This is a genomic window from Pseudomonas sp. FG98, assembly GCF_057808595.1.
This window is the reverse complement of the sequence record NZ_JBMDIJ010000007.1, coordinates 1-52614: the sequence shown is the minus strand read 5'-3', so window position 1 is coordinate 52614 and position 52614 is coordinate 1. Positions and strand designations below refer to the sequence as shown.

The following is a 52614-nucleotide window of genomic DNA, read 5'->3' as shown; positions in this document are numbered from 1 at the left end:
CGAACCCGGGCCAGCTCGATCCAGGCGGCCGGCTCGGCCTCACTGTCGAGGGCCTTGCCGGTGGCGATCAGGGCATGCTTGTACACACCGAAACGCGGCAGGGTGAGGAACATCGAAGCGACGCCGGCGATGAACATCGGCATGGCCAGGATAGGCATCAGCGGCTGCATGCCGCCGAAAGCCCAGGCGAACACCAGCAAGGGTGCCAGCGCCACCGCCAGGTATTGCCACCAGGCGAGGGTCAGGCGGCTGCGCACCTGGCTGCGGGTCACGCGCGGCCGACCTCGCCCTGGTGCTCGTTGCCCATCATGTGGCCGAGCTTGCCGGCCTTGGTGGCCAGGTAGTGCTTGTTGTGCGGGTTGTGCCCGGTGTGCAGCGGCACGCGCTCGGCGACGACGATGCCCATGTCGGTCAGTGCCTTGACCTTGCGCGGGTTGTTGGTCATCAGGCGCAGTGCGGTGACCCCCAGGTGTTCCAGCATCGGCCGGCACATGGCGTAGTCACGCTGGTCGGCGGCGAAGCCCAGGCGCTCGTTGGCCTCGACCGTGTCGGCCCCGCCATCCTGCAACTCGTATGCGCGGATCTTGTTCAGCAGGCCAATGCCACGGCCTTCCTGGCGCAGATAGAGAAGTACGCCACGCCCTTCCCGGGCAATGGCTTGCAGGGCTGCTTCGAGCTGCGAACCGCAATCGCACCGCTGGCTGAACAGGGCATCGCCCGTCAGGCATTCGGAATGCAGGCGACCCAGCACCGGCTGGCCATCGGCAACGTCGCCGAGGCTGAGCACGACGTGCTCGCGGCCGGTGGCTTCGTCGAGAAAACCGTGCATGGTGAAAGTCGCGAAAGGAGTAGGCAGCTTGGAAGCAGCAACGAAAACGACGGGCACCTTGTGCTCCTGATATGCGTGAAAATTGACGTGGGCCGATTGTAACAGCAGCTTGCCGCAGCTGCTTATGCTGAATTACTGGGGCAAAAGATCGAAAAGTTCGATGCTGACCCGCCTATTTAAAGGGTTTATCGAACGGATACGGTTGCTTCCAGCGCTCGAAAATCGGCTTCAGCGCGCCGCTCGGCACCAGCTCGTCCATGCGTTTGTCGAACAGGTCACGCAGTGCCTTGCCCTCGGGCGTGTTGCCGAATGCCAGGTACAAAGGCAGTTCTGCCACATGGGTGCTGCGGAAGTTCTGCGGATGGTCGGACTGGGCGTGAACGTAGTTCACCTCGGTCTGGGCGTCGATGTAGAAGTCGACCCGCTCGCGCTCGAGCATCGGCAGGATGCCGTCGCGGCGCTGCACTTCGCGGTAGTAGCCGACGTTCGGCAGGTAGTTCTGGTAGTCGTAGCCGCGTACCCAGGACAGGCGGAACTGGCCGATGTTTTCCGGAGTGGGCACCGGCTTGCTGATCAGCCCGAGGGCATAGATATGGTCGGAATCGAAGTTCCAGCGCGGGTAGAGGTTGTCGGAAAGTTCCTCATGGTAGGAGCCGACCCAGGCATCCGCCTCGCCGCGTTTGACCAGGCCGATGGCACGGGTGTAAGGCGCGCTGAGCACGCGGACCTTGACCCCCGCCGGCTCGAACACCTTGCGCAGCACATCCCAGCCGACACCGGTACCGTCGGCATTGGTGTAGTCCTGCCAGGCCTCGCTGGCCAGACGTACCTCCGCCGGCAGCCCTTCGGCCCGCGCGACTCCCAGCATCCCGGCCAGCATGGCTAGCAACAACAGCCATTTGCGCATTACGCGACTCCCTTTAGATCAGACTCCACACCAGCACTTGCATGGCCAGCCAGGCGAAGACCCCGGCCAGCACATCATCGAGCATGATGCCTACCCCGCCATGCACATGCCGGTCGACCCAGCGGATCGGCCACGGCTTGAGGATGTCGAAGAAGCGGAACATGAGGAAACCGGCCAGCAGCCACAGCCAGCCTTCCGGCACCAGCCAGAGGGTGATCCACATGCCAACCATTTCATCCCAGACGATGCCTTCGTGGTCATGCACCTTGAGATCGTCGGCGACCTTGCCGCACAGCCAGAAGCCGAACAGCATGGTCAGGCCGAGCATCAGCCAGTAGCCCCAGTCGGGCAGCATCTGCCACAACGGCACGAATGGCAGCGCCACCAGCGAACCCCAGGTGCCCGGGGCCTTGGGCAGGGTGCCGGAGCCGAAGCCGAAGGCGAGGAAATGCCAGGGGTTGCGCCAGACCGAAGGCGGAACGTTTTCCGCTGGCACCTGGTTCGGGTGGTCGGTCACGGTGTCTCCCTAAAGTGTTGATACCCGCGTACGGCGGGGGTGATATCGCGGCCTTGCCCATCGTGCAGGCTGACGCCGCTGCCGGCTTCGACCCGCCCCACCACGTACACCGGCCAGCCCTCGGCGAGCAGTCCGTCCAGTTCGGCGGGCGGCAGGGTGAAGGCAATCACGTAGTCGTCACCACCGGTCAGCGCCGCCTGCCGGGCACCATCGAGACCGAGGAACCCGATCAGTGCCGCGCCCAGCGGCACGCGTTCCAGCTCCAGGCGCAGGGCTACTGCGGAAGCCCGGGCGATATGCCCGCAGTCGGCCAGCAGACCATCGGAAATATCCAGCGCCGCCGTAGCCTTGCCGCGCAGGGCCTGGCCCAGCGCGATCTGCGGCGGCGGTGACCAGAAATGAGACAGCAGCGGCGCGGCCAGGGTTGCATCGGCCTGACGCTCGCCCAGCACCAGCGGCAAGGCGCCGGCAGCATTGCCCAGCTCGGCGCCGACGCAGAGCAGGTCACCGACCTGCGCGCCGCTGCGGGTCAGCGCCTGGCCGACGGGCACGCGACCGAACACGGTCATGGTCAGGCTCAAGGGGCCGCGGGTGGTGTCGCCGCCGATCAGGCTCAGGCCACACTGGCGGGCCATCTGGCTCAGGCCGCGGGCGTAGTCGCGCAGCCAGTCCGGGTCGGTATCGGCCAGGGTCAGGGCAAGGGTGAAGGCAAGGGGGGTGGCGCCCATGGCGGCCAGGTCGCTGGCCGCTACCGCCAGCGAACGCTGGCCGAGCAGGAAAGGATCGCTGACGGCGGGGAAGTGCACCCCGGCCACCAGCGTGTCGGTGGAGATCGCCAGCTGTTCGCCAGGCATCGGCGCCAGCAATGCGCAATCGTCACCGATGCCAAGGGCAATGCCTTCGCCGCCCTGCGCACAAGGCGCGGCGGCGAAGAACTGGCGGATCAGCTCGAACTCACCCATGGACAGGCAGCGCCGGAATCAGCGCTTGAAGGCCTTCACTTCGGCTTCGCGAAGCACGGGTGCGAGCTTGTCGAGAACGCCGTTGACGAACTTGTGGCCATCGGTGGAACCGAAGACCTTGGCCAGCTCGATGCCCTCGTTGATCACCACGCGGTACGGCACGTCCTGGCGCATCAGCAGTTCCCAGCCCGACAGGCGCAGCACGGACAGCTCGACCGGGTCGAGCTCTTCCAGGGCCATATCCAGGCAAGGCTTGAGGGCGTTGTCGATTTCGTTCTTCTTCGCCGGGACCCCGTGGAGGATCTCGCGGAAGTAGGCGCCATCGATGTCGCTGAAATCGTTGTCGACCCGGAACTGCGCTTCGATCTCGTTCAGCGAATGCTGAGCCATGTGCCACTGGTACAGGGCCTGGGTCGCGAGCTTGCGGGCTTCGCGACGCTTGGCGCTTTTCGATGGCTTGCCCGCATCGGCGGGTTTTGGATCGCGCGGGTTGAAACGATCGCTTTCGTCGCTAATCACTTGGCCTCCAGCTGCGCCAGCAGACTGACCATTTCCAGAGCGGACAGCGCGGCTTCGGCGCCCTTGTTGCCGGCCTTGGTGCCGGAACGCTCGATGGCCTGCTCGATGGAATCGACGGTCAGGACACCGAAGGCGACAGGAATACCGAACTCCATGGACACCTGGGCCAGGCCCTTGGTGCATTCGCCCGCAACGTATTCGAAGTGTGGAGTACCGCCACGGATCACGGCGCCCAGGGCGATGATCGCGGAGTATTCACCCTGTTGGGCGACCTTCTGCGTGACCAGCGGGATTTCGAACGCGCCAGGTGCACGGATGATGGTGATGTCGCTTTCGCTCACGCCATGACGAACCAGGGCGTCAACGGCACCGCTCACCAGGCTTTCGACGACGAAGCTGTTGAAGCGGCCAACCACCAAAGCGTAGCGACCTTTGGGGGCAATGAAGGTACCTTCGATGGTCTTCAGGGACATTGCGGGATTCTCATCTTAAAGAGCCAGGCCGCAAGAACGCGGCCTGTGGGAGTTTTGGTCACGAATGGGCAACGGTCAAACACCGTCGGGTCATTCAGAGGGCACGTATTCTACAACTTCCAGATCGAATCCGGATATCGCGTTGAACTTCATCGGCGAACTCATCAGGCGCATCTTGCGCACACCGAGGTCACGAAGTATCTGCGAACCGGCACCGACGGTGCTGTAGGTGGTCGGCGCCTTGGTCGGCGCATCGCCCGCGCTTTCGCGGATATGCGCCAGCAGCACGTCGCCGTCCAGCGGGTGACCGAGCAGCAGCACCACGCCGCTGCCGGCCTCGGCCACGGCGGCCATGGCCGCACGCAGGCTCCAGCGGCCCGGCTGCTTGACCAGCAGCAGGTCGCGCAGCGGGTCCATGTTGTGCACGCGGACCAGGGTCGGCTCTTCGGCGCAGATCTTGCCCAGGGTCAGGGCCATGTGCACGTCGCCTTCCACCGCATCACGGTAGGTGACCAGGTTGAAGCTGCCCAGCTCGCTCTCGATCGGCTGCTCGGAAATGCGCTGGATAGTGCGCTCGTGGATCATGCGGTAGTGGATCAGGTCGGCGATGGTGCCGATCTTCAGGCCGTGCTCGGCGGCGAACACTTCCAGTTCCGGACGGCGGGACATGGTGCCGTCGTCGTTCATCACTTCGCAGATCACCCCGCTCGGCTCGAAACCGGCCATGCGCGCCAGGTCGCAGGCGGCCTCGGTGTGGCCGGCGCGGGCCAGGGTGCCGCCAGGCTGGGCCATCAGCGGGAAGATGTGGCCGGGGCTGACGATGTCTTCGGCCTTGGCGTCCTTGGCCGCGGCAGCCTGCACGGTGCGCGCGCGGTCGGCGGCGGAGATGCCGGTGGTGACGCCTTCGGCAGCCTCGATCGACACGGTGAACTTGGTGCCGAAGCCGGAACCGTTGCGCGGTGCCATCAGCGGCAACTTCAGGGTCTCGCAGCGCTCGCGGGTCATCGGCATGCAGATCAGGCCGCGGGCGTGCTTGGCCATGAAGTTGATGTGCTCGGGCAGGCAGCACTCGGCTGCCATGATGATGTCGCCTTCGTTCTCGCGGTCTTCGTCATCCATCAGGATGACCATTTTGCCCTGGCGGATGTCTTCGACCAGTTCTTCGATGGTGTTGAGCGCCACGCGGCACCCCCTTCTCAATTCAGGATTTCAGGTAGCCGTTGGCGGCCAGGAAGCTTTCGGTGATACCGCTGCCTTTGCTCGGCTCGGCGGCTTTGTCGCCCAGGAGCAGGCGCTCCAGGTAGCGGGCGAGCAGGTCGACCTCAAGGTTGATCCGGCGACCGGGACGGTAGTCGGCCATGATGGTTTCGGCCAGGGTGTGCGGGACGATGGTCAGCTCGAACTCGGCGCCATCGACTTCATTGACCGTCAGGCTGGTGCCGTCGACGGTGATCGAGCCCTTGTGGGCGATGTACTTGGCCAGCTCCTTGGGTGCGCGGACGCGGAACTGGATGGCGCGGGCGTTATCGGTGCGCGAGACGATCTCGCCGACACCGTCGACGTGACCGCTGACCAGGTGACCGCCGAGGCGGGTGGTCGGGGTCAGGGCCTTTTCCAGGTTGACCCGGCTGCCGGCCTTGAGGTCGTCGAAGGCGGTGCAGTCGAGGGTTTCGCGGCTGACGTCGGCCCAGAAGCCGTCGCCCGGCAGCTCGACCGCGGTGAGGCAGACGCCGTTGACCGCGATGCTGTCGCCCAGTTTGACGTCGCCCAGATCGAGCTTGCCGGTTTCGACATAGACGCGCACGTCACCGCCTTTCGGGGTGATGTTACGGATGCTGCCGATGGATTCGATGATGCCGGTGAACATGGGATGCTCCTCGCGAACAGACCGCGAATTATACGCCTGGGGCGGGCGCGGGGATGGCAATGACTCGCCAGTCATCGCCAACGGCGCGCATTTCGATGATTTTCAGGGCTGGTGCCTCGCTCATCCGGGCCAGCGGCCAGTCGAGCAGCGGGCGGGCGGCAGAGCCGAGGAACTTGCCAGCGATGAACAGCTGGTATTCGTCGACCAGTCCTTGCTGGGCGAAGGCGCCGGCAAGACCGGGACCGGCCTCCACCAGCACTTCGTTGATATCGCGTCGGGCCAGCTCGACCAGCAACTGGCGCAGATCGACCTGGCCATTCTCGCCCGGCACGCGCAGCAGTTGATGGCCGGCGGCGTCGTAGCGCGGGTCGTCCTCGGCGGCGGTCACCACCAGCGCCGGGCCGGCCTGGAAGAACGGCGCATCCAGTGGCAGACGCAGGCGGCCGTCGATCAGCACGCGGAGCGGCGGGCGACCCAGGGCCAACGTGGTCGTCTCGGCGTCCAGGCCCAGCTCCGCACCACGCACGGTCATCCGCGCGTTGTCGGCGATCACGCTGGCGGCGCTGGTCAGTACCACGCTGGAGCGGGCGCGCAGGCGCTGCACGGCGGAGCGCGCGGCGGGGCCGGTGATCCACTGGCTTTCGCCGCTGGCCATGGCGGTACGTCCGTCGAGGCTCATGGCCAGCTTGACCCGCACGAACGGCAGGCCGTGTTCCATACGCTTGAGGAAACCGGGATTGAGCGCCCGGGCCTCGGCTTCGAGCACGCCGCTGGCGACTTCGATACCAGCGTCATTTAGCCGCTTGAGACCATTGCCGGCCACTTGCGGATTGGGATCCTGCATCGCCGCGACCACCCGCGCTACCCCGGCCTTCACCAGCGCTTCGGCGCAAGGCGGCGTGCGTCCGTGATGGCTGCAAGGCTCCAGGGTGACGTAGGCACAGGCGCCACGGGCCAGTTCGCCGGCCTCGCGCAGGGCATGCACCTCGGCATGGGGTTCGCCGGCACGGATATGCCAGCCTTCGCCGACGATGCGCCCGTCACGGACAATGACGCAGCCCACCCGCGGGTTCGGGTGGGTCGAATACAGGCCCTTGCGCGCCAGTTCCAGGGCGCGGGCCATGTAGTGGGCGTCGAGCACGGCGCGTTCTGTGGACATGTTCACTCTTCGGAAGGCTCGCGGGCCAGGCGGTCGATTTCTTCGCGGAATTCGTCGAGGTCCTGGAAGCGCCGGTAGACGGAGGCGAAACGGATGTAGGCGACTTCATCGAGCTTGCGCAGCTCGTTCATCACCAGCTCGCCGACCACCAGCGACTTGACCTCGCGCTCGCCCTTGGCCCGCAGCTTGTGCTTGATATGGGCCAGTGCGGCTTCCAGGCGCTCGACGCTGACCGGGCGCTTTTCCAGCGCACGCTGCATGCCGGCACGCAGTTTGTCTTCGTCGAAGGGCTGGCGGGTGCCGTCCTGCTTGATCAGGCGCGGCAGCACCAGCTCGGCTGTTTCGAAGGTGGTGAAACGCTCGCCGCAGGCCACGCATTCGCGACGGCGGCGCACTTGCTCGCCCTCGGCGACCAGTCGCGAGTCGATGACTTTGGTGTCGTTGGCACCGCAGAAGGGACAGTGCATGGTGGCAGGCAACAAAAAAAGGGAGGGCCATGGTAGCGCATCCGACTGGCAAGACAAGCCAAAGGGGTTACCATCCAGTGAGGAAATACGCCCCCTAAGGAATTTATCCATGTCGTTTCGAGCGCTCGCCGTGCTCGGTTTCGCCACCCTGCTGGCCGCCTGCAGCAGCGAAACCCCCAAGCCCGTACCGCCGCAGCCCCCGGCCAAACCGGTGGCCAAGCATGTCCATGTGCCGACGCCGCTGCCCGCCTACCAGCGTGAGCTGAGCGGCAGCTTCACCAATATTCCCCGTGGTGCGGAAGTCGAGGTCGCCCTGCTGGTGATCGACGAGCGCGGCCGGCCGCAGCGCCTGCTGGCCAGCGACACCTACGACGGCACCGGCCAGGCCCTGCCATTCCAGTTGCGCTTCAATCCCGAGGTATTCCCGGCCGGTGGCCGGGTCGAGCTGCGCGCTCGCGCCAGCCAGTCCGGGCAACTGATCCTGCACCTCAAGCCGGTCAGCGTAACCCGCGCCGATACCCAGGCCTTCGGCGCGCTGCAACTGGACAAGGCGCCGTAGATGGCACCACTGGAATTGCAGGCGGCCCTGAGCGAGCTGCTGGGGGACGCGCGGCTGGTGGTCAGCGAATTGCCGGAGTGCGAGCTGAAGCTGTGGCTGATCGACGCCGACAACATGGACCGCGCCTTCAGCCCCGAGGAAACCCGGCGCATCCTTGAAGAGCCACCGTACTGGAGCTTCTGCTGGGCCAGCGGCCTGGCCATGGCGCGTTATCTGGCCGAGCGGCCTGAGTGGGTCGCGGGCAAGCGAGTGCTGGATTTCGGCGCCGGTTCCGGCATCGCCGGGATCGCGGCGGCGAAAGCCGGGGCGCTGGAAGTGGTGGCCTGCGATCTCGATCCGCTGGCGCTCGGAGCCAGCCGGGCCAACGCGGCGCTGAATGGCGTGGAGCTGAATTACTCCAGCGATTTCTTCGCCGAAGACGACCGTTTCGACCTGATCCTGGTGGCCGATGTGCTCTACGACCGCGCCAACCTGCCCCTGCTCGACCAGTTCCTCAGCCGTGGCCGCCAGGCGCTGGTCGCCGACTCGCGGGTCCGTGACTTCCGTCACCCACTGTACCGCCAGCTCGACACCCTGCACGCCCTGACCCTGCCGGACCTGGCCGAACCCCACGAGTTTCGCCAGGTGAGCCTGTACCACGCCAGTCGCGCGGCCTTATAGTGGCGCCATTCATGCGTTCGCGAGAGTCGAGATGAGTCAGGAATCGCCGTACATATTCGATACCACCGTCGCCAACTTCGATCAGGTGGTGATCGCCAACTCGCACCACAAGCCGGTGCTGGTGGACTTCTGGGCCGACTGGTGCGCGCCGTGCAAGGCGCTGATGCCGATGCTGGCGAAGATCACCGAGGAGTACCAGGGCGAGCTGCTGCTGGCCAAGGTCAACTGCGACATCGAGCAGGACATCGTCGCCCGCTTCGGCATCCGCAGCCTGCCGACCGTGGTGCTGTTCAAGGACGGCCAGCCGGTGGACGGTTTCGCCGGTGCCCAGCCGGAATCGGCGGTGCGCGCCATGCTCGAACCCCATGTGCAAATGCCGCCACCGCCTGCGGCCGATCCGCTGGAGCTGGCCCAGGCGCTGTTCAATGACGGCCGCTACAGCGAGGCGGAAGCCACCCTCAAGGCGCTGCTCGGCGAAGACAACACCAATGCCGGGGCACTGATCCTGTATGCCCGCTGCCTGGCCGAGCGCGGCGAACTGGTGGAAGCGCAGACCGTGCTGGATGCGGTGAAAAGCGACGAACACAAGGCTGCACTGGCCGGCGCCAAGGCCCAGTTGACCTTCCTGCGTCAGGCCAAGGACCTGCCGGAAGTGGCCGATCTGAAAACCCGCCTGGCGCAGAATGCCGAGGATGATGAAGCCGCTTATCAGCTGACCATCCAGCAGTTGTCGCGCCAGCAGTACGAGGCGGCGCTGGAAGGCTTGTTGAAGCTGTTCAAGCGCAATCGCGGTTATGAGGGCGGCTTGCCGCACAAGACCCTGCTGCAGGTGTTCGAGCTGCTGGGCAATGACCATCCGCTGGTGGGCACCTACCGTCGCAAGTTGTTCGCTGCCTTGTATTGAGTCAGCACCGGCCTCATCGCTGGCAACGCCAGCTCCCACAAGGTCTGCGGCGTACACAGGACCCTGTGGGAGCTGGCGTTGCCAGCGATGAGGCCCTGAAGAGCGCCTAACCGATCCAGTGATACACCGGCGCATCCGCCCCGCTTTCCACCTTCACCTCACTGCTGTGGCGCAGCCGCACCAGCAGCCGTTTGCCCGCCGCCGTACTCCCCGCCAATCCTTCCAGCAAGCCCAGCAGCTCCGGCCCGTCCAGTTGCCCGGCATTACGCAGCAGATCGCGCGCCGCCAGCCATTGTGAATCGTCCGCCCGCGGCTGAGCAGCCACAGGTGCCGCAGCACTGGTCGTCGTCGCCCCCTGCTCCATCAGCCGCCCGGCCAGACTGGCCAGCTCCTGCGGCTCCAGATCGATGGTCAAATCCACCGGCCATTCGCCGATGTGTCCGCGAATTCGCATGTTTCCACTCTCAAGAATTCCAGGGCGTTCATGCTCCCACGCTAGATGAAACTCGCCAAGGGACGCTGGCAAGCACACTTTACTTTGTTATAACATTTCAAAATCTTTCCAAGCCCGCTCCGGAGTTCCGCCATGCGTCGCCTGTTGCTTGCCTTGCCCTTCGCCCTGCTGCCCCTCGCCGCCATGGCCCACGACGATCACGACCATGATCACGACCATCAACATGGCAGCCTCGGCGCCCACGAACATGGCGTCGCCCACATCAACGCGGTACTCGACGGCAATACCCTGGAGCTGGAACTGGAAAGCCCGGCGATGAACCTGGTGGGTTTCGAGCATGCGGCCCAGAGCGATGCCGACAAAGCCAAGGTCGCCGCCGTACGCGCGCAGCTCGAACAACCCTTGAAGCTGTTCGGCCTGACCGCCGCCGCCAATTGCAAGGAAAGCGACCAGGAACTGGAAAGCCCGCTGTTCGGCGATGCGCCGAGCAAGGACGAGGATGGCGACGAGCACGAGCACGGCCATAGCGACATTCACGCCCACTACCGCTTCGAATGCGCCAAGCCCGATCAACTGGCGACCCTGGACCTGACCCCGCTGTTCAAGACCTACCCTTCGACCCAGAAGATCCAGGTCCAGTTGATCGGCCCGAACGGCCAGAAAGGTGTCGAGGCTACGCCGGCGAAAGCTACGATCAACTTCTAAGTCCTCTTTACCAGTGAAGCGCCCGGGGTAACCCGGGCGTCGATTTATGAGCCAGGCACTGATTGAACTGACCGACCTGGGCTTTGCCTGGCCGGGCCACCCGCCCCTGCTGGACATCCCGACACTGCGCCTCGAAGCCGGCGAATCGCTGTTCCTCAAGGGGCCCAGTGGCAGCGGCAAGACCACCCTGCTGGGCCTGCTCGGCGGCGTGCAGAAAGCCGACCGCGGCAGTATCCGCCTGCTCGGCCAGGAGCTTGGCGAACTGAGCCAGAGCGCCCGCGACCGTTTCCGCGTCGACCACACCGGCTACATTTTCCAGCAGTTCAACCTGCTGCCGTTTCTCTCGGTCCGGGAAAACGTCGAGCTGCCCTGCCGCTTTTCCAAAACCCGCGCCGAACGCGCTGCGCAACGCCACGGCACAGTCGCCGAAGCCGCCACTGTGCTGCTGGCGCACCTCGGCCTGAAGGACCCCGACCTGCTGGTGCGCCGCGCCGACAGCCTGTCCATCGGCCAGCAGCAACGGGTCGCCGCCGCCCGCGCGCTGATCGGCCAGCCGGAGCTGGTGATCGCCGACGAGCCGACCTCGGCCCTCGACGCCGACACCCGCGAAGCCTTTATCCGCCTGCTGTTCAGCGAATGCCGCGACGCCGGCTCCAGCCTGCTGTTCGTCAGCCATGACCAGAGCCTGGCACCGTTGTTCGACCGCCAGCTGTCCCTTGCCGAACTCAACCGCGCGGCCCGCTCCGCCAGCGAACCGGAGGCCTGATGTACCTGCTCCGCCTTGCCCTGGCCAGCCTGGCCAACCGCCGTTTCACCGCCTTCCTCACCGCCTTCGCCATCGCCCTGTCGGTGTGCCTGCTGCTGGCCGTGGAACGGGTCCGCACCGAAGCGCGCGCCAGCTTCGCCAGTACCATCAGCGGCACCGACCTGATCGTCGGCGCCCGCTCCGGCTCGGTGAACCTGCTGCTGTACTCGGTGTTCCGCATCGGCAACGCCACCAACAACATCCGCTGGGACAGCTTCGAGCACTACGCCAATGACAAGCGGGTGAAGTGGGCGATTCCGATTTCCCTCGGCGACTCGCACCGCGGCTACCGGGTGATGGGCACCACCCAGGCCTACTTCGAGCATTACCAGTACGGTCGTCGGCAGAGCCTGGAACTGAGCCAGGGCCGGCCGTTCGCCAGTGATCCGTTCGAAGTGGTGCTGGGCGCCGAAGTGGCTGAAGCACTGCACTACAAGCTCGGCGACAAGCTGGTGCTGGCCCACGGCGTCGCCGCCATCAGCCTGGTCAAGCACGACGACAAGCCGTTCACCGTGGTCGGCGTGCTCAAGCGCACCGGCACCCCGGTGGACCGCACCCTGCACATCAGCCTGGGCGGCATGGAGGCGATCCACATCGACTGGCACAACGGCGTGCCGGCCCGTGGCGCCGGGCGCATCAGCGCCGACGAGGCACGCAACATGGACCTGACGCCCCAGGCGATCACCGCCTTCATGCTCGGCCTGAACAGCAAGGTGGCGACCTTCTCCCTGCAGCGGGAGATCAACGAATTCCGTGGCGAGCCATTGCTGGCGATCCTGCCCGGCGTGGCCCTGCAGGAGCTGTGGAGCCTGATGGGCACGGCGGAGCAGGCACTGTTCGTGATCTCGCTGTTCGTGGTGCTGACCGGACTGATCGGCATGCTCACGGCGATCCTCACCAGCCTCAACGAACGCCGCCGGGAGATGGCCATCCTGCGTTCGGTGGGCGCACGCCCCTGGCATGTCGGCGGCTTGCTGGTGCTGGAGGCCTCCGCCCTGGCCCTGTCCGGCATCGTTGCCGGCCTTGGCCTGTTGTATCTGGGGATCGCCGTGGCCCAGGGTTACGTGCAGGCCAACTATGGGTTATACCTGCCGCTGGCCTTGCCCAGCGCCCATGAGTGGACGCTATTGGCGATCATCCTCGGCGCGGCGGTGCTGATGGGCAGCATCCCGGCCTGGCGGGCCTATCGACAGTCGTTGGCCGATGGCCTGTCCATTCATCTGTGAGTATCCGTGCAATGCGTCGTGCCCTGCTGTTGCTGTTGTTCCTCGCCATGCCCGCCTGGGCAGGCGAGCCGCGAGCCCTGGAATGGCCGCAACTGATCCCGCCCGGCGCGCCTGTGATCGAGCCGCAAATGACGCCGATGCACAACCTCTCCGACCTCTCCAACCTGGGTGACGCCCTGGCCGCCGAAGCGGCGCCAGCGGCGCACCAGCAGGTACCGAACGCCCCGGTGGTCAAGGAGCTGGACGGCCAGCAGGTGAAGCTGCCGGGTTATATCGTGCCGCTGGAAGTGAACGAGGACGGCCGCACCACCGAGTTCCTCCTGGTGCCTTACTACGGCGCCTGCATCCACGTGCCGCCACCGCCGTCGAACCAGATCGTGCATGTAGTCAGTGAAATCGGCATCAAGGTCGAGGAGTTGTACCAGCCGTACTGGATCGAAGGGCCGATGCGTGTCCAGTCGTCGTCCAGCGAGCTGGCCGAGGCCGGTTATCAGATGGAAGCCGAGAAAATCTACGCCTACGAACTACAATGAATGGCCGCGCCGAGGTGCCTTCGCTTTCATTGAGCTGAATCAAAATCCGCCCCGTGGCAGCTCCTTAACATGGGAACCATCGAATCCTAATGTCCCCTCGGAGCTTCCATGAACAAGTCCTTGCTCGGCGCCTCGCTGATCGCCCTCGCCCTTGCAGCGCCTGCCGCCCATGCCCACCAGGCCGGTGATTTCATCGTCCGTGCCGGTGCTGCGACCGTCGATCCGCACGAAGACAGCGGCAATCTGAAACTCGACGGCGCCAAGGTCAGCGGCACCAAGGCTACCGTGGACAGCGATACCCAGTTGGGCCTGGCGTTTGCCTACATGGTCACCGACCACGTCGGCATCGAGTTGCTGGCGGCCACGCCATTCCAGCACCAGGTGAATGTGAAAGGCCTTGGCCCGGCCCTGGACGGCAAGCTGGCCGACATCAAACACCTGCCGCCAACCCTGTCGGTCCAGTACTACCCGATGGATGCCGGCTCCAAGTTCCAGCCTTATGCCGGTATCGGTATCAACTACACCCTGTTCTTCAACGAAGACCTGACCAGCCAGCGCAAGGCCGAAGGTTTCAGCAACATGAAGATGAAGAACTCGGTCGGCCTGGCCGGCCAGTTGGGTATGGACTACATGCTCACCGACAACCTGCTGTTCAACGCCTCGGTCTGGTACGTCGATATCAACACCGAAGCCAAGATCGATGGCCCGAGCGCTCTGGGCGTCGGCCAGACCAAGGTCGATGTGGATATCGATCCATGGGTCTACATGGTCGGTATCGGCTACAAGTTCTAAACAAAAAAAGGGCCGCGCAAGCGGCCCTTTTTTGTGGAGTCCTTCAGGGCCTATCGCCGGCAACGCCGGCTCCCACAGGGTCCGGTGGTGCACACGATCCTGTGGGAGCCGGCGTTGCCGGCGATGAGGCCTTCAGCGGCCCAGCAAACGGCTCAGGCCCACCGCCAATGGCGTAGCCTCAGGGAATGCAAAGCGCGCCAGCAACCGCCCGTTGTCCGCCCGCGAATGGCGGATATCACCGCTGCGCGCCGGGCCATAGCTGATCGCCGGCAAATCCCCCAGCACACTGCGCAACGCCGCCAGCAACTGGTTCAGCGAAGTCGCCTGGTTCAGGCCGATATTCACCGCGCCCTCTTCGACCTGCGGCGTGTCCAGCGCCTGCAGCATCACCGCCACCAGATCGGCGACATAGAGGAAATCGCGGGTCTGCTCGCCATCGCCGAACACGGTGATCGGCGTGCCGTTGAGCGCACGCTCGCAGAAGATGCTGATCACCCCGGAGTACGGCGAGGACGGATCCTGACGCGGGCCGAAGATGTTGAAGAAGCGGAACACCACCGGCTCCAGGCCATGCTGGCGACGGTAGAAATCCAGGTACTGCTCGCTGGCCAGCTTGTCCGAGGCGTAGGGGGTGAGCGGTGCCTTGGGGGTGTCCTCGGCGATCGACAGGCCTTCGCCGTTGTTGCCATAGACCGCCGCGCTGGAGGCGAACAACACGCGCTTGATCCCGGCCAGGCGCATGGCCTCGCAGACGTTCAGGGTGCCGATGAAATTGCTCTGGTGGGTCTTGACCGGGTCGTCCACCGAGGCCTGCACCGACGCCACCGCGGCCAGGTGCACCACGGCCTGGCAACCGGCGGCGGCGCGGGCGACCAGCGCCGCGTCGGCGACATCGCCTTCGATCAGTTGCAGCCGGGGGTTGTCCAGTTGCAGGTTGGCCCGCTTGCCGGTGGACAGGTCGTCCAGCACGCGCACGGCGTGGCCTTTTTCCAGCAGGGCATCACACAGGTGGGAACCGATGAAACCGGCGCCACCGGTGATCAGGATGGGGGCATCAGCCATGACGATAGAATCGATCCAGTAGGGTCGGCAGGCCGGAGCGCCAGGCGCGCGGCTTGATGCCGAAGGTGTGAAGGATTTTCTTGCAGGCCAGTACCGCGTGCTGCGGTTCCTCGAAGGCATCGGGACGCGCGGCATGGGCCTGGGCGGTGGGTGCCTCGACCGCCAGCTGGCGCAGTTGCGAGGCCTCGCCGAGGATCGCCTGGCCCAGCGCCAGCGGCGTGGTCGCCTCGTTGCCGGCGTAGTGGTAGGTGCCCCACAGCGGCGCGGCGCAGTCCAGTTGCTTGAGCACCGAGAGGATGACCCGGGCGGCGTCGTCCACCGGGGTCGGATTGCCCCGGCGATCATCGGCCAGCAGCAGTTCCTGGGCGGTTTCGGCGCGGGTCAGGAAGCGCCCGAGCACACCGTCGATGCTGTCATCCAGGACCCAGCCGAAGCGCAGCAGCACATGCTGCGGACAGGTGGCCCGCACACTCTGCTCGATCCGCCACAGCGCCTGGCCGCGCAGGCCCAGCGGGACCGGTTCGTCCTTCTCGCTGTAGGCCGTGGCCCGCGAGCCGTCGAACACGCGATAGCTGGAGGGCTGGACGAGGATGATGTTGTGGTGCTGGCACAGCTCGGCAAGACGCTCCACCGAGCGCTCCTGGGAGGCCAGGCGCTGCTCGCTGACCGCCTCGGCCTGGAACCAGTCGAAGTAGTAGGCCAGGTTGACCAGGGCGTCGGGGCGGGTGTCATCGAGCAACTGGGTCAGGCTCGCGGCATCCCAGCCCTGCTCCGGCGGGCGCGGCGCGAGGAAGCCGATGTCCTCCTCGGCCCCGAGGCGAATCAGCGCTTGCCCAAGGGCATTTCCACCACCCAACAGCATCAGGCGCATTCGCATAGGTTCAGCAGGTCCGCTCAGATTGAAAAGGAAGCTCGTAGTGTGCGGTTTCCGCCATGGGAAGTCCAACCCGCTCAAATCCACAGGATGTTTAAGCGGACAGGTCAAGCAAGGTGCTTTCCCACGCCACTAAATAGGAATCAGCTTACACAGGCAAAAGAACCTGCTGACTTCGATGGCCGAAAAAACCACCTTCAATATCTACCGAGCGGCTACCTGTTGCGCAGTCAGGAGCCAGGCGGGGCAAGGACGCCCCCGATCCCCCCACTCGCTAAGGAAGGTTGCCCCCATGAAGGACTGCGAAGTTTCCACCCTGGTTTTCAATAACGACCAGCTCGACCAACTGCACAAGGCCAGCCTCGACCTGGCCCGCGGCGGCGGCCCGCAGGCGCCCGGCGCGGCGCTCAAGGCCCGGCTGTGGGCACGTCTGCTGGAAGGCAGCCTGCACTCGGTGCAGCAGGCCACGGTCAACCTGTTCGCCGATGGCAAGCTCGCCGCGTTGCTGTTCGCCCGCCTGCGCGCCCCCAAGGACGATCCATTGCCGGAAAGGCTGCCGGACCTGGCGCGCCTCGAACGCGACTTCACCTGCCTGTACCTGGGCTCGCGCAACCAGGTGCTGCTGGAACTGGTGCGCTACCGCGCCTTCGCCTTCGATATCGACAACGACGGCAAGCACCTGCGCCTGGTCGGTAATTTCAAGGGCGGCGGGCGCCAGCTGCGGCCCGACGAAGACCGCAGCGTGCCGGTGGAGCTCAGTTCCCACGCCGGCCTGCGTCTCGGCCCGCACACCGAGGCGCCCTACCATTGCTCGCTGATCGCCCGCGACGGTCATTCTCCGGCGCCCTCGGCGCTGGTGCTCAGTGCGCGCTGGAACCCGGCCAACGAACCCACCCGCATCGTCCCCCTGCGCAGCGTGATCGAGGGTCTCGGCAGCCTCGACGTGCTGGCGCTGACCTCGCGCTCGTTCGACTTCACCCGCAGCGAGTGCTTCGTCGACGGCCGCGGCGCCGGGGGGACCGCCACCTCGATCGTCGACTTCGACGAACAGGGTGGCTTCAGCGTGCGCTACAACGCCTACCGCTTTTCCCTCAACGACCAGGCCAGCGACGCCGCCGCCCGGGCCTTCGACGCCTTCCAGGCGCGGCTGGCACAGACCCCGCCGGTGGACTTCGTGCTGCAGCCGGACAGCGTCCTGCTGGTCAACAACACCCGCGCCCTGCACGGCCGCGAACTGCTCAGCGACAACCGCCGCCTGTTAATCAGGCTGTTCGGCTATTCGCGGTTCGCCCGGCCTCTGGTCCTCAAGGAAGACCCGCTGCTGGTGCGCGGCTAATCGCTCTGGAGTAACGGTTCAATGCTGGAAGTCGATTTAACCCTGTTGCTCGTCCTTGCCGCCGTTGCGCTGCTGGCCGGGTTCTTCGATGCCATCGCCGGCGGCGGCGGGCTGATCACCCTGCCGGTGCTGTTCATCGCCGGGCTCGACCCGCTGGCGGCGCTGGCCACCAACAAGTTCCAGGCGGCCAGCGCCACGGTGTCGGCCACCTGGGCCTTCGCCCGGCGCGGCATGCTGGATTGGAACAGCGGTTTGCCCATGGCGCTGATGGCCTTTATCGGCGGAGCCTGTGGCGCGCTGTCGGTGAGCCTGATCCCTCACGACCTGCTGCAGGCCGGGGTCCCGGTATTGCTGGTGCTGGTGGCCGCCTACTTCGCCTTCAGCCCGAAACTGGACGACCAGAAGCTGCGCAAGCCGCGGCTGCCCCTGAGCCTGTTCTGCCTGTTGATCGCGCCGCTGCTCGGCTTCTACGACGGAGTGTTCGGCCCTGGAGTCGGCTCGTTTTTCATGCTTGCGTTCATGCTCTTGCTGGGCCAGGGCATGCTCCGCGCGGTGGGCAACAGCAAGCTGCTCAATGCCGCGTGCAACCTGGGTGCCCTGCTGGTGTTCAGCGCCAGCGGCAAGCTGATCTGGCCCCTGGCCCTGGCGATGGCCCTGTGCGCCATGCTCGGCGCGCAACTGGGCGCACGCTGCGCGGTGCATTTCGGGCCGCGGCTGATCCGCCCGCTGGTGGTCTGCGTGTGTGCGGCAATGGCGGTGAAGCTGCTGCTGGATGCGGGCAACCCGTTGGTGGAGTGGGTTGCCGAAGAATGGCCATGAGCCTTATTCGATCTCGAACAGGCCATTGCGAATCGGCCCTGCGGTGAGGCGCTCACGGACATCGTCATCGATCCGCGGATCGTCCGGGCGATACAGCTTGACCTGACGATAGGCATTGATGCGGTTGATCTCCGGGCCGAGGTACTCCCAGACCACCCGGGTGCAGGCCGGGGTGCGCCGGTCGCCGCTGGAAACCCCGGTCTTGAGCCCGTTGAGCCGGGTGATGCGGCTCTTGAAGCTGGGGATCAGCACGGTCTGACTCATCTCGTTGACGGTGAGCGACTCGTAGTCCATCAGGAACACCCGGTCCTGCAACTGGAACGCCGCGCCCAGGTAGCGGCAGCGCACCCAGTCCTCGGCCTGCACGTCGGTGCTGCTGGAGCGCTCCTGACGCTCCTGGCGCTCGAACAGGTAGTTGCCGTTGTCCTCGTACAGGTGCACCAGGGACAGCAGGATGCTGCCCGGCACCGACATGCAGTTGGAGTATTCGAAGTAGTAGCCGCAGTAGCGCGACAGGTTGCCGGCGTGCTCGCGCAGCGGACGCAACAGCTCCAGCAGCGGGTCGTTCTGCACCGGGCTGGCGACGGCGTTGCCCCGCGCGCCAATCAAGCGGGCGAACTGTTCCGGCGGCAAACCCAGCTCGTAATCCTCGACGCCGAAGAAGTCGCCGATGCGCTTGAGGTTGTACGCCGTCGGCTGGCTCTGCCCGCTCAGGTACTTGTTGAACTGCGCCCGGTTGATCGAGAGCTGGCGGCAAACCTCGGAGATAGAGCGGTAGTGGCTGCAGGCCAACTTGAGGTTGATGCCGAGGTTTTCACTCATGGGGACAGGTCCGATTGATGCGACAGGCGCCAGTTTAGCATCAGGTCGCACCAAAACAGAGCAACTGGCGAAATTGTAACCACAGTTGTCATGGCCAAACATGCGCGCCATGGTCCTGGCGCTTGCGTGCCGGCCTATCTGTCTTTCATGCAAAGAATAAGAATCCGAGGTCACTTCCATGCTCGAAGCGCTCAACGATTTCCTTTCGGGGAAACTCCTCATCGTGCTCATCGTCGGACTGGGTAGCTATTTCACCATCCGCTCCCGTTTCGTCCAGTTCCGCCATTTCGGCCACATGTTCGGTGTATTCAAGGAATCGTTGCGCGGCCAGGCTGGCCAACTGAGCTCTTTCCAGGCGCTGATGCTGAGCCTGGCCGGTCGTGTCGGCGCGGGTAACATCGCCGGTGTCGGTATCGCCGTGACCCTGGGTGGTCCGGGTGCCGTGTTCTGGATGTGGGTTACCGCGCTGGTCGGCATGTCCAGCAGCTTCTTCGAATGTACCCTGGCCCAGGTCTACAAGCGCGCCGATGGCGATGGCCTGTACCGCGGCGGTCCGGCGTACTACATCCAGCACGGCCTGAAGCTGAAAAGCATGGCGGTGGTGTTCTCCCTGCTGCTGCTGGTCACCTACGGCTTCGCCTTCAACGGCCTGCAGTCGTACACCGTGACCCACTCGCTGCAGAACGCCTTCGGCTTCGCTCCGAACCACACCGGTATCGCCCTGGCGGTCCTGCTGGCGATCGTCTTCGTCGGCGGCATCAAGCGTATCGCCGCGGTGTCCGACCTGCTGGTTCCGGTCAAGACCCTGGCCTACATCGGCGTCACCCTGTATGTGATCGGCACCCAGATCGACCACGTACCGGCGATGCTGGAAACCATCTTCAAGAGCGCCTTCGGCCTGGATCCGGCCTTCGCCGGCCTGCTGGGCAGCGCCATCGTCATGGGCGTGAAGCGTGGCGTGTTCGCCAACGAAGCCGGCCTGGGCAGTGCGCCTAACGTTGCTGCCGTCGCTGCCGTGAAGCACCCAGGTGCCCAGGGCGTGGTCCAGGCGTTCTCGGTGTTCCTCGACACCTTCGTGATCTGCACCTGCACCGCACTGCTGATCCTGCTGTCGGGCTTCTACACCCCGGGCTTCGAAGGTGACGGCATCGTCCTGACCCAGAACTCCCTGGCGGCGGTAGTCGGTGACTGGGGCCGGATCTTCGTCAGCGTCGCCCTGTCGCTGTTCGTCTTCACCTGCATCCTCTACAACTACTACCTGGGCGAGAACAGCCTGCAGTTCCTGACCCGCAACCGCACCGTGCTGATGGCCTACCGCGGCCTGGTGCTGGCGCTGATCGTCTGGGGTTCGGTACAGAACCTGGGCACCGTGTTCGCCTTCGCCGACATCACCATGACCCTGCTGGCCTTCGTCAACCTGATCGCCCTGGCCATGCTGTTCAAGGTCGGCCTGCGGGTGATGCGCGACTACGACGAGCAGCGCAAGGCTGGCGTTTCGCAGCCGGTGTTCGACTCGGCCAAGTTCGCCGACCTGGACCTGGACCGCGCCGCCTGGCCGGAAGGTGCCAAGGCCGAGGTCGCTGACAAGGTCGCGGCCGGCGCAGCGCAAACCCAGCGCTAAGTTCACCCGGCTCTTTCGCTCCACAAAGAGAGCCGCCCCTCGCGGGCGGCTTTTTTTCGCCCCGAATTTGTGTTTTTGCTCCGGAATACCTTTATGCGCGCAGTCCAGAATCTTCTCGTCCTCTACACCGGCGGCACCATCGGCATGCTGGAAACGCCCCAGGGCCTGGCCCCGGCCGGCGGTTTCGAAGCGCGCATGCGTGCCTGGCTCGACGAGCACCCCGAAGCACCCCGGCCCGAGTGGCGCCTGCAGGAAATGTCGCCGCTGCTCGATAGCGCCAACATGCAGCAGGCCAACTGGCTGGCGATGCGCGATGCCATCGTCGAAGCGGTGAAGCAGGACGGTCATGACGGCGTGCTGCTGCTGCACGGCACCGACACCCTGGCCTACAGTGCGGCGGCCCTGTCGTTCCTGCTGTTGGGACTGGAGGTTCCGGTACTGCTGACCGGTTCGATGCTGCCGGCCGGTGCGCCGGACAGCGATGCCTGGGACAACCTGGCCGGGGCCCTGGCGCTGTTCGCCGAGGGCGTGGAAAACGGCGTGCAACTGTTCTTCGCTGGCAAGCTGATGTCCGGTGTGCGCGCCAGCAAGCTGCGCAGCGAAGCCTTCGATGCATTTGCCGCGCTGCCCCGACATCGCGACGGCGAATCCGCTACCGAGTTGCCGGCAGTGCTGAGCTATGCCCAACCGCGCACGCCGGTGAACCTGGCGGTGGTGCCGGTGTACCCGGGCTTGCAGGCGGCTCATGCGCGAGCATTGCTGAACACGGGGGTCAAGGGCTTGCTGCTGGAATGCTATGGCAGTGGTACCGGCCCCTCCGACGATGAAGCGCTGCTTGAGGTACTGCGCGACGCTGGCGACCGTGGCGTGCTGGTCGCTGCGATCAGCCAGTGCGCGGAAGGCAGCGTAGTCTTCGATACCTATGCCGCTGGCAGCCGGTTGCGTGATACCGGACTGGTCTCGGCAGGCGGTATGACCCGTGAGGCGGCACTAGGCAAGATGTTCGGCTTGCTCGGTGCGGGGCTGGAGCTGGGGACGGCGCGGCATTGGTTCGCTCTGGATCTGTGTGGGGAGCGGGCTTAGCGCCTGGCTTTCGGACCTCATCGCTGGCAATGCCAGCTCCCACAGGGGCCCGGCCGGACACAGATTCTGTGGCTGGCCCAAAACCCTGTGGGAGTCGGCATTGCCGACGATGAGGCCATCAGCAACACCACAGGGCCCAGCTACCAAAGCGCAATCGTGTAATCCACATTCACCCGCAGTTCATTGCCATCCCTGAAGGTCGCCGCCGGCGCGAAGTCATTGCGGTACCAGGCATGCCGCACCCGCAATCCCACGCCCTTGAACGTCCCCGATTGCACCACGTACGAGACCTCCACATCAGTCTCCCGCTCGTGCCGGTCATCCCCGCCGAGGGCATCCGGCAGCCTGATGTTGCTGCCGTCGATATAGCGCAGCATCCCCTTCAGTCCCGGCACGCCGACACCCGTGAAGTCATGGTCGTACTTCACCTGCCAACTGCGCTCGTCGGCATTGATGAACTCCGAGCTCAACGACCCTTCAGTGATCACCAGCGGCTCGGTACCCGCCACATAGGGCATGGCGCTGTCGCCGCTGAGGTGCATGTAGCCGGCGCCGAAGGTATGAGCGCCGAGGCTGTAGCTGAACATCGCCGCCAGGTTGCGGTTGTCCACGGTTCCCGCCCGCGCCGCACCATCCTCGCCGGCGATGAAGTAGCGCACGTCGCTTTTCAGCTTGCCGCCAGCGATGCCCTGTACATGCTCGAAGCCAACGAAGTCCTTGCGATACAGGTCCTGCAGGGTGGCGTGGTAGTACTTCAGGGTCAGGGCGTCGGACCAGCGCCAGTCGGCACCGAGAAACAGGAACTGGTCTGACTCGGCCTTGCCGTTGAAGCGGCCGTTGGGCGCGGCGACGGTGAATTTCTGATAGTTGCTGGAATCGCGCTGGTTCATGCGGTCGAGCCAGCCGGCATGCAAGGTGAAGCCGTCGATATCCTCGGAGCGCAGGTAGGTGCCGCGCAGGGTCTGCGGCAGCAGGCGGCTGGGACTGGCGAACATCACCGGCAGCAGGGTGCTGATGGTGCCCGCCTGCAGTTCGGTCTTCGACACCTTCATCTTCGCGGTCAGGCCCAGTTCGGAGTAGTTGTCGTCCGGCTCGCGGGTGGCCGGGTCATAGGGCAGCAAGCCGGTGCCGACCCGGTCCGGCGAAGAGTCCAGCTTGATGCCGAGCATGCCCTGGGCATTCAGGCCGAAACCTACCGGCCCTTCAGTGAAGCCCGAGTTGAAGCGGACGATGAAACCCTGCGCCCACTCGCGGGCCGCGGACTGCGCCGAGGTGCCCTTGTAGTCGCGGTCGAAGTAGTAATTGCGGGCGGTCAGGCTGGCCTTGCTGTCGTCGATGAAACCGGCGGCGCGGGCAGGAGAAACCAGGACGAGCGGCAGCAGGAGGCCGAGCCCCCGGAGAACGGATGCATGCATGGCGATTCACTTTTTTGTTGTTGTGCGTGAAGCCGCGCCAGTGGTCTGGCGCGGTGAACAAGAACGATCAGTCGAGCTGTTGCTGGCGGCGCCGGGACAGGCAGAACATCGCCCCGGCCGCCAGCACGATGCCGGGTGCGGAGGCCAGCATCACCCCCGCCGTGCCGGTCCCCAGCGCCAGCATATGGCCGGCCACCAGCGGGCCGCTCATGGCGCCAAGCCTGCCCACCGCCACGGCCGAGCCAACGCCGGTGGCGCGCATGCGGGTCGGGTAGAACAACGGCGTCAGTGCGTAGAGCACGCCCTGCCCGCCGGTGGCGAACAGCCCGGCGACGAAGCCGGCCAGCAGCATCCCGGCGAAGCTGCCAGCCACGCCCAGCGCCGCCAGCGAACCAAGGATGCCGAGATAGATCAGCAGGGCCATGGCCCAGGTCGGCAGGCGGTCCATCAAGGCGCCAAGGGTCAGGGTGCCGAGGGCCGCGCCCAGTTGCAGGGCGAGCATCACCCAGCTGGCCTGGCGTGCTTCATAGCCCTGGCCGACCAGCAGGCTCGGCAGCCAGTTGATCAGGATGTAGACCACCATCAGGGTGAAGAAATAGCTCAGCCACAGCAGGCCGGTGGCCGGGCCGGCACCATTGCGGAACAGGCCGTGCCAGACGCCGTTGTCGCTCTGCGCCGAGACACCGGACTGGAACTGCGCCGACTCCGGCAGATAGCGCCCGAGCAGCGGCACGATCAGCAGCGGCACCAGGCCGCCGACATAGAACACCACTTTCCAGCCGCCGGAAAAGCCGATGATGCCGATCACTGCGGCCAGCGCTGCGCCCAGGGGCACGCCGCAGTACATCATGCTCACCGCGGTGCCGCGCAGGCGTGGGCCGGCGGCTTCGGAGGTGAGTGCGATCAGGTTCGGCAACGCTGCGCCGAGACCGACGCCGGTCAGGCAGCGAGCGGCGACCAGGCTGTGGAAATCCCAGGCCATGGCAGTGACCAGCGAGAACAGGCCGAACAGTGCCACCGAGGCCATCAACACTTTCTTGCGCCCGATGCGGTCGGCCAGCCAGCCGCCGACGAAGGCACCCGGCAGCAGGCCGAGGATGCCGGCGCTGAAGACCCAGCCCATCTGCATCTTGTCCAGGCCGAAGGCGGCGGCCATGCCCTGGGCGGCGATGCCGGCGGCCTGCAGGTCGAGGCCCTCCATCAGGGCGACGAGGAAGCACAGGGCGATGGTGGTGACGAGTTGCACGCGGTTTGTTGCAGTTATCCCGGTCATGGGATGTACCTCTAGTTATTGTTGTTGAGGTCAAGGAACTCATCGCTGGCAAGCCAGCTCCCACAGGTCCGGTGCATGCAGAACCTGTGGGAGCCGGCTTGCCGGCGATAAGGGTCAACGGCGATTCAGCAGGTCCAGCGCCACATCGACGATCATGTCTTCCTGGCCACCGACCATGCGCCGCTTGCCCAGCTCGACCAGGATGTCGACGGTCTTCAGGCCATAGCGCGCCGCGGCGATTTCGGCGTGACGCAGGAAGCTCGAATAGACCCCGGCATAACCCAGCGCCAGCGACTCGCGATCGACCCGTACCGGGCGATCCTGCAACGGCCGGACGATGTCATCGGCCGCGTCCATCAAGGTGTACAGGTCGGTGCCGTGGTTCCAGCCGAGACGCTCGGCAGCGGCGATAAATACTTCCAGCGGCGCATTGCCTGCCCCCGCACCCATGCCGGCCAGGCTGGCGTCGATGCGGTCGCAGCCCTCCTCCACCGCGACGATGGAGTTGGCCACGCCGAGGCTGAGGTTGTGGTGGGCGTGCATGCCGGTCTGGGTCGCCGGGTCGAGCACGGCCTTGAAGGCGCGCATGCGGTCGCGGATGTCCTGCATGTTCATGGCGCCACCGGAGTCGGCCATGTAGATGCACTGCGCGCCGTAGCTTTCCATCAGCTTGCCCTGGGCCGCCAGCTGCTCGGCCGGGATCATGTGGCTCATCATCAGGAAGCCGACGGTGTCCATGCCCAGCTCGCGTGCGTATTCGATGTGCTGCTTCGAGACATCCGCCTCGGTGCAGTGGGTGGCCACGCGGACCACGCGAGCACCGGCGTCGTAGGCGGCCTTCAGGTCGTGGACCGTGCCGATGCCCGGCAGCAGCAGCGTGGCGATCTTCGCGTGTTGCACCACATCGGCTACCGCCTCGATGTACTCAAGATCGGTATGGCGGCCAAAGCCATAGTTGAAACTCGAGCCTTGCAGGCCATCACCATGAGCGACCTCGATGGAGTCGACCCGGGCCTGGTCCAGCGCGCGGGCGATGTCCCGGGCATTGTCGAGGGTGTACTGGTGACACACCGCATGGCTGCCGTCGCGCAGAGTAACGTCGGAGATGTAGATCTTTTTCATGGTCGTTCCTCAGCCGTTGATCATCGACAGGGCCATGCGCTCGGCGGTGGCCATGGCGGCGGACGTCATGATGTCGAGGTTGCCGGCGTAGGCCGGGAGGTAGTGGGCGGCGCCTTCGACTTCGAGGAACACCGAGGTCTTCAGGCCGGCAAATTCACCCAGGCCGGGAATGCGCAACGGTCGCTCCTCGGGGATGAGGTCGAACTGCACCCGCTGCTTCAGGCGATACCCCGGCACGTAGCCTTGCACCGCTCTGGCCATTTCCTCGATGGAGGCTTCCACCTTGGCCTGGTCGGCCGCTTCGGAGAGGACGAACACGGTATCGCGCATGATCAGCGGCGGCTCCGCCGGGTTCATGACGATGATCGCCTTGCCCTTGGCCGCACCACCGATTACCTCGATGGCGCGGGAGGTGGTTTCGGTGAATTCGTCGATATTGGCGCGGGTGCCAGGGCCGGCGGATTTGCTGGCGATCGAGGCAACGATCTCGGCGTAGTGGACCTTGGCCACCCGCGACACGGCCGCCACCATCGGGATGGTCGCCTGGCCGCCGCAGGTGACCATGTTGACGTTGAGCTGCCCGAGGTTCTGCTCCAGGTTCACCACCGGTACGCAGTACGGGCCGATGGCCGCCGGGGTCAGGTCGATCAGGCGGATGCCGGGCTTGATCGAGCGCAGGAAGGCGTCGTTCTTGATATGGGCGCCGGCGCTGGTGGCGTCGAAAACGAAATCGATGTCCTGGAACTGCGCCATGCGGGTCAGGCCTTGCACGCCTTCGTGGGTCGTGGCCACGCCCATGCGCGCAGCTCGCGCCAGTCCATCGGAGTTCGGATCGATGCCGACCATCACCGACATTTCCAGGTGCTGCGCGTTGCGCAGGATCTTGATCATCAGGTCGGTACCGATGTTGCCGGAACCGATGATGGCGACTTTGAGTTTTTTCATTGTGTTCATCTCATGTGCACGCAAGGCGCCGATCACTCGGCGCTGAAGTCCACGGCCACCTGGCCGACGCCGTCGATCTGGGCCTCGAAGCGGTCACCGGCGGCGACCGCGACCATCGGGCCGAGGGCGCCGGTGAGGATCAGGTCGCCGGCACGCAGCGGCTCGCCGAGACGGGCCATGGTCCGCGCCAGCCACACGGCGGCATTGATCGGGTGGCCGAGACATTGGGCGCCACTACCGCTGGAGACTTCCTCGCCATTGCGGGTCATGCGCATCGCAGCGCTGCGCAGGTCGAGGTCTTCGACCCGGCGCACCGGCCCGCCGAGCACGAAGCAACCACTGGAGGCGTTGTCGGCGACGGTGTCGACAAAGCGGATATTCCAGTTCTGCACCCGGCTGCCGACGATCTCCAGCGCCGGCATGACCCAGCCGGTGGCGGCCAGTACCTCGGCGAAGGTGGTGTCGGTGGCGGGCAGGTCGCGTTTGAGCACCAGGGCAATCTCGGCCTCGATCTTCGCTTGCTGCACGCGACCGAACGGCACCGTCTCGTTGTCGCCGTAGCACATGTCGGCGAACAGGGTGCCGAAGTCCGGTTGGTCGACGCCAAGCTGGGCCTGCACCTTGGGGTTGGTCAGACCGATCTTGCGCCCGACGATGCGCCGGCCGTCGGCCAGGGCATGGGCGACGTTGAGGCGCTGGATGGCATAGGCCAGTTCACCGTTGTCTTCGCCGATGCGCTCGCGCAGCGGCGGGATGCTTTCACCGCTGGCTTCGGCCTGGCGCAGTTCGGCGGCCAGTTGTTCCAGGGTGTGTTGGGAAATCGTCATCTCGCGGCTCCGATCAGTGGCTGAGGAAATCCAGGACCATGCGGTTGAAGGCATCGGCGTGCTCCCACTGCGCCCAGTGGCCGCAGCGGTTGAACACATGCAGTTGCGCGTTGGGCAGCCCGGCGAGCAGGCGCAGGCCGGCGTCCATCGGCACGAAACGGTCTTCTCGGCCCCAGATCACCAGGGTCTGGGCGCTGATCTCGTGCAGGCGCGGGCCGAAGTCGGGGAACTGCCTGGGGTTGGCGGCCAGGCTGGCGACGAAGTTGTCGAGGTGGTCACGGCGCGCCAGCATGTTGTCCAGGCGGGTCTGGAACAGCTCCTCGGTGAGGCTGCTGGCATCGAAGACGAAGACGTTCATCATCTTCTTCAGGTTGTCGATGGTCGGCTCGCGGTACAGGCCGTTGAGCAGCTTGATGCCCTCGGTGGGCATCGGCACGAAGGGGCTGGCGCCGCCGGTTCCGCCGCCCATCAGCACCAGCTTGCCGACCCGCTGCGGGTGGCTGAGGGCAAAGGCCACGGCGCTATGGCCGCCCATGGAGTTACCGAGGATATGCACGCGGTCCAGGTCCAGGGCGTCGAGCAGGCCCTTGAGGGCGCGGGCATTGAGGTCGGAGCGCGAGCCGCGGCAGACGATCGGATCACTTTTGCTCCAGCCCGGGCAGTCCATCAGGATCACCCGGTAGCCGGCGGCGGTCAGCGGTTCGATATTGCGGTGGAAGTTGGCCCAGCCGCTGGCGCCGGGGCCCGAGCCGTGGAGCATGACCACGGTCTCGGCACCGGCGCCGACATCGTTGTAGTGCAGTTGCAGGTCCAGGTCGCCTTCCTGGATACGGACGAAACGGCTGCTGGAGGCTTCGGTGGCTTGCGTCATGTTCAGGCGTCCTTCGATGCAGTGGAAAGTGGGTGCGCCGCGAGGGCGCCGAAGCCGGCGATCCACTCGGGGATCGGCCGGTAGTAGCGGTCGCTGGCCTGGTAGGGGCCGAATGCCGAGAGTGCGGCGAAGGCGGCGACCCAGGTCTTCACTTCGTGGGTGGATTTGCCGGCCAGGGCCGACAGCTCGGCGTTGCCCAGGCCGTCCAGCTCGGCCAGGCGGCCGTCGCCGAGGGCGTCGAGGAACTGCTGGTCCCACACCGGGTTGAGCGGGTGCAGCGAGTGCTGGTCGTCGACGAAACGCCGGGCGGCCTGGATGACCCGCTGCTGGCGCGCCTCGCGCTCGTCGGCGGGCAGGTCGCGGCCGCTGCCCATCAGGCGGTCGGCCATGCGTGCGTCGACCTTGGCCAGTTCCGGCACCGGCGGCTGGTGCGACAGGCCACCGGAACCGAGGAACAGCACGCGCTTGTTCAGGGTGCGGGCGTAGCGGCCGATGGCTTCGCCGAGCAGGCGGGTGCGCTGGAAGCCCGGTAGCGGCACGGCCACCGAGTTGATGAACACCGGGATTACCGGGCAGCAGTCGAGGCCACCGAGCAGCAGTTCCAGCGGCTGGGCGAAGCCGTGGTCGACCTGCATGCAGTAGGACACTGCGGCATCCACACCGGCCTCCAGCACTGCGTCGGCGCAGGCTTCGGCGAGGGCCTTGGGTACGTCGAGAGCACCGGCGGCGGTATCGAAATCACCAATTGCCCAGGCCGCCATGCCGATGCAGAACGAGGGCATGACGTCGTAGAAAAAGCCGTTGTAGTGATCCGGGGCGAAGAGGAATACCAGCTCCGGATCAAAGGCCTCGATCCGGGCGCGGGCGTGGGCGATGACCCCGTCCACTTCATCCAGCACCGCCTGCGCCGGATCGACATAGCCCACCAGCGGCGTGTGCGACAGGCATTGCACCAGGGCGCTCATCTCAGGCCACCTTGCTGACGACGGGCTGGCTTGCGGCCGGTGCAGTCGCGTGGATCGCTTGCGCCAGCGCATCGCAGACCGGGCCCAGGGTTTGCGGAATCGCCAGGCCCGCGAGGAAGCGGTCCGGACGCACCAGGGCGACGGAGGCCGGGTAGCGGCCGAACCATTCCTTGAGGCGGCCGCTGCAGTCGCCGACGCGGATCACGCCATCGATGGCGTCCTGCCCGGAGGCCAGTTGCACCGCCGGTACCACCTGGATGAAACGGGTGCCGAGGTGCTTCCAGAATTCGACCTGCGCGGCGCTCAGGCCCCAGGTCGGATTGGTGCCCCAGGCGATGATCGCGAAGTTGTCGCCGATCACGTCGTCGAGCAGGAACTGGCGGCCGTCCTCGGTCTGCACCCGGGGCTGGATGAACATGCGCCCGACCGGCGAGTTGGCGATGGCCGGTGTGCTGCTGACCAGGGCGCCGGCGCTGTATTGCGGCATCGGTTTGAAGCGCATTTCGAGGAAGTAGCGCTTGACCGGCGGCAGGTAGTTCAGCAGCCAGGAAATCCCGTCACGCAGCGTGCCCTGCCAGCGCTTGGGCGGCGCCAGCACATGGCCGGCCAGCACCGAGAGATTGATCATCGCCCGGGCGTGGTCGCGGCGTTCCAGTTCATAGGTGTCGAGCAGACTCTCGCCGGCCAGGCCCTTGACCACCATCGCCAGCTTCCAGCCGAGGTTGCTGGCGTCGCGCATGCCGCTGTTGTAACCCTGGCCCTGCCACACCGGCATGATGTGCGCGGCATCACCGGCGAGCAGGATGCGCTTGCTGCGGAACTGTCCGGCCAGGCGGGCGTTGTGGGTGTAGACGCGGCTGCGGATCAGCTCGATCTTGTCCGGGTCCGGCAGCACCTTGCCGAGCAGGCGGCGCATGTTTTCCGGCTTGCTCAGCTCGGCCTCGGTCTCGCCGGGCATGACCATGAATTCGAAGCGGCGCACGCCGTGGGGCAGCGCGGCGGAGACGTAGGGGCGCACCGGGTCGCAGCACAGGTAGACGTTCGGCGTGCCCAGCGGGTCGTTGGCCACGTCGACGACGATCCACTGGTTGGGCGCGGTCTTGCCGTCGAAAGAGATGCCCAGGGTGCGGCGCACATAGCTGTTGCCGCCGTCACAGGCCACCAGCCAGTCGGCGCGCACGCTTTCCTCGACACCGCCAGGGCCTTGCATGTGCAGGGTCACGCCGCTTTCGTCCTGGGTGAAGCCGCTGACGTCGCGACTGAACAGGGTGCGCACATTGCCGAAACGTTGCAGGCCGTCGAGCAGCACGGCATCCACCTGCGGCTGGATAAAGGCGTTGCGCCGCGACCAGCCGAATTCGTCGGTGAGCGGCTGGATATCGGCGAAGCAGCGACCCTTCGGCGTGAGGAAGCGCATGGCGTGCCAGGGCGTGGTATGCGGCAGCACGCGATCGACCAGGCCGATGGCCTGTACGGTGCGCAGCGACTCGTCGTCGATGCCGATGGCCCGCGGGTAGTCGATCAGTTTGTCGAGCTTCTCGATGACCAGGACATCGATGCCGGACTGGCCGAGGTAGTTGGCGATGGCCAGGCCCACCGGGCCGGCGCCGAGCACTGCGACCTGGGCCTTGTAGTCGGTCTGGGTGGTGGAAGGGTTGCTTGTTTTCATTGTTTTTCACCGTATCGGACAGCGTCGCGCACCCTGGCGGGCAAACGCCGGGCAAGCCGGGGCCGGGCCTCGAACCGGAAGGGTTCGCGGGTTGCGAAGGTTGCACATGGGAGGTCCCCGCAAGGCAGTGGCGGGGTCGGGCCGTCAGGGCGTCAGGAAGGCGCGTCGGGCAGCAGGAAGGCGCAGGCAGGCAGCATGGTGGTTTCCCCTGTCGAGGATGTTCGTTCTTGTTGGCGCAAAGTATAAGAACGGCATTTCCTGTCCTACAATGAAAAACCATCGCGCCGTGCACCAGGTGCACAGCACTGATTTACAACGACTTTTCGGTGATTTCATGGCCTCGGGAAGCGAATCCGACTACAAGACCGTGCGTGGCCTGACGCGCGGTCTGCTGTTGCTCAACACCCTCAACCACCTCGACGGCGGCGCCAGCCCTACCCGTCTCGCCGAGTTGACGGGGCTGCACCGCACCACCGTGCGCCGGCTGCTGGAGACCTTGCAGGAGGAAGGCTATGTGCGGCGCAGCGAGTCGGACGACAGCTTCCGGTTGTGCCTGAAGGTTCGCGAGCTCAGCGAGGGCTTTCGCGATGACCAGTGGATCTCCGCTCTCGCCGCTCCGCTCTTGGCGGAGCTGTTGCAGGAGGTGGTGTGGCCGACCGATATCTGCACCCTCGATGTTGATGCCATGGTGGTGCGCGAATCGACTCACCGCTTCAGCCGGCTATCGTTTCATCGCTCCATCGTCGGCCGGCGCTTGCCGATCCTGCTCACCGCCACCGGGCTGACCTACCTCGCCTTCTGCCCGGATGCCGAGCGCGAGCGGATTATCGAACTGCTGGCCAGCCGCAACGACGAAGACACCCGCCTCGCCCGCATGCCCGAAACGTTGGACAACCTGCTGCGCAAGACACGCAACCGGGGCTATGGGGAGAACTTCATGACCTGGAACCAGGAAGAAAAGATCGCCTCCATCGCCGTGCCGATTCGTGGTCGCCAGCAGTTGCTGGGGTGCCTGAATCTGGTTTATGTGGCCAAGGCGATGAGCATCGAGCAGGCGGTGGCGCGGTATCTGCCGGCGTTGCAGAGGACGGCGTTGCGGATTGAGGAGGAAGCGGCAGGTCCTGGATTGGAAAGGTGAGATCAGCAAGAACATAATCTGAAAGACGTTCCTCTGGGGGAAGATCAGTTGTTTTATCTATCGTGCAATTGACCTTCACCTGAATATCATTGCCATCGGAAATTGAAGCCCTCAGTCTGAAATTGTAAAAATATCCTTTTCAGGATAGAGATGATGTCTTGTCCTAGACAGTGAGTCATTACCTGACTAGAAAGCGGCTTTCACCCAAATATTCAAAGCAAGTCTCTCCTAACCGCAGCCCATCCTCTCCAATGGGGTCATATGCACTGGAGAAGAACTGCTCGGGAGAGACGCCCCTCGCATCCCGTTGTAACTTCGCCCCAGCGATAGTCACCAGAGCGCCGACAGCACCCAAGATTCTGGCGCCATCAGATGAGCCAAAATCAAATAGCACGCTGGAAAAACCGACTAACGTCACGATGGCTCCCAACATCATAACGAGCACACCAGAAGAATCCTGCTGAGGTCTTCTGGATGGTTTTTCATCAAGGAAATCCTCATATGCGCCGGCGAATCCATCGACTCCAAATTCCTTGCCACTTCCAGGAACTTTAATCGACATCTTTTTTATGTTGGCGACATCATCTTTTTTCATTGCTTTCAACCTGTAAAAAAGACGCGATCCTACAATGAAATGATCCCAATTAGTTCTAGAGAAAGTACGCCTATTAAAATCAGGAAACCGCGCACAAAAAACACTGAACCTTCCTACAGGTAAAAAGTATTTTTCACATAAAGAAAGACCACAACTGATATCTCCGCCCAACAAAAAACCCCGCGAGAAACACTCGCGGGGTTTTAGGATTTTCGTTTCGAGAGCTACAGGTCAGAACGGAATATCGTCATCGAAGCTGTCGAAGTCCGGAGCCGGCTGCGGCGCTGGCTGCTGAGGAGCCGGACGCTGTGGAGCCTGTTGCGGACGCGGAGCCTGCTGGCGTGGTGCCTGGGGCGCCTGGTTGTAGTTGTCGCGTGGTGCACCGCCGTCCTGGTTCTGCGGACGGCCACCGAGCAGCTGCATGGTGCCTTGCATGTCGACGATGATTTCGGTGGTGTAGCGCTTGATGCCGTCCTTTTCCCACTCGCGGGTCTGCAGCTTGCCTTCGATGTAGACCTGGGAACCCTTGCGCAGGTACTCACCGGCGATCTCGGCGACCTTGCCGAACATCGATACGCGGTGCCATTCGGTGCGCTCGACCTTCTGGCCGGTCTGCTTGTCGGTCCACTGCTCGCTGGTGGCCAGGCTCAGGTTGGTGACAGCGTTACCGTTCGGCAGGTAGCGAACTTCAGGATCCTGGCCACAGGTGCCGACCAAAATGACTTTGTTAACCCCACGGGCCATAACGTTCTCCTAGGCTTCACTCGCCGCAGGCGCCGGATTGACCAGGCGCTCCAGGGTCGAGCGATCCAAAATTTGTGTATCAAGTTTGATGTAGACGGCAGCTTCATCAGCCACCACCACTGCGTCGGTCACACCCGGCACGGCCTTAAGGCGCTCGGACAAGCCTGCTTCGCGCAGCGCCTCGGGCGACAGCGGCATGCGCAGGCTTGTTACATAAGGTGGTTCGTTCATGGTAACAGCAACCACGAGCCAGAGCCCGCACAAAGCGGCGCAGCCGAGGAATACCGTGGTCAGCCCACCATGCTGGAACAGCCAGCCCCCGAGAATCCCGCCCAGTGCCGCTCCGAGGAACTGGCTGGTGGAATACACCCCCATCGCCGTGCCCTTGCCGCCTGCCGGCGACACCTTGCTGATCAGCGACGGCAGCGACGCTTCCAGCAGGTTGAAGGCGGTGAAGAAGATGACGGTTCCAATCACCAGTGCCGACAGGCTGTTCCCCAGCTCCCAGAAGAACAGCTCCGTCAGCAGCAAGACACTGACCGCGCCCAGAAGGACACGTTTCATCTTGCGCATTTTCTCACCATAGATAATGAACGGAATCATTGCGAAGAATGAAATCAGCAAGGCCGTCAGGTACACCCACCAGTGCTCTTCCTTGGGCAAGCCGCCGCGCTCGACGAACGCCAGTGGCAAGGCAACGAAGCTGGCCATGAGAATCGCGTGGAGGACGAAGATGCCCACGTCCAGGCGCAGCAGGTCGGGATGGCGCAGGGTCGGACCGAGGGCCTGCTTGGCCACGCCGGACTCGCGATGATGCAACTGGGTGTTGGAGGCAGGCACCACGAACGCGATCAGAGCGATACCGACCAGCGCCAGCGCCGCCGTCGCCAGGAACAGCCCCGACAGACCGAAGGTACGGGTCAGCAACGGCCCGACAACCATGGCGACGGCGAACGACAGGCCAATGCTCATGCCGATCATGGCCATGGCCTTGGTCCGGTGCTGCTCACGGGTAAGGTCCGAGAGCAACGCCATCACCGCCGCGGAAATCGCCCCTGCACCCTGCAGGATGCGTCCGGCGATCACGCCCCAGATCGAATCGGCCTGCGCCGCCAGCACACTCCCCAGCGCGAAGATCACCAGGCCCAGGTAGATCACCGGGCGCCGGCCAATGCGGTCGGAGATGATCCCGAAGGGAATCTGCAACACCGCCTGGGTGAGACCGTAGGCGCCAATGGCCAAACCGATCAGTGCCGGTGTCGCGCCGGCCAGGTCCATGCCATAGGTAGCCAGTACCGGCAGGACCATGAACATGCCCAGCATACGGAAGGCGAACACCAGGGCCAGACCGCCTGCGGCGCGGGTTTCGCTGCCGCTCATGCGTTCGCTGTGGGGATCGTGCATGGATAAACCTCGTGTGAACCGGCGGCGATTCTACCAGTCCCATCGGTTAACGGCATCTACGCGACGCTTTGCCGCGTACTGGCGACGAGCCGTATACTTCTGCGTTTAAGCCCGCCGAGCGAGGCCGTAGTGGACAAGATCCTGATCCGTGGGGCGCGTACCCACAACCTGAAGAACATCGACCTGACCCTGCCCCGCGACAAGTTGATCGTGATCACCGGCCTGTCCGGTTCGGGCAAGTCATCCCTGGCCTTCGATACCCTGTACGCCGAGGGCCAGCGGCGTTATGTGGAGTCGCTGTCGGCCTATGCTCGGCAGTTCCTGTCGATGATGGAAAAGCCTGACGTCGACACCATCGAGGGCCTGTCGCCGGCGATCTCCATCGAGCAGAAATCTACCTCGCACAACCCTCGCTCTACCGTCGGCACCATCACCGAGATCTACGACTACCTGCGTCTGCTCTACGCCCGTGTAGGTACCCCGCGCTGCCCGGATCACGACATCCCGCTGGAGGCGCAGACCGTCAGCCAGATGGTCGACCTGGTCCTGGCCCAGCCGGAGGGCAGCAAGCTGATGTTGCTGGCCCCTGTGGTACGCGAACGCAAGGGCGAGCACCTGGCGGTGTTCGAGGAGCTGCGCGCCCAGGGCTTCGTACGTGCCCGGGTCAACGGCAAGCTGTTCGAACTGGACGAGTTGCCCAAGCTCGACAAGCAGAAGAAGCACAGCATCGATGTGGTGGTCGACCGCTTCAAGGTCCGTGCCGACCTCCAGCAGCGCCTGGCCGAATCCTTCGAGACCGCGCTGAACCTGGCTGACGGCATCGCCCTGGTCGCACCTATGGACGATGAGCCCGGCGAAGAGATGATCTTCTCCGCGCGCTTCGCCTGCCCTATCTGCGGCCATGCGATCAGCGAACTCGAGCCCAAGCTGTTTTCCTTCAACAACCCGGCCGGTGCTTGCCCGACCTGCGATGGCCTGGGGGTCAAGCAGTTCTTCGACGTGAAACGCCTGGTCAACGCCGAACTGACCCTGGCCGAGGGCGCGATTCGCGGCTGGGACCGGCGTAACGTCTATTACTTCCAGATGCTCGGTTCGCTGGCTGCGCATTTTGGCTTCAGCCTGGAAATGCCGTTCGGTGAGCTGCCTGCGGACCAGCAGAAGACCATCCTGCACGGCAGTGGCAACCAGAACGTCGACTTCAAATACCTCAATGACCGCGGCGATATCGTCAAACGCTCGCACCCCTTCGAAGGCATCGTGCCGAATCTGGAGCGGCGCTACCGCGAGACGGAGTCCGCCACCGTGCGCGAGGAGCTGGCCAAGTTCCTCAGCACCCAGCCATGCCCGGACTGCCGCGGCACCCGCCTGCGCCGCGAGGCGCGGCACGTGTGGGTAGGCGAGAAGACCCTGCCGGCAGTCACCGGCCTGCCGATCGGCGAGGCCAGCGATTACTTCGGCGGACTCAAGCTGACAGGTCGCCGTGGCGAAATTGCCGACAAGATTCTCAAGGAAATCTGCGAGCGTCTGCAGTTCCTGGTGAACGTCGGTCTCGATTACCTGACCCTGGATCGCAGCGCCGACACCCTGTCCGGTGGCGAAGCCCAGCGTATCCGTCTGGCGAGTCAGATCGGCGCCGGCCTGGTGGGGGTGATGTACATCCTGGACGAGCCGTCCATCGGCCTGCATCAGCGCGACAACGATCGTCTGCTGGCTACCCTCAATCACCTGCGCGATATCGGCAACACGGTGATCGTGGTCGAGCACGACGAAGACGCGATCCGCCTGGCCGACTATGTGGTGGATATCGGCCCCGGCGCTGGCGTGCACGGTGGACAGATCGTTGCCGAGGGTTCACCGGCAGAGGTCATGGCTCACCCTGATTCGTTGACCGGCATGTACCTGTCCGGGCGCAAGAAGATCGTCGTGCCGGCCAAGCGCACACCGCGCAACAAGAAGCTGTCGATCAAGCTCAAGGGCGCGCGCGGGAACAACCTGCAAAACGTCAACCTGGAGATTCCGGTCGGGCTGCTGACCTGCGTGACCGGGGTTTCCGGTTCGGGCAAATCGACCTTAATCAACAACACGCTGTTCCCGCTGGCGGCGACTGCGCTGAATGGCGCGTCCACCCTGGAAGCAGCCGCTCACGACAGTTGTGACGGTCTGCAGCACCTGGACAAGGTGGTGGATATCGACCAGAGCCCGATCGGCCGCACGCCACGCTCCAACCCGGCGACCTATACCGGGCTGTTCACGCCGATTCGCGAGCTGTTCTCCGGGGTGCCCGAGTCCCGCTCCCGCGGCTATGGCCCGGGGCGCTTCTCCTTCAACGTCAAAGGGGGTCGCTGCGAGGCGTGCCAGGGTGACGGCCTGATCAAGGTGGAGATGCACTTCCTGCCGGACATCTACGTGCCCTGCGATGTGTGCAAGAGCAAGCGCTACAACCGCGAGACCCTGGAGATCAAGTACAAGGGCAAGAACATCCACGAAGTCCTGGAAATGACCATCGAGGAAGCCCGGGAGTTCTTCGATGCAGTGCCGGCACTGGCGCGCAAGCTGCAGACGTTGATGGATGTGGGCTTGTCCTACATCAAGCTCGGGCAGTCGGCGACAACTCTGTCTGGGGGCGAGGCGCAGCGGGTCAAACTCTCTCGCGAGCTGTCCAAGCGCGATACCGGCAAGACCCTTTACATCCTCGACGAGCCGACCACCGGCCTGCACTTCGCGGATATCCAGCAGTTGCTTGACGTACTGCATCGCCTGCGCGACCACGGCAACACCGTGGTGGTGATCGAGCACAACCTTGATGTGATCAAGACTGCTGACTGGCTGGTGGACCTTGGTCCGGAGGGCGGCTCCAAAGGTGGTCAGATCATCGCCTGTGGTACACCGGAAGAACTGGCGAAGATGGAACAGTCGCACACCGGGTACTATCTGAAACCGTTGCTGGAGCGTGATCGAGCCTGACGGCAACGTTCATGAAAAAGCCCCTGTCACTCATCACGACAGGGGCTTTTTGTTTTGCGTCGAAAATTACATCTGCGATTGCAGGTAGTTTTCCAGACCCAGGGATTTGATCAGGCCTTGCTGCTTCTCCAGCCAGTAAGTGTGATCTTCCTCGGTGTCCGCCAGTTGCAGGCGCAGGATGTCGCGGCTGATGTAGTCCTTGTGCAGTTCGCACAGCTCGATGCCTTTGCACAGTGCAGCGCGGACCTTGTACTCCAGGCGCAGGTCTGCGGCGATCATGTCCGGAACGCTGGTACCGACATCCAGGTCGTCCGGACGCATGCGTGGAGTGCCTTCGAGCATGAGGATGCGGCGAATCAGGGCATCGGCGTGTTGCGCCTCTTCTTCCATCTCGTGGTTGATACGTTCGTAGAGCTTGCTGAAGCCCCAGTCCTCGTACATGCGCGAGTGGATGAAATACTGATCGCGTGCCGCCAGTTCGCCCGTCAGCAACGTGTTGAGGTAGTCGATTACGTCCGGGTGACCTTGCATCGTCCCGCATCTCCCTGTTTGAAAGTCCATAGTTTGAACCAGGATGACCGGGAGGTCACTGTGAATTGCGCAAAAACATGCAAAAAAGTGGGCGAACAGTAGTGATTTTCATTGAAAAACCCGCCAAATGAGGTGAGTTCTTCTTAGCATTTCCACTAGAGCGCAAGAGTGTTTTTCATTCTCGAACAGCAGAAAACAAAAAACCGGGCACTAGGCCCGGTTTCTTGTAGAAGACTGTTCGTCTTACTCAGCGGCTTCTACCGAGCCACCGACTGGACGATCAACCAGCTCGACGTACGCCATAGGTGCGTTATCGCCAGCGCGGAAACCGCACTTGAGGATACGCAGGTAGCCGCCCTGACGGGTGGCATAGCGCTTGCCCAGATCGTTGAACAGCTTACCAACGGCTTCTTTCGAACGAGTACGGTCGAAAGCCAGACGACGGTTAGCTACGCTGTCTTCCTTGGCCAGGGTGATCAGCGGCTCGGCAACGCGACGCAGCTCCTTGGCTTTTGGCAGGGTGGTCTTGATCAGCTCGTGCTCGATCAGCGACACCGCCATGTTTTGGAACATGGCTTTGCGGTGAGAGCTGGTACGGCTCAGGTGACGTCCACTTTTACGATGACGCATGATTCATTCCTTACCAAACACTACGTTCGGTGATTACGACGATCAGGCAGTCGCCTTGTCGTCTTTCTTAAGACTTGCAGGCGGCCAGTTGTCGAGGCGCATGCCGAGGGACAGACCACGGGAAGCCAGAACGTCCTTGATTTCAGTCAGGGACTTCTTGCCGAGGTTCGGAGTCTTCAACAGCTCTACTTCGGTGCGCTGGATCAGGTCACCAATGTAGTAGATGTTCTCCGCCTTCAGGCAGTTGGCCGAACGTACGGTCAATTCCAGATCGTCAACTGGGCGAAGCAGGATCGGATCGATCTCGTCTTCCTGCTCGACTACCACGGGCTCGCTGTCACCTTTGAGGTCGACGAATGCAGCCAGCTGCTGTTGCAGGATGGTTGCAGCACGACGGATAGCCTCTTCAGGATCCAGGGTACCGTTGGTTTCCAGATCAATAACCAGCTTGTCCAGGTTGGTGCGCTGCTCGACACGGGCGTTTTCCACCACGTATGCGATACGGCGAACCGGGCTGAACGAAGAGTCGAGCTGCAAGCGACCGATGCTGCGGCTTTCGTCTTCATCGCTCTGACGCGAATCGGCCGGTTCATAACCACGACCACGAGCTACGGTGAGCTTCATGTTCAGGGCGCCGTTGGACGCCAGGTTAGCGATTACGTGATCGGGATTAACGATCTCGACATCATGATCCAGCTGAATATCGGCAGCGGTAACCACCCCCGAACCCTTCTTCGACAAGGTCAGCGTAACTTCGTCACGACCGTGCAGTTTGATAGCCAGGCCTTTCAGGTTCAACAGGATTTCAATGACGTCTTCCTGTACACCTTCGATCGCGGAGTACTCGTGGAGTACACCGTCGATCTCGGCCTCGACTACTGCACAGCCAGGCATGGAGGACAACAGGATGCGGCGCAGCGCGTTGCCCAGGGTATGGCCGAAACCACGCTCGAGAGGCTCGAGCGTGATTTTAGCGCGGGTTGGACTGACGACCTGCACATCGATGTGGCGGGGCGTCAGGAACTCATTTACCGAAATCTGCATGGATGCACCTATTTTCTAGCCCTTACTTGGAGTAGAGCTCGACAATCAGGTTTTCGTTGATGTCGGCAGACAGGTCGCTGCGAGCAGGAACGTTCTTGAAAACGCCCGACTTCTTGGCAGCGTCCACGTCAACCCACTCAACGCGGCCACGCTGAGCACACAGTTCAAGGGCTTGAACAATGCGCAGCTGGTTCAGCGATTTCTCGCGAACTGCGACCACGTCACCCGGACGAACTTGGTAGGACGGAACGTTTACAGTCTTGCCGTTGATGCTGATCGCTTTGTGCGAAACCAGCTGACGGGATTCGGCACGAGTAGCGCCAAAGCCCATACGGTAAACGACGTTATCCAGACGGCATTCGAGCAGTTGCAGCAGGTTTTCGCCGGTAGCGCCTTTCTTGGCCGCTGCCTGCTTGTAGTAACCGCTGAATTGACGCTCGAGAACGCCGTAGATACGACGGACTTTTTGCTTCTCGCGCAGCTGGGTGCCGTAGTCGGACTGACGGCCACGGCGCTGACCGTGGATACCTGGGGCTGCTTCGATGTTGCACTTCGATTCCAGAGCGCGAACGCCGCTCTTCAGGAACAGGTCGGTGCCTTCACGACGAGACAGTTTGCATTTTGGACCAATGTAACGTGCCATTTATCTGTCTCCTGATTACACGCGACGCTTCTTCGGCGGACGGCACCCGTTATGCGGGATTGGCGTCACGTCGGTGATGCTGGCGATCTTGTAGCCGCAGCCGTTCAGTGCACGAACAGCGGATTCACGACCTGGACCTGGACCCTTGACGTTGACGTCGAGGTTTTTCAGGCCATATTCCAGCGCAGCTTGACCAGCACGTTCAGCAGCTACCTGAGCAGCGAACGGGGTCGATTTGCGGGAACCACGGAAACCCGAACCGCCGGAGGTAGCCCAGGACAGAGCGTTACCTTGACGATCGGTGATGGTCACGATGGTGTTGTTGAAAGACGCGTGGATGTGGGCGATGCCATCAACCACTGTCTTTTTGACTTTTTTACGAGGACGAGCAGCAGGTTTTGCCATGTCTAAATTCCTGTCGATTCGCTGGTGCGATTACTTGCGGATCGGCTTACGCGGACCCTTACGGGTACGGGCATTGGTCTTGGTACGCTGACCGCGTACTGGCAGACCCCGACGATGGCGCAGACCGCGGTAGCAGCCCAGGTCCATCAAACGCTTGATTTTCATGTTGATGTCACGACGCAGGTCACCTTCAGTGGTGAACTTCGCAACTTCGCCACGCAGCTGTTCAATCTGCTCGTCGCTCAGATCCTTGATCTTAGCGGCTGGGTTTACCCCAGTGTCTGCACAGATTTTCTGTGCAGTAGTGCGACCAACACCATAGATGTAGGTCAGCGAGATAACAGTATGCTTGTTATCTGGAATGTTAACGCCTGCAATACGGGCCATTCAGTGGGACTCCAATTGACAGCTACCTACGCCCCGGAAGCCAAGAAATAGGGCGCGAGATAATATCGCTGTAGAAACAATTAATCAACCCAGCAGCACACTAGCTGCTGGGTTTGAAGCACAAATCACACTCAGCCTTGGCGCTGCTTGTGACGTGGTTCCGCGCTGCAAATTACTCGAACGACACCTTCGCGGCGAATAATCTTGCAGTTACGGCACAGTTTTTTCACCGATGCACGAACTTTCATCACCAACTCCTCGAACCTTAGGGGTTTCAGCGCAGCAGACCGCTGCCACCGTAGCCTTTCAGGTTGGCTTTCTTCATCAGGGATTCGTACTGGTGCGAAACGAGGTGCGATTGTACTTGGGACATAAAGTCCATCACAACCACTACCACAATCAGCAACGAGGTCCCGCCAAGGTAGAACGGAACGTTTGCAGCCACCACCAGGAACTGGGGAAGCAAGCAGACGGCCGTCATATAAAGAGCACCGAACATGGTCAGACGAGTCAGAACGCCATCAATGTAGCGCGCAGACTGCTCACCAGGACGGATGCCCGGAATAAAGGCACCGGACTTCTTAAGGTTTTCCGCTACGTCCTTCGGATTGAACATCAGAGCTGTGTAGAAGAAGCAGAAGAAAACGATCCCTGCACTAAACAGCAAAATGTTCAACGGCTGACCAGGAGCGATCGACTGCGCGACATCCTGCAACCAGCCCAAACCTTCGGACTGGCCGAACCAGGAACCCAGCGAAGCCGGAAACAGCAGAATGCTGCTTGCGAAAATGGCCGGGATAACACCAGCCATGTTCACTTTAAGCGGCAAGTGGCTCGTCTGCGCAGCGAAGACCTTGCGGCCCTGCTGACGCTTGGCGTAGTGAACAGCAATACGACGCTGACCACGCTCGATGAACACCACAAAGCCGATAATCGCTACTGCCAGCAGACCGATAGCGACCAAGGCGAAGATGTTGATATCGCCTGTGCGTGCAGACTCGAAAGACTGCCCGATTGCTCTCGGAAGACCGGCAACGATACCTGCGAAAATAAGCATCGAGATACCGTTGCCCACACCGCGCTCCGTGATCTGCTCGCCCAGCCACATCATGAACATCGCGCCGGCCACGAAAGTGGACACCGCAACGAAATGGAAGCCGAAGCCTGCAGAAAACGCCACGCCCTGACCGGCCAGACCAATGGACATGCCAGTGGCCTGGACCAACGCCAGGATAACGGTGAGGTAGCGGGTGTACTGGCTGATCTTGCGACGGCCAGATTCACCTTCCTTCTTCAACTGCTCCAGTTGCGGGCTGACCGCGGTCATGAGCTGCATGATGATCGAAGCCGAAATGTACGGCATGATCCCCAATGCAAATACGCTCATGCGCTCCAGCGCGCCACCGGAAAACATGTTGAACAAGCTAAGAATGGTCCCCTCATTCTGTCGAAACAGTTCCGCCAGCCGGTCCGGGTTAACACCTGGAACTGGGATATGCGCACCTATCCGATAGACGATAATCGCCAGGAACAGAAAACGCAGACGAGCCCAAAGTTCAGACATCCCGCCTTTGCCGAGCGAAGAGAGAGCACCTTGCTTAGCCATTTATTCCTCGAACTTGCCGCCAGCTGCTTCGATAGCCGCACGCGCACCCCTGGTGGCTGCGATGCCCTTGATGGTGACCGCGCGAGTAACTTCGCCGGACAGCATGATTTTCACACGCTGTACGTTTTGGTTAATCACGTTGGCGTCCTTCAGGGACTGAACGGTGATCACGTCGCCTTCCACCTTGGCCAGTTCGGACAGACGCACTTCAGCGCGGTCCATGGCTTTCAGGGAAACGAAGCCGAACTTCGGCAGACGACGGTGCAGCGGCTGTTGACCGCCTTCAAAGCCTGGAGCGATGGTGCCACCGGAGCGGGAGGTCTGACCTTTGTGACCACGGCCACCAGTCTTGCCCAAACCACTACCGATACCACGACCCGGACGATGCTTCTCGCGACGGGAACCCGGCGCTGGACTCAGATCATTGAGTTTCATCGATTAACCCTCGACGCGCAGCATGTAGTAAGCCTTGTTGATCATCCCGCGATTCTCGGGAGTATCCTGGACTTCTACAGTGTGACCGATGCGACGCAGCCCCAGACCCTTAACGCACAGCTTGTGGTTAGGCAGGCGGCCGGCGGTGCTTTTGATCAGCGTTACTTTAACGGTAGCCATGATCAGAGAATCTCCTCAACGCTCTTGCCACGCTTGGCAGCAATGGACTCAGGAGATTGCATAGCCTTCAGACCCTTGAAGGTGGCGTGAACCACGTTTACCGGGTTGGTCGAGCCATAGCACTTGGCCAGGACGTTCTGAACGCCAGCAACTTCCAGGACGGCACGCATCGCGCCACCGGCGATGATACCGGTACCTTCGGAAGCAGGCTGCATGTAGACCTTCGACGCGCCATGGGCGGACTTGGTGGCGTACTGCAGAGTAGTGCCGTCCAGGTCAACCTGAATCATGTTGCGGCGAGCGGCTTCCATGGCTTTCTGGATCGCAGCAGGTACTTCGCGCGATTTGCCACGGCCAAAGCCAACACGACCCTTACCATCACCTACCACGGTCAGCGCGGTGAAGGTGAAGATACGGCCACCTTTTACGGTCTTGGCAACGCGGTTAACCTGAACCAGCTTCTCGATGTAGCCTTCGTCGCGCTTTTGATCGTTATTTGCCATAACTTAGAACTCCAGCCCGCCTTCACGAGCAGCATCAGCCAGCGCTTTCACGCGACCATGGTACTTGAAGCCGGAACGGTCAAAGGCAACTTGAGATACACCGGCGGCTTTCGCACGCTCAGCTACCAGCTTGCCAACCTTAGTGGCCGCGTCGATGTTGCCAGTGGCGCCATCACGCAGTTCTTTGTCCAAAGTCGAGGCGCTGGCCAGGACTTTGCTGCCGTCGGCCGAGATGACCTGGGCGTAGATGTGCTGCGAGGAGCGGAACACGCACAGACGCACGACTTCGAGATCGTGCATTTTCAGGCGTGCTTTGCGAGCGCGACGCAGACGAGTAACTTTTTTGTCGGTCATTTGCTATGCCCTACTTCTTCTTGGCTTCTTTACGACGGACTACTTCGTCCGCGTAACGCACACCCTTGCCTTTGTAAGGCTCTGGTGGACGGAAGTCGCGGATTTCAGCGGCCACCTGACCTACCAGCTGCTTGTCGATACCCTTGATCAGGATGTCGGTCTGGCTAGGGGTCTCAGCGGTGATACCGGCTGGCAGTTCGTAATCCACTGGATGCGAGAAGCCGAGCGCCAGGTTCAGCACGTTGCCTTTGGCCTGTGCTTTGTAACCAACACCGACCAGCTGGAGCTTGCGCTCGAAGCCTTGGCTTACGCCCTGGACCATGTTGTTTACCAGGGCACGGGTAGTACCGGCCATAGCGCGGGTTTGTTGATCGCCGTTGCGAGCAGCGAAACGCAGCTCACCAGCTTCTTCGATCACTTCTACGGACGAGTGAACATTCAGTTCGAGAGTGCCCTTGGCACCCTTCACCGAAAGCTGTTGACCGGCGAATTTGACTTCGACACCGGCTGGCAGCTTAACGGGGTTCTTAGCGACGCGAGACATGCTTATCCCCCCTTAGAACACTGTGCAGAGAACTTCGCCGCCAACACCGGCAGCACGCGCAGCACGATCAGTCATCACACCTTTGTTGGTGGAGACGATAGACACGCCCAGACCGCCACGTACTTTCGGCAGTTCTTCGACGGACTTGTACTGACGCAGGCCAGGACGGCTTACGCGCTTGACTTCCTCGATGACCGGACGGCCTTCGAAGTATTTCAGCTCGATGGAGAGCGATGGCTTGGCATCGGTAGTTACCTGGTAACCAGCGATGTAACCTTCGTCCTTCAGAACTTTGGCGACCGCAACCTTCAGAGTCGAAGAAGGCATGCTTACGACGGACTTTTCAGCCATCTGGGCATTACGGATGCGAGTTAGCATGTCCGCTAACGGGTCCTGCATACTCATGGGCTAGACGCTCCTGATACACAAAAAAATTAGCCTTTCGGCTACTACTATCACCTGAAGACACGCGAGAAAAACCCGGGCTCAGGTGAGCCGGTCATTCTAGACACATCCCCAAAACGAAACAAGCCCCAAAAGGGGCTTGTTTCGATGCAAGATCACCGGTGGTCGGAAGATCACTCCTCCGCCACCTGATCGCTGCCGGTACGCCTTACCAGCTGGCCTTGACCAGACCTGGAACGTCACCGCGCATTGCTGCTTCACGCAGCTTGTTACGGCCGAGGCCGAACTTGCGGTAAACGCCGTGTGGACGACCGGTGAGGCGGCAACGGTTACGCAGGCGCGAAGCGCTGGCGTCACGTGGTTGCTTCTGCAGAGCTACGACAGCAGCAAAACGCTCTTCTGGACTTGCGTTCAGATCGACGATGGTTGCTTTCAGCTCAGCACGCTTCTTGGCGTATTTAGCGACCATGAGCTGACGCTTCAGCTCGCGGTTTTTCATGCTCTTCTTGGCCATTTTCCTACTCCAATCAGTTGCGGAACGGGAATTTGAAAGCACGCAGCAGGGCGCGACCTTCGTCATCCGTACGAGCAGTGGTGGTCAGGGTAATGTCCAGACCGCGGAGAGCATCGATCTTGTCGTAGTCGATTTCCGGGAAGATGATCTGCTCTTTCACGCCCATGCTGTAGTTGCCACGACCATCGAAGGACTTGGCATTAAGGCCGCGGAAGTCGCGAACCCGAGGCAGGGAGATCGCCAGCAGGCGGTCCAGGAACTCGTACATACGGTCACGGCGCAGGGTGACTTTGACGCCAATCGGCCAACCTTCACGGACTTTGAAGCCAGCGATGGATTTCCGGGCGAAGGTCACAACAGCTTTCTGGCCGGTGATCTTTTCCAGGTCGGCAACAGCGTGCTCGATGACTTTCTTGTCGCCGATAGCTTCGCCCAGACCCATGTTCAGGGTGATCTTGGTAACGCGCGGAACTTCCATCACGTTCGCCAGCTTAAGTTCTTCCTTAAGCTTGGGAGCGATTTCCTTCCGATAAATCTCTTTCAGTCGTGCCATGGTCTTCTACCTAGCAGTGTTCAAGCATCAACCGCTTTTTGGGTCGACTTGAAGACACGAATTTTTTTGCCGTCTTCTACTTTGAAACCAACGCGGTCAGCCTTGTTGGTTTCGCCGTTGAAAATGGCGACGTTGGAAGCGTGCAGTGGCGCTTCTTTCTCGACGATACCGCCTTGTACGCCCGACATCGGGTTAGGCTTGGTATGACGCTTCACCAGGTTGATCCCACCAACGACCAGACGGTCGTCAGCGAGAACCTTCAGCACCTTACCGCGCTTACCTTTGTCTTTGCCGGCGATCACGATGATCTCGTCGTCACGACGAATCTTTTGCATGTCGGATCTCCTTACAGCACTTCTGGGGCGAGCGAGACGATCTTCATGAACTTCTCGGTACGAAGTTCACGGGTCACTGGCCCAAAGATACGGGTGCCGATCGGCTCTTGCTTGTTGTTCAGCAGAACAGCAGCGTTGCCATCAAAGCGGATGATGGAGCCGTCAGCACGACGGACGCCATGGCGAGTACGGACCACAACAGCGGTCATTACCTGGCCTTTCTTCACTTTACCGCGCGGAATTGCTTCCTTGACGGTTACTTTGATGATGTCACCGATAGCGGCGTAACGACGGTGCGAACCGCCGAGAACCTTGATGCACATGACGCGACGAGCGCCGCTGTTATCGGCCACATCGAGCATGGATTGAGTCTGAATCATAAAATATCTCCGACCCTTAGCCCTTAGACTTCAACAGCGCGTTCGAGAACTTCAACCAGTGCCCAGGACTTGGTCTTGGCCAGCGGACGGGTTTCACGGATGGAAACCTTGTCGCCGATCTTGCACTGGTTGGATTCGTCGTGCGCGTGCAGCTTAGTCGAACGCTTAACGTATTTACCGTAGATCGGGTGCTTTACGCGACGCTCGATCAGAACGGTGATGGTCTTGTCCATCTTGTCGCTGACGACACGGCCAGTCAGCGTACGGACGGTTTTTTCAGCTTCAGCCATGATCACTTACCTGCCTGCTGGTTGAGCACAGTTTTCACGCGAGCGATGTCACGCTTAACTTGCGAGAGCAGGTGCGACTGCCCCAACTGGCCAGTTGCTTTCTGCATGCGCAGATTGAACTGGTCGCGCAGCAAGCCGAGCAGTTGCTCGTTCAGTTGCTGTGCTGATTTTTCACGAAGTTCATTCGCTTTCATCACATCACCGTCCGCTTAACAAAGGAGGTGGCGAGCGGCAGCTTTGCAGCAGCCAGGGCAAAAGCCTCACGCGCCAGCTCTTCAGAAACACCCTCGATCTCATACAGGACTTTGCCTGGCTGGATCTGGGCAACCCAGTACTCAACGGAACCCTTACCTTTACCCATCCGCACTTCGAGAGGCTTCTTGGTAACCGGCTTGTCCGGGAATACACGGATCCAGATTTTACCGCCACGTTTTACGTGACGGGTCAGCGCACGACGCGCGGACTCAATCTGACGGGCGGTGAGACGACCGCGGGCAACAGCTTTCAGGGCGAATTCGCCGAAGCTGACCTTGCTACCGCGCAGTGCCAGACCACGGTTGTGGCCAGTCATCTGCTTGCGGAATTTTGTACGCTTTGGTTGCAACATTTGGCGTACCCCTTACTTAGCAGCTTTTTTACGAGGCGCTGGTGCTTGTGGTTTCAGTTCTTCTTGGCGACCACCAATAACTTCGCCTTTGAAGATCCAAACCTTGACACCGATCACACCGTAAGTGGTGTGAGCTTCGTAGGTGGCATAGTCGATATCGGCACGCAGGGTGTGCAGCGGCACACGACCTTCGCGATACCATTCAGTACGTGCGATTTCAGCACCGCCGAGACGACCGCTCACTTGGATCTTGATGCCTTTGGCACCAATGCGCATGGCGTTCTGTACGGCGCGCTTCATGGCGCGACGGAACATTACGCGACGCTCCAGCTGCTGAGCTACGCTCTGAGCAACCAGCATACCGTCGAGCTCCGGCTTGCGGATCTCTTCGATATTGATGTGCACAGGCACACCCATTTGCTTGGTCAGGTCCTGACGCAGTTTTTCAACATCTTCACCTTTCTTCCCGATAACGATACCTGGACGAGCGGTGTGGATGGTGATGCGTGCAGTTTGAGCCGGACGATGGATATCGATACGGCTAACGGACGCGCTTTTTAGTTTGTCTTGGAGGTACTCACGCGTTTTCAGATCCTTCAACAGGTAATCTGCGTAAGTAGCACCGTCTGCATACCAGACGGAGGTGTGCTCCTTGACGATTCCCAGGCGAATGCCAGTGGGATGTACTTTCTGACCCATCTGATCGACTCCGTTACTTGTCCGCAACCTTGACAGTGATATGGCAAGACCGCTTGACGATGCGATCAGCGCGGCCTTTGGCACGCGGCATGATGCGCTTCAGCGAACGCCCTTCGTTGACGAAAACGGTGGAGACCTTCAGGTCATCAACGTCTGCGCCTTCGTTATGCTCGGCGTTGGCTACGGCCGACTCGAGGACTTTCTTCATGATTTCAGCAGCTTTCTTGCTGCTGAAAGCCAACAGGTTGAGCGCTTCGCCCACCTTCTTCCCGCGGATCTGGTCGGCGACCAAGCGGGCTTTCTGGGCGGAGATGCGAGCGCCCGACAACTTAGCGGCTACTTCCATTTCCTTACCCCTTAACGCTTGGCTTTCTTGTCAGCCACGTGCCCGCGGTAGGTGCGGGTACCGGCGAACTCGCCCAGTTTATGGCCGACCATGTCTTCGTTCACCAGAACTGGGACGTGTTGACGACCGTTGTGTACGGCGATGGTCAAACCGACCATTTGTGGCAGGATCATCGAACGACGCGACCAGGTTTTAACTGGTTTGCGATCGTTCTTTTCCGCCGCCACTTCGATCTTCTTCAGAAGGTGAAGATCGATAAAAGGACCTTTTTTCAGAGAACGTGGCACTGTCGTATCCCTCTAGTTACTTGCGACGACGGACGATCATGTTGTCGGTACGCTTATTACCACGGGTCTTCGCACCCTTGGTCGGGAAGCCCCATGGCGATACCGGATGACGACCACCGGAGGTACGACCTTCACCACCACCATGTGGGTGGTCAACCGGGTTCATGGCAACACCACGAACGGTTGGGCGAACGCCGCGCCAGCGTTTGGCACCAGCTTTACCCAGCGAACGCAGGCTGTGCTCGGAGTTCGAGACTTCGCCCAGGGTCGCACGGCACTCAGCCAGGACTTTACGCATTTCACCAGAGCGCAGACGCAGGGTCACATAGACGCCTTCACGAGCGATCAGCTGAGCCGAAGCACCAGCGGAACGAGCGATCTGTGCACCTTTACCCGGCTTCAGTTCGATGCCGTGAACGGTGCTACCCACTGGGATGTTGCGCAGCTGCAGGGAGTTGCCTGGCTTGATTGGAGCCAGAGCGCCTGCGATCAGCTGGTCGCCAGCACTCACGCCTTTAGGGGCGATGATGTAGCGGCGTTCGCCGTCTGCGTAGCACAGCAGTGCGATGTGAGCAGTACGGTTCGGGTCGTATTCGATACGCTCGACAGTGGCGGCAATGCCGTCCTTGTCGTTGCGACGGAAGTCGACCAGACGGTAATGCTGCTTGTGACCACCACCAACGTGACGAGTAGTGATGCGGCCATTGTTGTTACGACCACCAGACTTCGATTTTTTCTCGATCAGCGGTGCGTGAGGAGCGCCTTTGTGCAGCTCCTGGTTGACCACCTTGACCACAAAACGGCGGCCAGGGGAAGTCGGTTTGCATTTAACGATTGCCATGATGCACCCCTTCCTTACTCAGCACTGCTGCTGAAATCGAGATCTTGGCCTGGCTGAAGCGAAACGATCGCTTTCTTCCAGTCATTGCGCTTGCCCAGACCACGTGCGGTACGCTTGGTTTTACCCAGAACGTTAACGGTCGACACGTTTTCGACTTTTACGCCGAACAGGCCTTCGACAGCTTTCTTGATTTCCAGCTTGGTTGCGTCGGTAGCAACCTTGAATACGAACTGGCCTTTTTTCTCAGCCAGAACGGTAGCCTTCTCGGAAACGTGCGGGCCAAGGAGGACTTTGAATACGCGTTCCTGGTTCATCCCAGCAGCTCCTCGAATTTCTTCACGGCCGAGACAGTGACCAGCACTTTCTCGTATGCGATCAGACTGACTGGATCGGTACCCTGAACGTCACGTACGTCGACGTGCGGCAGGTTACGGGCAGCCAGGTACAGGTTCTGATCAACAGCGTCCGAAACGATCAGAACGTCGTTCAGACCCATGCCGTTCAGCTTGTTCAGCAGATCTTTGGTTTTTGGCGCTTCAACAGCGAAGTCCTGAACCACGACCAGACGGTCGCTACGCACCAGCTCGGAGAGGATCGAACGCAGTGCTGCGCGATACATCTTCTTGTTGAGCTTTTGCGAGTGATCTTGAGGACGAGCTGCGAAGGTTACACCACCGCCACGCCAGATCGGACCACGAGTGGTACCGGCACGAGCACGGCCAGTACCCTTCTGACGCCATGGGCGCTTACCGCCACCAGCCACGTCGGAACGGGTCTTTTGCTGCTTGGTGCCTTGACGGCCGCCGGCCATGTAGGCCACGACTGCTTGGTGTACCAGCGTCTCGTTGAATTCGCCACCGAAGGTCAGTTCGGAAACTTCGATCGCCTGAGCGTCATTTACATTAAGTTGCATGTCAGCTTCCCCTTACCCGCGAGCCTTGACAGCCGGACGCACAACAACGTCACCGCCAGTAGCGCCTGGAACGGCACCCTTGACCAGCAACAGATTGCGTTCAGCGTCGACGCGCACTACTTCCAGGGACTGAACGGTCACGCGCTCGGCGCCCATGTGACCGGACATTTTCTTGCCCTTGAATACACGACCAGGAGTCTGGCACTGGCCGATAGAGCCCGGGACGCGGTGGGAAACGGAGTTACCGTGGGTATTGTCTTGACCGCGGAAGTTCCAGCGCTTGATGGTACCGGCAAAGCCTTTACCTTTGGACTGACCGGTAACATCTACCAGTTGGCCCGCAGCGAAGAGTTCAGCATTGATCGAGTCGCCAGCCTGGTACTCGCCTTCTTCAAGACGGAATTCCCAGACACCGCGACCAGCGGCAACGTTCGCTTTGGCGAAGTGACCTGCCTGAGCGGCAGTCACGCGCGAAGCACGACGCTCACCAACAGTGACTTGCACTGCACGGTAGCCATCGGTTTCTTCAGTTTTGAACTGGGTGACACGATTCGGTTCGATCTCGATGACCGTGACCGGAATGGAGACACCTTCTTCGGTGAAAATGCGGGTCATACCGCACTTACGACCGATTACACCAATAGTCATGTTGTAAACCTCATGAGTGTACGGGGCTTTCACCCGCTATGGCCGCCCATTTCAGAGCGTTACACGACCAAGACCCAAGTCTTAGCCGAGGCTGATCTGCACTTCCACACCTGCCGCAAGATCAAGCTTCATAAGAGCATCAACGGTTTTATCCGTTGGCTGGACGATGTCCAGAACGCGCTTATGAGTACGGATCTCGTACTGGTCGCGCGCGTCTTTGTTGACGTGCGGAGAGACCAGAACGGTGAACCGCTCTTTACGGGTAGGCAGTGGAATTGGACCACGCACCTGAGCACCAGTACGTTTCGCGGTTTCCACGATTTCCTGGGTAGATTGGTCGATCAGGCGATGGTCGAATGCCTTCAACCTGATACGGATTTGCTGATTTTGCATTGGATTTCAGACTCCAGGCTGCTATTCCCACCGGGCGCACTACGCCCGTTAAAAGGAGGCGTGATTCTATAGACGCCTATATTGGGTGTCAACCCAATAAAAAAGCCCCCGCTGAGCGGGGGCTTTTTCAACCGATCGATATTACTCGATGATTTTGGCTACGACGCCGGCGCCGACGGTACGACCGCCTTCACGGATGGCGAAACGCAGACCTTCTTCCATTGCGATGGTCTTGATCAGGGTAACAACCATCT

70 protein-coding genes (1 of these 70 only partly in view) are annotated in these 52614 nt (G+C 62.2%); 14 read left to right on the top strand and 56 right to left on the bottom strand.

What is annotated here, in order from left to right:
• The 11 genes from ACODSK_RS07440 to nrdR form a co-directional block, all read right to left on the bottom strand.
• Window positions 1-272 carry the 5' portion of an MFS transporter gene (locus ACODSK_RS07440; RefSeq protein WP_489014962.1) on the bottom strand. It extends 148 nt beyond the left edge of the window, so only the first 272 of its 420 coding nucleotides appear in the window; the start codon lies at window positions 270-272; its stop codon lies beyond the left edge, outside the window.
• Window positions 269-886 carry a GTP cyclohydrolase II gene (gene ribA / locus ACODSK_RS07435; protein WP_489014960.1) on the bottom strand — a complete coding sequence of 206 codons (618 nt, stop codon included), beginning with the start codon at window positions 884-886 and terminating at the stop codon, window positions 269-271. The genes ACODSK_RS07440 and ribA overlap by 4 nt, the downstream gene beginning before the upstream one ends.
• 115 nt (window positions 887-1001) lie before the next feature.
• The gene (locus tag ACODSK_RS07430) at window positions 1002-1736 is read right to left on the bottom strand and encodes a substrate-binding periplasmic protein (protein WP_489014958.1); all 735 of its coding nucleotides are present in this window, start codon (window positions 1734-1736) and stop codon (window positions 1002-1004) included.
• 13 nt (window positions 1737-1749) lie between these two features.
• On the bottom strand, window positions 1750-2253 hold the full coding sequence (locus tag ACODSK_RS07425) for a phosphatidylglycerophosphatase A family protein (protein WP_489014956.1): 504 nt from the start codon (window positions 2251-2253) through the stop codon (window positions 1750-1752).
• Window positions 2250-3215, bottom strand: coding sequence for a thiamine-phosphate kinase (thiL, locus tag ACODSK_RS07420; RefSeq protein WP_489014954.1), 966 nt, complete (start codon window positions 3213-3215; stop codon window positions 2250-2252). The genes ACODSK_RS07425 and thiL overlap by 4 nt, the downstream gene beginning before the upstream one ends.
• Window positions 3216-3233: 18 nt before the next feature.
• Window positions 3234-3734, bottom strand: coding sequence for a transcription antitermination factor NusB (gene nusB, locus ACODSK_RS07415; protein WP_489014952.1), 501 nt, complete (start codon window positions 3732-3734; stop codon window positions 3234-3236).
• Complete coding sequence (gene ribH / locus ACODSK_RS07410) at window positions 3731-4207, bottom strand: 6,7-dimethyl-8-ribityllumazine synthase (RefSeq protein ID WP_009397441.1); 477 nt, start codon at window positions 4205-4207, stop codon at window positions 3731-3733. The genes nusB and ribH overlap by 4 nt, the downstream gene beginning before the upstream one ends.
• 90 nt (window positions 4208-4297) lie before the next feature.
• Window positions 4298-5389 carry a bifunctional 3,4-dihydroxy-2-butanone-4-phosphate synthase/GTP cyclohydrolase II gene (ribBA, locus tag ACODSK_RS07405; protein ID WP_489014950.1) on the bottom strand — a complete coding sequence of 364 codons (1092 nt, stop codon included), beginning with the start codon at window positions 5387-5389 and terminating at the stop codon, window positions 4298-4300.
• Window positions 5390-5408: 19 nt separating this feature from the next.
• A complete protein-coding gene (locus ACODSK_RS07400; RefSeq protein WP_489014949.1) occupies window positions 5409-6074 on the bottom strand; it encodes a riboflavin synthase in 666 nt (221 codons plus the stop codon).
• A gap of 28 nt (window positions 6075-6102) precedes the next feature.
• Window positions 6103-7233: a bifunctional diaminohydroxyphosphoribosylaminopyrimidine deaminase/5-amino-6-(5-phosphoribosylamino)uracil reductase RibD gene (gene ribD / locus ACODSK_RS07395; protein WP_489014947.1), complete on the bottom strand. Its 1131-nt coding sequence runs from the start codon at window positions 7231-7233 to the stop codon at window positions 6103-6105.
• Window positions 7234-7235: 2 nt separating this feature from the next.
• The gene (gene nrdR, locus ACODSK_RS07390) at window positions 7236-7700 is read right to left on the bottom strand and encodes a transcriptional regulator NrdR (protein WP_489014946.1); all 465 of its coding nucleotides are present in this window, start codon (window positions 7698-7700) and stop codon (window positions 7236-7238) included.
• 109 nt (window positions 7701-7809) lie between these two features.
• Between nrdR and ACODSK_RS07385 the strand changes: the two genes are divergently transcribed.
• Genes ACODSK_RS07385 through trxA form a run of 3 tightly spaced genes read left to right on the top strand, consistent with a single transcriptional unit; the run spans window position 7810 to window position 9823 of the window.
• The gene (locus ACODSK_RS07385) at window positions 7810-8259 is read left to right on the top strand and encodes a YbaY family lipoprotein (protein WP_489014945.1); all 450 of its coding nucleotides are present in this window, start codon (window positions 7810-7812) and stop codon (window positions 8257-8259) included.
• Window positions 8260-8919: a class I SAM-dependent methyltransferase gene (locus tag ACODSK_RS07380; RefSeq protein ID WP_489014944.1), complete on the top strand. Its 660-nt coding sequence runs from the start codon at window positions 8260-8262 to the stop codon at window positions 8917-8919.
• Window positions 8920-8950: 31 nt separating this feature from the next.
• Window positions 8951-9823, top strand: a complete 873-nt coding sequence (gene trxA, locus ACODSK_RS07375; RefSeq protein WP_489014942.1) for a thioredoxin — start codon at window positions 8951-8953, stop codon at window positions 9821-9823.
• Between the two features lie 106 nt (window positions 9824-9929).
• Here trxA and ACODSK_RS07370 read toward each other — a convergent pair whose 3' ends face one another.
• Window positions 9930-10277: a hypothetical protein gene (locus tag ACODSK_RS07370; RefSeq protein WP_489014941.1), complete on the bottom strand. Its 348-nt coding sequence runs from the start codon at window positions 10275-10277 to the stop codon at window positions 9930-9932.
• Window positions 10278-10409: 132 nt separating this feature from the next.
• Between ACODSK_RS07370 and ACODSK_RS07365 the strand changes: the two genes are divergently transcribed.
• The 5 genes from ACODSK_RS07365 to ACODSK_RS07345 all read left to right on the top strand — a co-directional run bounded on the left by ACODSK_RS07365 (window position 10410) and on the right by ACODSK_RS07345 (window position 14338).
• The gene (locus ACODSK_RS07365; protein WP_489014940.1) at window positions 10410-10982 is read left to right on the top strand and encodes a DUF2796 domain-containing protein; all 573 of its coding nucleotides are present in this window, start codon (window positions 10410-10412) and stop codon (window positions 10980-10982) included.
• A gap of 46 nt (window positions 10983-11028) precedes the next feature.
• Window positions 11029-11748, top strand: coding sequence for an ABC transporter ATP-binding protein (locus tag ACODSK_RS07360; protein WP_489014939.1), 720 nt, complete (start codon window positions 11029-11031; stop codon window positions 11746-11748).
• Entirely contained in the window at window positions 11748-13013 is a 1266-nt protein-coding gene (locus ACODSK_RS07355) for an ABC transporter permease (protein ID WP_489014937.1), read from the top strand. Before ACODSK_RS07360 ends, ACODSK_RS07355 begins: the two co-directional genes overlap by 1 nt.
• Before the next feature lie 11 nt (window positions 13014-13024).
• On the top strand, window positions 13025-13546 hold the full coding sequence (locus ACODSK_RS07350; protein WP_489014936.1) for a DUF3299 domain-containing protein: 522 nt from the start codon (window positions 13025-13027) through the stop codon (window positions 13544-13546).
• Window positions 13547-13654: 108 nt separating this feature from the next.
• Window positions 13655-14338, top strand: a complete 684-nt coding sequence (locus ACODSK_RS07345; RefSeq protein WP_489014934.1) for an OmpW/AlkL family protein — start codon at window positions 13655-13657, stop codon at window positions 14336-14338.
• Between the two features lie 132 nt (window positions 14339-14470).
• On the opposite strand, the gene ACODSK_RS07340 is transcribed toward ACODSK_RS07345, so the two are convergent.
• A complete protein-coding gene (locus ACODSK_RS07340) occupies window positions 14471-15400 on the bottom strand; it encodes an NAD-dependent epimerase/dehydratase family protein (RefSeq protein ID WP_489014932.1) in 930 nt (309 codons plus the stop codon).
• The gene (locus ACODSK_RS07335) at window positions 15393-16277 is read right to left on the bottom strand and encodes a sugar nucleotide-binding protein (protein WP_489014930.1); all 885 of its coding nucleotides are present in this window, start codon (window positions 16275-16277) and stop codon (window positions 15393-15395) included. Before ACODSK_RS07335 ends, ACODSK_RS07340 begins: the two co-directional genes overlap by 8 nt.
• A gap of 289 nt (window positions 16278-16566) precedes the next feature.
• On the opposite strand from ACODSK_RS07335, the gene ACODSK_RS07330 reads away from it, so the two are divergent.
• Window positions 16567-17610: a hypothetical protein gene (locus tag ACODSK_RS07330; protein WP_489014928.1), complete on the top strand. Its 1044-nt coding sequence runs from the start codon at window positions 16567-16569 to the stop codon at window positions 17608-17610.
• A gap of 21 nt (window positions 17611-17631) precedes the next feature.
• Complete coding sequence (locus ACODSK_RS07325; RefSeq protein WP_489014926.1) at window positions 17632-18429, top strand: TSUP family transporter; 798 nt, start codon at window positions 17632-17634, stop codon at window positions 18427-18429.
• Between the two features lie 3 nt (window positions 18430-18432).
• Here ACODSK_RS07325 and ACODSK_RS07320 read toward each other — a convergent pair whose 3' ends face one another.
• Window positions 18433-19251: a helix-turn-helix domain-containing protein gene (locus ACODSK_RS07320; RefSeq protein WP_075805082.1), complete on the bottom strand. Its 819-nt coding sequence runs from the start codon at window positions 19249-19251 to the stop codon at window positions 18433-18435.
• A 178-nt stretch (window positions 19252-19429) separates the two neighbouring features.
• On the opposite strand from ACODSK_RS07320, the gene ACODSK_RS07315 reads away from it, so the two are divergent.
• Both ACODSK_RS07315 and ACODSK_RS07310 read left to right on the top strand, forming a co-directional pair.
• A complete protein-coding gene (locus tag ACODSK_RS07315; RefSeq protein WP_489014925.1) occupies window positions 19430-20872 on the top strand; it encodes an alanine/glycine:cation symporter family protein in 1443 nt (480 codons plus the stop codon).
• 93 nt (window positions 20873-20965) lie between these two features.
• Entirely contained in the window at window positions 20966-21955 is a 990-nt protein-coding gene (locus ACODSK_RS07310) for an asparaginase (RefSeq protein ID WP_489014924.1), read from the top strand.
• A gap of 140 nt (window positions 21956-22095) precedes the next feature.
• On the opposite strand, the gene ACODSK_RS07305 is transcribed toward ACODSK_RS07310, so the two are convergent.
• The 8 genes from ACODSK_RS07305 to ACODSK_RS07270 all read right to left on the bottom strand — a co-directional run bounded on the left by ACODSK_RS07305 (window position 22096) and on the right by ACODSK_RS07270 (window position 31042).
• The gene (locus tag ACODSK_RS07305) at window positions 22096-23370 is read right to left on the bottom strand and encodes an OprD family porin (protein WP_489014922.1); all 1275 of its coding nucleotides are present in this window, start codon (window positions 23368-23370) and stop codon (window positions 22096-22098) included.
• A gap of 67 nt (window positions 23371-23437) precedes the next feature.
• The gene (gene mhpT, locus ACODSK_RS07300) at window positions 23438-24643 is read right to left on the bottom strand and encodes a 3-(3-hydroxy-phenyl)propionate transporter MhpT (protein ID WP_489014920.1); all 1206 of its coding nucleotides are present in this window, start codon (window positions 24641-24643) and stop codon (window positions 23438-23440) included.
• A gap of 114 nt (window positions 24644-24757) precedes the next feature.
• Window positions 24758-25765 (bottom strand): 4-hydroxy-2-oxovalerate aldolase, encoded by a 1008-nt coding sequence (dmpG, locus tag ACODSK_RS07295; protein ID WP_489014918.1) that lies wholly within the window; start codon window positions 25763-25765, stop codon window positions 24758-24760.
• A 9-nt stretch (window positions 25766-25774) separates the two neighbouring features.
• Window positions 25775-26710: an acetaldehyde dehydrogenase (acetylating) gene (locus ACODSK_RS07290; protein WP_489014916.1), complete on the bottom strand. Its 936-nt coding sequence runs from the start codon at window positions 26708-26710 to the stop codon at window positions 25775-25777.
• 32 nt (window positions 26711-26742) lie between these two features.
• A complete protein-coding gene (gene mhpD, locus ACODSK_RS07285) occupies window positions 26743-27537 on the bottom strand; it encodes a 2-keto-4-pentenoate hydratase (RefSeq protein WP_489014915.1) in 795 nt (264 codons plus the stop codon).
• A gap of 13 nt (window positions 27538-27550) precedes the next feature.
• The gene (locus ACODSK_RS07280; RefSeq protein ID WP_489014913.1) at window positions 27551-28408 is read right to left on the bottom strand and encodes an alpha/beta fold hydrolase; all 858 of its coding nucleotides are present in this window, start codon (window positions 28406-28408) and stop codon (window positions 27551-27553) included.
• Between the two features lie 2 nt (window positions 28409-28410).
• Window positions 28411-29373, bottom strand: coding sequence for a 3-carboxyethylcatechol 2,3-dioxygenase (gene mhpB, locus ACODSK_RS07275; RefSeq protein WP_489014911.1), 963 nt, complete (start codon window positions 29371-29373; stop codon window positions 28411-28413).
• Between the two features lies 1 nt (window position 29374).
• Window positions 29375-31042: a bifunctional 3-(3-hydroxy-phenyl)propionate/3-hydroxycinnamic acid hydroxylase gene (locus tag ACODSK_RS07270; RefSeq protein WP_489014910.1), complete on the bottom strand. Its 1668-nt coding sequence runs from the start codon at window positions 31040-31042 to the stop codon at window positions 29375-29377.
• Between the two features lie 334 nt (window positions 31043-31376).
• Here ACODSK_RS07270 and ACODSK_RS07265 point away from each other — a divergent pair, with 334 nt between their 5' ends.
• Window positions 31377-32180: a DNA-binding transcriptional regulator gene (locus tag ACODSK_RS07265; RefSeq protein WP_489014908.1), complete on the top strand. Its 804-nt coding sequence runs from the start codon at window positions 31377-31379 to the stop codon at window positions 32178-32180.
• A gap of 178 nt (window positions 32181-32358) precedes the next feature.
• Here ACODSK_RS07265 and ACODSK_RS07260 read toward each other — a convergent pair whose 3' ends face one another.
• The 3 genes from ACODSK_RS07260 to ACODSK_RS07250 all read right to left on the bottom strand — a co-directional run bounded on the left by ACODSK_RS07260 (window position 32359) and on the right by ACODSK_RS07250 (window position 34923).
• The gene (locus ACODSK_RS07260; RefSeq protein WP_489014906.1) at window positions 32359-32775 is read right to left on the bottom strand and encodes a hypothetical protein; all 417 of its coding nucleotides are present in this window, start codon (window positions 32773-32775) and stop codon (window positions 32359-32361) included.
• Between the two features lie 231 nt (window positions 32776-33006).
• Window positions 33007-33519 (bottom strand): single-stranded DNA-binding protein, encoded by a 513-nt coding sequence (locus ACODSK_RS07255; protein WP_042123551.1) that lies wholly within the window; start codon window positions 33517-33519, stop codon window positions 33007-33009.
• Window positions 33520-33528: 9 nt separating this feature from the next.
• Window positions 33529-34923 carry an MFS transporter gene (locus tag ACODSK_RS07250; RefSeq protein WP_489014904.1) on the bottom strand — a complete coding sequence of 465 codons (1395 nt, stop codon included), beginning with the start codon at window positions 34921-34923 and terminating at the stop codon, window positions 33529-33531.
• A gap of 129 nt (window positions 34924-35052) precedes the next feature.
• Between ACODSK_RS07250 and uvrA the strand changes: the two genes are divergently transcribed.
• A complete protein-coding gene (gene uvrA / locus ACODSK_RS07245) occupies window positions 35053-37887 on the top strand; it encodes an excinuclease ABC subunit UvrA (RefSeq protein ID WP_489014903.1) in 2835 nt (944 codons plus the stop codon).
• 66 nt (window positions 37888-37953) lie between these two features.
• Here uvrA and bfr read toward each other — a convergent pair whose 3' ends face one another.
• From bfr to ACODSK_RS07095, 30 genes are all read right to left on the bottom strand, one after another.
• Entirely contained in the window at window positions 37954-38418 is a 465-nt protein-coding gene (bfr, locus tag ACODSK_RS07240) for a bacterioferritin (RefSeq protein WP_042123545.1), read from the bottom strand.
• Window positions 38419-38661: 243 nt separating this feature from the next.
• Window positions 38662-39048, bottom strand: coding sequence for a 50S ribosomal protein L17 (gene rplQ / locus ACODSK_RS07235; protein ID WP_009397469.1), 387 nt, complete (start codon window positions 39046-39048; stop codon window positions 38662-38664).
• A gap of 42 nt (window positions 39049-39090) precedes the next feature.
• Window positions 39091-40092, bottom strand: a complete 1002-nt coding sequence (locus ACODSK_RS07230) for a DNA-directed RNA polymerase subunit alpha (protein ID WP_003186012.1) — start codon at window positions 40090-40092, stop codon at window positions 39091-39093.
• A 22-nt stretch (window positions 40093-40114) separates the two neighbouring features.
• Window positions 40115-40735, bottom strand: coding sequence for a 30S ribosomal protein S4 (gene rpsD, locus ACODSK_RS07225; RefSeq protein WP_075805180.1), 621 nt, complete (start codon window positions 40733-40735; stop codon window positions 40115-40117).
• Window positions 40736-40750: 15 nt separating this feature from the next.
• Window positions 40751-41140 carry a 30S ribosomal protein S11 gene (gene rpsK, locus ACODSK_RS07220; RefSeq protein WP_002555466.1) on the bottom strand — a complete coding sequence of 130 codons (390 nt, stop codon included), beginning with the start codon at window positions 41138-41140 and terminating at the stop codon, window positions 40751-40753.
• Between the two features lie 30 nt (window positions 41141-41170).
• Window positions 41171-41527, bottom strand: a complete 357-nt coding sequence (gene rpsM / locus ACODSK_RS07215) for a 30S ribosomal protein S13 (protein ID WP_027982013.1) — start codon at window positions 41525-41527, stop codon at window positions 41171-41173.
• A gap of 131 nt (window positions 41528-41658) precedes the next feature.
• Window positions 41659-41775, bottom strand: coding sequence for a 50S ribosomal protein L36 (gene rpmJ / locus ACODSK_RS07210; protein ID WP_002555468.1), 117 nt, complete (start codon window positions 41773-41775; stop codon window positions 41659-41661).
• A gap of 26 nt (window positions 41776-41801) precedes the next feature.
• On the bottom strand, window positions 41802-43133 hold the full coding sequence (gene secY, locus ACODSK_RS07205; protein ID WP_009397489.1) for a preprotein translocase subunit SecY: 1332 nt from the start codon (window positions 43131-43133) through the stop codon (window positions 41802-41804).
• Window positions 43134-43568: a 50S ribosomal protein L15 gene (gene rplO / locus ACODSK_RS07200; RefSeq protein ID WP_489014902.1), complete on the bottom strand. Its 435-nt coding sequence runs from the start codon at window positions 43566-43568 to the stop codon at window positions 43134-43136.
• Between the two features lie 3 nt (window positions 43569-43571).
• Window positions 43572-43748, bottom strand: coding sequence for a 50S ribosomal protein L30 (gene rpmD, locus ACODSK_RS07195; RefSeq protein ID WP_009397493.1), 177 nt, complete (start codon window positions 43746-43748; stop codon window positions 43572-43574).
• A gap of 2 nt (window positions 43749-43750) precedes the next feature.
• Window positions 43751-44251 carry a 30S ribosomal protein S5 gene (rpsE, locus tag ACODSK_RS07190; protein ID WP_042123536.1) on the bottom strand — a complete coding sequence of 167 codons (501 nt, stop codon included), beginning with the start codon at window positions 44249-44251 and terminating at the stop codon, window positions 43751-43753.
• A gap of 3 nt (window positions 44252-44254) precedes the next feature.
• Window positions 44255-44605, bottom strand: coding sequence for a 50S ribosomal protein L18 (gene rplR, locus ACODSK_RS07185; protein WP_042123534.1), 351 nt, complete (start codon window positions 44603-44605; stop codon window positions 44255-44257).
• 10 nt (window positions 44606-44615) lie between these two features.
• Window positions 44616-45149: a 50S ribosomal protein L6 gene (gene rplF / locus ACODSK_RS07180; protein WP_009397497.1), complete on the bottom strand. Its 534-nt coding sequence runs from the start codon at window positions 45147-45149 to the stop codon at window positions 44616-44618.
• 12 nt (window positions 45150-45161) lie between these two features.
• A complete protein-coding gene (gene rpsH, locus ACODSK_RS07175; RefSeq protein ID WP_476744638.1) occupies window positions 45162-45554 on the bottom strand; it encodes a 30S ribosomal protein S8 in 393 nt (130 codons plus the stop codon).
• 208 nt (window positions 45555-45762) lie between these two features.
• Window positions 45763-46068, bottom strand: coding sequence for a 30S ribosomal protein S14 (gene rpsN / locus ACODSK_RS07170; RefSeq protein WP_489014900.1), 306 nt, complete (start codon window positions 46066-46068; stop codon window positions 45763-45765).
• Between the two features lie 13 nt (window positions 46069-46081).
• The gene (gene rplE, locus ACODSK_RS07165; RefSeq protein ID WP_009397500.1) at window positions 46082-46621 is read right to left on the bottom strand and encodes a 50S ribosomal protein L5; all 540 of its coding nucleotides are present in this window, start codon (window positions 46619-46621) and stop codon (window positions 46082-46084) included.
• 20 nt (window positions 46622-46641) lie between these two features.
• Window positions 46642-46956 (bottom strand): 50S ribosomal protein L24, encoded by a 315-nt coding sequence (gene rplX / locus ACODSK_RS07160; RefSeq protein ID WP_009397501.1) that lies wholly within the window; start codon window positions 46954-46956, stop codon window positions 46642-46644.
• Between the two features lie 11 nt (window positions 46957-46967).
• Window positions 46968-47336, bottom strand: coding sequence for a 50S ribosomal protein L14 (gene rplN, locus ACODSK_RS07155; RefSeq protein WP_024778329.1), 369 nt, complete (start codon window positions 47334-47336; stop codon window positions 46968-46970).
• Window positions 47337-47359: 23 nt separating this feature from the next.
• Entirely contained in the window at window positions 47360-47626 is a 267-nt protein-coding gene (gene rpsQ, locus ACODSK_RS07150; protein ID WP_008089812.1) for a 30S ribosomal protein S17, read from the bottom strand.
• Window positions 47627-47628: 2 nt separating this feature from the next.
• Entirely contained in the window at window positions 47629-47820 is a 192-nt protein-coding gene (gene rpmC / locus ACODSK_RS07145; protein ID WP_002555481.1) for a 50S ribosomal protein L29, read from the bottom strand.
• A complete protein-coding gene (gene rplP / locus ACODSK_RS07140; RefSeq protein ID WP_009397508.1) occupies window positions 47820-48233 on the bottom strand; it encodes a 50S ribosomal protein L16 in 414 nt (137 codons plus the stop codon). Before rplP ends, rpmC begins: the two co-directional genes overlap by 1 nt.
• Window positions 48234-48245: 12 nt before the next feature.
• A complete protein-coding gene (gene rpsC / locus ACODSK_RS07135) occupies window positions 48246-48932 on the bottom strand; it encodes a 30S ribosomal protein S3 (RefSeq protein WP_009397510.1) in 687 nt (228 codons plus the stop codon).
• A 13-nt stretch (window positions 48933-48945) separates the two neighbouring features.
• The gene (gene rplV / locus ACODSK_RS07130; RefSeq protein WP_003103908.1) at window positions 48946-49278 is read right to left on the bottom strand and encodes a 50S ribosomal protein L22; all 333 of its coding nucleotides are present in this window, start codon (window positions 49276-49278) and stop codon (window positions 48946-48948) included.
• Window positions 49279-49289: 11 nt separating this feature from the next.
• Complete coding sequence (rpsS, locus tag ACODSK_RS07125) at window positions 49290-49565, bottom strand: 30S ribosomal protein S19 (RefSeq protein WP_002555486.1); 276 nt, start codon at window positions 49563-49565, stop codon at window positions 49290-49292.
• Between the two features lie 16 nt (window positions 49566-49581).
• Window positions 49582-50406, bottom strand: coding sequence for a 50S ribosomal protein L2 (gene rplB / locus ACODSK_RS07120; protein WP_042123521.1), 825 nt, complete (start codon window positions 50404-50406; stop codon window positions 49582-49584).
• 14 nt (window positions 50407-50420) lie between these two features.
• A complete protein-coding gene (gene rplW, locus ACODSK_RS07115) occupies window positions 50421-50720 on the bottom strand; it encodes a 50S ribosomal protein L23 (RefSeq protein WP_010220306.1) in 300 nt (99 codons plus the stop codon).
• Window positions 50717-51319, bottom strand: coding sequence for a 50S ribosomal protein L4 (gene rplD / locus ACODSK_RS07110; protein ID WP_330073296.1), 603 nt, complete (start codon window positions 51317-51319; stop codon window positions 50717-50719). The genes rplW and rplD overlap by 4 nt, the downstream gene beginning before the upstream one ends.
• Window positions 51320-51331: 12 nt before the next feature.
• The gene (gene rplC, locus ACODSK_RS07105) at window positions 51332-51967 is read right to left on the bottom strand and encodes a 50S ribosomal protein L3 (RefSeq protein WP_009397519.1); all 636 of its coding nucleotides are present in this window, start codon (window positions 51965-51967) and stop codon (window positions 51332-51334) included.
• Window positions 51968-52048: 81 nt separating this feature from the next.
• Entirely contained in the window at window positions 52049-52360 is a 312-nt protein-coding gene (gene rpsJ / locus ACODSK_RS07100; protein ID WP_003186070.1) for a 30S ribosomal protein S10, read from the bottom strand.
• A 141-nt stretch (window positions 52361-52501) separates the two neighbouring features.
• Window positions 52502-52614: EF-Tu C-terminal domain-related protein (locus tag ACODSK_RS07095; protein ID WP_489015215.1), on the bottom strand; the 113-nt coding region annotated here is incomplete at its 5' end.

Bases quoted from the DNA above. Each gene is read 5' to 3' on its own strand.
- ACODSK_RS07430 (WP_489014958.1), bottom strand. From the start codon at position 1,736: ATGCGCAAATGGCTGTTGTTGCTAGCCATGCTGGCCGGGATGCTGGGA.
- thiL (WP_489014954.1), bottom strand. From the start codon at position 3,215: ATGGGTGAGTTCGAGCTGATCCGCCAGTTCTTCGCCGCCGCGCCTTGT.
- ribH (WP_009397441.1), bottom strand. From the start codon at position 4,207: ATGTCCCTGAAGACCATCGAAGGTACCTTCATTGCCCCCAAAGGTCGC.
- ACODSK_RS07400 (WP_489014949.1), bottom strand. From the start codon at position 6,074: ATGTTCACCGGCATCATCGAATCCATCGGCAGCATCCGTAACATCACC.
- ribD (WP_489014947.1), bottom strand. From the start codon at position 7,233: ATGTCCACAGAACGCGCCGTGCTCGACGCCCACTACATGGCCCGCGCC.
- nrdR (WP_489014946.1), bottom strand. From the start codon at position 7,700: ATGCACTGTCCCTTCTGCGGTGCCAACGACACCAAAGTCATCGACTCG.
- ACODSK_RS07385 (WP_489014945.1), top strand. From the start codon at position 7,810: ATGTCGTTTCGAGCGCTCGCCGTGCTCGGTTTCGCCACCCTGCTGGCC.
- ACODSK_RS07380 (WP_489014944.1), top strand. From the start codon at position 8,260: ATGGCACCACTGGAATTGCAGGCGGCCCTGAGCGAGCTGCTGGGGGAC.
- trxA (WP_489014942.1), top strand. From the start codon at position 8,951: ATGAGTCAGGAATCGCCGTACATATTCGATACCACCGTCGCCAACTTC.
- ACODSK_RS07370 (WP_489014941.1), bottom strand. From the start codon at position 10,277: ATGCGAATTCGCGGACACATCGGCGAATGGCCGGTGGATTTGACCATC.
- ACODSK_RS07365 (WP_489014940.1), top strand. From the start codon at position 10,410: ATGCGTCGCCTGTTGCTTGCCTTGCCCTTCGCCCTGCTGCCCCTCGCC.
- ACODSK_RS07360 (WP_489014939.1), top strand. From the start codon at position 11,029: ATGAGCCAGGCACTGATTGAACTGACCGACCTGGGCTTTGCCTGGCCG.
- ACODSK_RS07355 (WP_489014937.1), top strand. From the start codon at position 11,748: ATGTACCTGCTCCGCCTTGCCCTGGCCAGCCTGGCCAACCGCCGTTTC.
- ACODSK_RS07350 (WP_489014936.1), top strand. From the start codon at position 13,025: ATGCGTCGTGCCCTGCTGTTGCTGTTGTTCCTCGCCATGCCCGCCTGG.
- ACODSK_RS07345 (WP_489014934.1), top strand. From the start codon at position 13,655: ATGAACAAGTCCTTGCTCGGCGCCTCGCTGATCGCCCTCGCCCTTGCA.
- ACODSK_RS07340 (WP_489014932.1), bottom strand. From the start codon at position 15,400: ATGGCTGATGCCCCCATCCTGATCACCGGTGGCGCCGGTTTCATCGGT.
- ACODSK_RS07335 (WP_489014930.1), bottom strand. From the start codon at position 16,277: ATGCGAATGCGCCTGATGCTGTTGGGTGGTGGAAATGCCCTTGGGCAA.
- ACODSK_RS07330 (WP_489014928.1), top strand. From the start codon at position 16,567: ATGAAGGACTGCGAAGTTTCCACCCTGGTTTTCAATAACGACCAGCTC.
- ACODSK_RS07325 (WP_489014926.1), top strand. From the start codon at position 17,632: ATGCTGGAAGTCGATTTAACCCTGTTGCTCGTCCTTGCCGCCGTTGCG.
- ACODSK_RS07320 (WP_075805082.1), bottom strand. From the start codon at position 19,251: ATGAGTGAAAACCTCGGCATCAACCTCAAGTTGGCCTGCAGCCACTAC.
- ACODSK_RS07315 (WP_489014925.1), top strand. From the start codon at position 19,430: ATGCTCGAAGCGCTCAACGATTTCCTTTCGGGGAAACTCCTCATCGTG.
- ACODSK_RS07310 (WP_489014924.1), top strand. From the start codon at position 20,966: ATGCGCGCAGTCCAGAATCTTCTCGTCCTCTACACCGGCGGCACCATC.
- ACODSK_RS07305 (WP_489014922.1), bottom strand. From the start codon at position 23,370: ATGCATGCATCCGTTCTCCGGGGGCTCGGCCTCCTGCTGCCGCTCGTC.
- mhpT (WP_489014920.1), bottom strand. From the start codon at position 24,643: ATGACCGGGATAACTGCAACAAACCGCGTGCAACTCGTCACCACCATC.
- dmpG (WP_489014918.1), bottom strand. From the start codon at position 25,765: ATGAAAAAGATCTACATCTCCGACGTTACTCTGCGCGACGGCAGCCAT.
- ACODSK_RS07290 (WP_489014916.1), bottom strand. From the start codon at position 26,710: ATGAAAAAACTCAAAGTCGCCATCATCGGTTCCGGCAACATCGGTACC.
- mhpD (WP_489014915.1), bottom strand. From the start codon at position 27,537: ATGACGATTTCCCAACACACCCTGGAACAACTGGCCGCCGAACTGCGC.
- ACODSK_RS07280 (WP_489014913.1), bottom strand. From the start codon at position 28,408: ATGACGCAAGCCACCGAAGCCTCCAGCAGCCGTTTCGTCCGTATCCAG.
- mhpB (WP_489014911.1), bottom strand. From the start codon at position 29,373: ATGAGCGCCCTGGTGCAATGCCTGTCGCACACGCCGCTGGTGGGCTAT.
- ACODSK_RS07270 (WP_489014910.1), bottom strand. From the start codon at position 31,042: ATGAAAACAAGCAACCCTTCCACCACCCAGACCGACTACAAGGCCCAG.
- ACODSK_RS07265 (WP_489014908.1), top strand. From the start codon at position 31,377: ATGGCCTCGGGAAGCGAATCCGACTACAAGACCGTGCGTGGCCTGACG.
- ACODSK_RS07260 (WP_489014906.1), bottom strand. From the start codon at position 32,775: ATGAAAAAAGATGATGTCGCCAACATAAAAAAGATGTCGATTAAAGTT.
- ACODSK_RS07255 (WP_042123551.1), bottom strand. From the start codon at position 33,519: ATGGCCCGTGGGGTTAACAAAGTCATTTTGGTCGGCACCTGTGGCCAG.
- ACODSK_RS07250 (WP_489014904.1), bottom strand. From the start codon at position 34,923: ATGCACGATCCCCACAGCGAACGCATGAGCGGCAGCGAAACCCGCGCC.
- bfr (WP_042123545.1), bottom strand. From the start codon at position 38,418: ATGCAAGGTCACCCGGACGTAATCGACTACCTCAACACGTTGCTGACG.
- rplQ (WP_009397469.1), bottom strand. From the start codon at position 39,048: ATGCGTCATCGTAAAAGTGGACGTCACCTGAGCCGTACCAGCTCTCAC.
- ACODSK_RS07230 (WP_003186012.1), bottom strand. From the start codon at position 40,092: ATGCAGATTTCGGTAAATGAGTTCCTGACGCCCCGCCACATCGATGTG.
- rpsD (WP_075805180.1), bottom strand. From the start codon at position 40,735: ATGGCACGTTACATTGGTCCAAAATGCAAACTGTCTCGTCGTGAAGGC.
- rpsK (WP_002555466.1), bottom strand. From the start codon at position 41,140: ATGGCAAAACCTGCTGCTCGTCCTCGTAAAAAAGTCAAAAAGACAGTG.
- rpsM (WP_027982013.1), bottom strand. From the start codon at position 41,527: ATGGCCCGTATTGCAGGCGTTAACATTCCAGATAACAAGCATACTGTT.
- rpmJ (WP_002555468.1), bottom strand. From the start codon at position 41,775: ATGAAAGTTCGTGCATCGGTGAAAAAACTGTGCCGTAACTGCAAGATT.
- secY (WP_009397489.1), bottom strand. From the start codon at position 43,133: ATGGCTAAGCAAGGTGCTCTCTCTTCGCTCGGCAAAGGCGGGATGTCT.
- rplO (WP_489014902.1), bottom strand. From the start codon at position 43,568: ATGAAACTCAATGATCTGAGTCCAGCGCCGGGTTCCCGTCGCGAGAAG.
- rpmD (WP_009397493.1), bottom strand. From the start codon at position 43,748: ATGGCTACCGTTAAAGTAACGCTGATCAAAAGCACCGCCGGCCGCCTG.
- rpsE (WP_042123536.1), bottom strand. From the start codon at position 44,251: ATGGCAAATAACGATCAAAAGCGCGACGAAGGCTACATCGAGAAGCTG.
- rplR (WP_042123534.1), bottom strand. From the start codon at position 44,605: ATGACCGACAAAAAAGTTACTCGTCTGCGTCGCGCTCGCAAAGCACGC.
- rplF (WP_009397497.1), bottom strand. From the start codon at position 45,149: ATGTCTCGCGTCGCTAAGAACCCCGTTAAGCTGCCAGCCGGTGTCGAA.
- rpsH (WP_476744638.1), bottom strand. From the start codon at position 45,554: ATGAGTATGCAGGACCCGTTAGCGGACATGCTAACTCGCATCCGTAAT.
- rpsN (WP_489014900.1), bottom strand. From the start codon at position 46,068: ATGGCCAAGAAGAGCATGAAAAACCGCGAGCTGAAGCGTCAGCTCATG.
- rplE (WP_009397500.1), bottom strand. From the start codon at position 46,621: ATGGCACGACTGAAAGAGATTTATCGGAAGGAAATCGCTCCCAAGCTT.
- rplX (WP_009397501.1), bottom strand. From the start codon at position 46,956: ATGCAAAAGATTCGTCGTGACGACGAGATCATCGTGATCGCCGGCAAA.
- rplN (WP_024778329.1), bottom strand. From the start codon at position 47,336: ATGATTCAGACTCAATCCATGCTCGATGTGGCCGATAACAGCGGCGCT.
- rpsQ (WP_008089812.1), bottom strand. From the start codon at position 47,626: ATGGCTGAAGCTGAAAAAACCGTCCGTACGCTGACTGGCCGTGTCGTC.
- rpmC (WP_002555481.1), bottom strand. From the start codon at position 47,820: ATGAAAGCGAATGAACTTCGTGAAAAATCAGCACAGCAACTGAACGAG.
- rplP (WP_009397508.1), bottom strand. From the start codon at position 48,233: ATGTTGCAACCAAAGCGTACAAAATTCCGCAAGCAGATGACTGGCCAC.
- rpsC (WP_009397510.1), bottom strand. From the start codon at position 48,932: ATGGGTCAGAAAGTACATCCCACTGGCATTCGCCTGGGAATCGTCAAG.
- rplV (WP_003103908.1), bottom strand. From the start codon at position 49,278: ATGGAAGTAGCCGCTAAGTTGTCGGGCGCTCGCATCTCCGCCCAGAAA.
- rplB (WP_042123521.1), bottom strand. From the start codon at position 50,406: ATGGCAATCGTTAAATGCAAACCGACTTCCCCTGGCCGCCGTTTTGTG.
- rplW (WP_010220306.1), bottom strand. From the start codon at position 50,720: ATGAACCAGGAACGCGTATTCAAAGTCCTCCTTGGCCCGCACGTTTCC.
- rplD (WP_330073296.1), bottom strand. From the start codon at position 51,319: ATGCAACTTAATGTAAATGACGCTCAGGCGATCGAAGTTTCCGAACTG.
- rplC (WP_009397519.1), bottom strand. From the start codon at position 51,967: ATGACTATTGGTGTAATCGGTCGTAAGTGCGGTATGACCCGCATTTTC.
- rpsJ (WP_003186070.1), bottom strand. From the start codon at position 52,360: ATGCAAAATCAGCAAATCCGTATCAGGTTGAAGGCATTCGACCATCGC.